Consider the following 55,969-nt stretch of genomic DNA (forward strand, 5'->3'; position numbering starts at 1 on the left):
GGCCCGGCGGAGCGCTCCTCGCCCGTTTCGACATCGAACCGGAGACAGGCGGCGAGACGGCCATGGTCTGCGGCGAGCTCTACCGGCGCGGGGACAGCTGGAAATTCCGCGCGCTGGGGCAGGGCTACGACACCGGGCTGGTCGGGCTCGCCACCGAGTTCGGCATCACCGTCGACGAGAGCGAGGCCGCCCAGACCGGACCAGGGCAGCGCACCGGCCAGGCGCACTCTCCGGAGCACGATCCGGACGCGACCGTGGCCCACACCCCCCGGCCCGACACGCTCGGCTCCGAGGACTTCCGGCTCGGCTCACCCGCCGGGACTGTGCCCCAGCCGCCGCCCGAGCCGGGCTTCCCGGAGCCCGACCCGGTACCGCCCGAGCCGCACCCGGAGCCCGGGCCGCCGCCGGAGCCCGGCCCCGAGCCGGTGCCGCCGGGTCCGCCGCCGGGGCCCACCCCCGGCCCCGGTCCCGTGCCCGGGCCGGATCCCGCGCCGCCGCCACAGCCTCCCGCGCCGGAGCCCCCGGAGCCGCAGCCGGATCCGGCCGGCGTGTCGGCCTCGGCCGTCACCGCGCAGGTGCCGCCGCCCGGCGCTCCGCCCGGTGCGCCGCCGTTCGGGCCCCAGGGCGTGGCGGGCGTCCCGGCCCCGCCGGAGCAGCCCCCCGGCTACGGCTTCCCGCAGCCGCCGCACCACCCGCCCCAGCAGCCGCCCGCCACCCAGCCGGCCTACGGCTACCCGCAGCCCGCCTACGGCTACCCGCAGCCGGACCCGGCGTTCGCGCTGCCACCCCAGGGCCCGCAGTTCCTGAACCGCTGAGCACGGAGCCGACGAGGCCCCGCCGGTCCGTACCGGCCGGGGCCTCGTCGGCTCCGTGCCCCACCCGTGTCACGGCGGTGCCGCGGCGTGGGGCGCGGCGTCGAGGCGCCGGGAGCGCCGCGTGGCCGCGTCAGGGCGTCGCGGCGGAGGACCGGCGGATGGGGACAGCCGGCGGGGGCCGGCCGCCGGGCTCAGACCTTCTGCGTCTTGTAGCCCCGGCCCCACTGCAGCCCCCAGCCGTAGAGCCGGTCCAGCTCCGCCTGGAAGCCGTAGACGTAGCGGACTTCGCGGCGCACCTTCAGCTCGCCCTTGACGTTCTCCATCAGCAGCACGGCGCACGAGCGGGCCTGCGGAGCGCGCTCGTCCAGCCCCACCTCCACATGCGGTCCGTTGCTGGGGATGAGCGTGACGATCGCGTGCGTCCGGTCGAAGGCCGGGGTGCCGTCGTAGATGTAGACGAAGAAGAGCAGCCGCTTCAACTCGTCCCGGTGGTCGAGGTTGACGTAGAGCGTCTCCCCGGAGGGCGAGCCGAACCGGTCGTCACCGGTGAGCTTGATGTAGGGGGGCGCGTTCCAGTCCCCCAGGAAATTGCCGAGCGGCTGGACGACGCCCTTGGTGCCGTCCGTCAGCTCGTACATGCACGCCAGATCCAGGTCGACGTTGACGACGCCCTGGGTATGGGCCTGCACCACGGTCGGTTTGAACGCTCTGAGCGGGTGCCGGAGCGAACCGCCGGTCCGCCGGCCGACCCCCTCCAGGTCCGAACTGCGCATTCGCCAGGAGAGGTTGACCTGCAGGCTGCCGCTGTCGGCGCCCTGCTTGGTCAGCGACAGCTCCGCGTGCCGCTTGGTCAGCTCCATCGCATACGTCGAAGGACCGCCGACCGTGTCGAACTTGGGTCCGCGCCGGGACATGCCCACACCCCGCCGCCAGTTCTCCCACAGGGAGACCATCCCGCACCCCCACTCGCGCTCGAGCCCCGACGCACCGCAGCGGGGCGGCTCCGGGGCGGCCGCGCGGACCCCTTCGGCCCGCACCGTCACGGAAGCCGCCCCGCTGGGAGCGTTCCTCAATCAGCAGCCGGTCACACGCGCGCGGTGACCTCGGATTGCTCTGGATCCTCCCCGTCGCTCCCGCCGTCCCCGTCGCCCCCGGCCGCCTCGAGGGCGCGGTTGCGGCGCAGCGACGACCAGAAGGAGAGCGCGATCAGCACGACGCCGACCAGGCCGGTGATCACTTCGTTGATCTGGTACTTGACGGTGACGAGCAGGATCACCGACAGGGCGCCGATGGCGTAGTGCGCACCGTGCTCCAGGTAGATGTAGTCGTCCAGAGTGCCCTGGCGCACCAGGTAGACCGTGAGCGAGCGGACGTACATCGCGCCGATGCCCAGGCCGAGCGCCATCCAGAAGATCTGGTTGGTGACCGCGAAGGCGCCGATGACGCCGTCGAAGGAGAACGACGCGTCCAGGACCTCGAGGTAGAGGAACATGAAGAAGGCCGCCTTGCCGGCCAGTCCGACGGCCGAGGGCTGCTTCCCCGCCTTCTTGGCCTGCTCTTCCTCCTCCTGCTCGCGCTCCTCCTCCTCTTCGAGTTTGTCCTCGAAGTGGCCGGAGAGTCCGTTGACGATCAGATAGGTGATGAGTCCGGCGACGCCCGAGAGCAGCACCGTGCCCGACTTGTCCGCGTGCCCGGCGTGCTGGTGCGCGGTGGTGGCCAGCGTGGTCGCCGTGACCAGCAGGGCGATCAGGGCGATGCAGACGGAGAGCCCGTCGATCTTGGAGAGCCGGGCGAGCGGGCGCTCCAGCCAGCCGACCCAGGTCTCCTCCCGCTCCTCGAGGATGAAGTCGAGGAAGATCATCAGCAGGAACATCCCGCCGAACGCCGCGATGGCCGGATGCGCGTCCGTGACCAACTGCTCGTAGCGGTCGGGGTTGTCCAGCGCGACCCGTACGGCCTCGATCGGATCGACCTGCGCGCTGATGGCGACAATGATGACCGGGAAGACCAGCCGCATGCCGAATACCGCGATCAGAATGCCGACGGTGAGGAAGATCTTCTGCCAGAAGGCATTCATCTTCTTCAGCACGCCCGCGTTGACGACCGCGTTGTCGAACGACAGGGAGATCTCCAGGACGGAAAGGATCGCCACGAGGGCGAACGCCTCCCACCCCCAGAAGAACGCCGCTGCGGCCAGTCCGACGGCGGTGACGCCGAAGGACCAGCCAAAGGTTTTCAGGAGCACTGGCTTCCCAATCCGCTGTCCGGTCTGCATAGGTTCACATCAGGGCGAGAGCCCTGTGACGACTGCGACCCCGAAGTCGTCTAGGCGACATTGACGCCGAAGTCTAGAGCGATGCCCCGCAGGCCCGACGCATACCCCTGGCCGACGGCACGGAACTTCCATTCCCCGCTGTAACGGTAAAGCTCCCCGAAGATCATCGCTGTCTCGGAAGAGGCGTCCTCGGTGAGGTCGTAGCGGGCCAGCTCGATGCCGTCCTCCTGGTTGACGACGCGGATGTACGCCTCGGCGACCTGTCCGAAGGTCTGGTGCCGGCTCTCGGCCTCGTAGATCGAGACAGCGAAGACGATCTTGTCCACCTGCGCCGGCACCAGCGGAAGGTCCACCAGGACCGTCTCGTCGTCGTCGCTCCCGGTGCCGCCCACCAGCTCGTCGCCGGTGTGCTCGACGGAGCCGTCCGGGCTCTTGAGGTTGTTGTAGAAGATGAAGAACTCGTCGCCGAGGACCCGGCCGCCGGAGCACAGCAGTGCGCTGGCGTCGAGGTCGAAGTCGGCGCCCGTGGTGGATCGGGCCTTCCAGCCCAGACCGACCCGCGCCTGGGTCAGGTTCGGTGCGGCCTTCGAGAGGGAGACGTTTCCCCCTTTGGCGAGCGTGACGCTCATGTTTCTGGTCCTCTCCCCGGCTGGTGGCTCGGCCGTGCGGCCCACGCCACAGTGCGTCCAGTCTCTCCGTACCACCAGGCGCCGCACACCTCCGGGGCACGGAAGTCTGCGGCGCCCGTGGCTGCCGGTCTCCGGCAGGGGCGGCCCCTCGGCCCGCCGACCGGGCCGGTGGGCGCGTGCCCTGCGGTTTTCCTCAGACGTTCACGCCGAAGTCCTGCGCGATGCCGCGCAGGCCCGAGGCGTAGCCCTGGCCGATGGCACGGAACTTCCACTCCGCACCGTGCCGGTAGAGCTCACCGAAGACCATCGCCGTCTCGGTCGACGCGTCCTCGCTGAGGTCGTAGCGCGCCAGCTCGGCGTTGTCGGCCTGGTTGACGACCCGGATGTAGGCGTTCCGCACCTGGCCGAAGCTCTGCTGGCGGCTCTCCGCCTCGTAGATCGAGACGGGGAAGACGATCTTCTCGACCTCGGCCGGCACCCCGGCGAGGTTCACCTTGATGACCTCGTCGTCGCCTTCGCCCTCGCCGGTGAGGTTGTCACCGGTGTGCTCGACGGAGCCGTCGGGGCTCTTGAGGTTGTTGAAGAACACGAAGTTCTGGTCGTTGGCGACCTTGCCCTCCGCGTTCGTCAGCAGGGCGCTCGCGTCGAGGTCGAAGTCGCTGCCGGTGGTCGTACGGGCGTCCCAGCCGAGACCGACGATGACCGCGGTCAGGTTGGGCGCTTCCTTGGTCAGCGAGACGTTGCCGCCCTTGCTGAGGCTGACTCCCACGAGTCCTCCTGGTCAGTTGTTTCGTGAGGACACCGCGTGCCCCCGTTTTCGGATGCCGTCGGATCAACGATTCGATCCTAGTGAGCGGTTCCCCGGGACACAGCCCTCTTACCGAGCGGAATCGGGGGTGTTCCGAGCGTTGCCGGAGCGCTCGGAGGCGCGCCCCGGCGCGACGGCCCGGCCGGCCGTCAGAGCTTCTCGAGCTCCCGCTCGTACTCCTTGAGGTCCCGCGCGTCGGGCAGCCCGTTGACGACGGTCCAGCGCACGGTGCCCTCCTTGTCGATGATGAAGGTGCCGCGCACCGCGCAACCCTTCTCCTCGTCGAACACTCCGTAGGCGCGCGACGCCGCACCGTGCGGCCAGAAGTCGGACAGCAACGGGTACTCCAGCCCCTCCTGCTCGGCGAAGACGCGCAGCGCGAACGGCGAGTCGTTGGAGACCGCCAGCAACTGCACGTCGTCGTTGACGAAGCGGGGAAGCTCGTCCCGCAGGGCGCACAGCTCCCCGGTGCACACGCCGGTGAAGGCGAACGGGTAGAAGAGCAGGACGACGTTCTTCTCACCCTGGTAGTCCGAGAGCCGCACGGTCTGGCCGTGCTGGTCCTTGAGCTCGATGTCGGGTGCCTTGGTACCGGCCTCGATCGCCATGGCGGGTTCCCTTCGGTGGGCGGAAACGGTCGCCCCCACCCTATGCACCGAGCCCCTGCCGGCCGGGGGCCGGTCAGGGGCTCGGTTCGTTCGCGTCGGAACGCGTCGGACACGCACCGGAGGCGGTCATGAGGCGGTATGGGGCGGCAGCCGACGCAGAGGGAGGGCCCGGGAACGGGCGCCGTCCTCGCGCAGCACCGTCCGTGGTGTACCGATGCGGGACGCAAGCGCCGGTCAGCGCTTGTTCGGGGAGCCCTTCGGGGTGACCAGGCGGCTGCCCGTCCAGTCCTTGGCCGCGTTGAAGCTCTTGGTCTGGGAGAGCCCGGCGGTCTGGGATGCCTCACCGATGTCGCTGGGCTCCACGTAGCCCTCGCGGCCCGTCTTGGGGGTCAGCAGCCAGACGGGGGCACCTTCGTCGATCATCGTGGTGGCGTCCACCAGCGCGTCCGTCAGGTCGCCGTCCTCGTCGCGGAACCACAGCACCACGGCGTCGGCCACATCGCCGTAATCCTCGTCGACCAGTTCCGCGCCGGTGATCTCCTCGATGGACTCGCGGAGCTCCTGGTCGACGTCGTCGTCGTAGCCGATCTCCTGGACCACCTGTCCGGGCTGGAAACCCAGCCTTGCGGCGGGGTTGGTCCGCTCCTCCGCGTGGTCCGCGGTCGCGCTCACGGATTGCCTCCAGTCATGTCTTGCGAATATGGGGTTGCGACCCCGCGTGTACGCGAGGCATGGGCCGTAGTCCACACGGGCGGGCCGGATCACGCAAGTACCCGGCCTTCCATCCCGCCCAAACGTTGACGTCTCATACCACAATGCCTGATCGAGAGTGATTCAGGCCACATTGCAGCCGCCAGGATCTGCCAGGTTTGCCCCGGCTGACCCGGGGGAGCCGTAAGGGTGCCCGGAGGACCGAACGCACGTTTGGGGTGATCGGTGCGGAGCGCGGACCTCCCCCCGGAACGGGCGTAAGGTGGCAGGTCGACCGCGTCGTTGCGCCTGCGTACACCCCCTTCCGGCCCGCCTCGAAAGGCGCTGGGTTACTTATCGGTAGAGATGACGTCACAGCGGCGGCGGTCCACGATGGAGGCGGCGCGCCGCTCCGCTGAGCACGATCCAGGGCGTCCGCCGCCGCCCGGCCCCGAGCACCATCCGACCGATACAGCGAAGGAACAGCGTGGCTTCCGGATCCGATCGCAACCCGATCATCATTGGCGGCCTTCCCAGCCAGGTCCCGGATTTCGATCCTGAAGAGACCCAGGAATGGCTCGACTCGCTCGACGCAGCCGTCGACGAGCGCGGACGGGAACGTGCCCGCTACCTCATGCTCCGGCTCATCGAGCGCGCCCGCGAGAAGCGCGTCGCCGTCCCGGAGATGCGCAGCACGGACTATGTGAACACCATCGCGACCAGGGACGAGCCGTACTTCCCCGGCAACGAGGAGATCGAGCGCAAGATCCTCAACGCGACCCGGTGGAACGCGGCCGTCATGGTCTCGCGTGCCCAGCGGCCCGGGATCGGGGTAGGCGGCCACATCGCCACCTTCGCCTCCTCCGCCTCGCTCTACGACGTGGGCTTCAACCATTTCTTCCGCGGTAAGGACGAGGGCGACGGAGGGGACCAGATCTTCTTCCAGGGCCACGCCTCTCCCGGTATCTACGCCCGCGCCTACCTGCTCGACCGGCTCAGCGAGGCCCAGCTCGACGGCTTCCGGCAGGAGAAGAGCAAGGCGCCGCACGGGCTGCCCAGCTACCCGCACCCCCGGCTGATGCCGGACTTCTGGGAGTTCCCCACCGTCTCCATGGGCCTGGGCCCGATCGGCGCGATCCACCAGGCGCGGATGAACCGCTACATGGAGTCCCGCGGTATCGCCGACACGTCCAAGTCCCGAGTGTGGGCCTTCCTCGGCGACGGCGAGATGGACGAGCCCGAGTCCCTCGGCCAGCTCTCCCTGGCCGCCCGCGAGGGGCTGGACAACCTCACTTTCGTCATCAACTGCAATCTGCAGCGGCTGGACGGGCCGGTCCGGGGCAACGGGAAGGTCATCCAGGAGCTGGAGTCCTACTTCCGCGGTGCCGGCTGGAACGTGATCAAGCTGGTGTGGGACCGCTCCTGGGACCCGCTGCTGGCACAGGACCGGGACGGTGTGCTGGTCAACAAGCTGAACACGACACCGGACGGCCAGTTCCAGACCTATGCGACCGAGAGCGGCTCCTACATCCGGGAGCACTTCTTCGGCGGCGACCAGCGGCTGCGCAAGATGGTCGAGGGCATGACCGACGACCAGCTTCTGCACCTGGGCCGCGGAGGCCACGACCACCGCAAGGTGTATGCCACCTACAAGGCGGCAGCCGAGCACAAGGGGCAGCCGACCGTCATCCTGGCGCAGACGATCAAGGGCTGGACGCTGGGCCCGAACTTCGAGGGCCGCAACGCGACCCATCAGATGAAGAAGCTGACGGTCGATGATCTGAAGGGCTTCCGCGACCGGCTGCATCTGCCGATCCCGGACAGCGAGCTGGAGTCGGGCCTGCCGCCCTACTACCACCCCGGCCGCGACTCCGAGGAGATCCAGTACATGCACGACCGCCGCAAGGAGTGCGGCGGCTATGTGCCGACCCGGGTCAACCGGGCCAAGCCGCTGCGGCTTCCGGACGAGAAGGCCTACGCCACGCTGAAGAAGGGCTCCGGGCACCAGCAGATCGCCACCACGATGGCGTTCGTGCGGCTGCTGAAGGACCTGATGCGGGACAAGGAGATCGGCAAGCGCTTCGTGCCGATCGCACCCGATGAGTACCGCACCTTCGGAATGGACTCCTTCTTCCCCTCGGCCAAGATCTACAACCCGCTGGGGCAGCTCTACGAGTCCGTGGACCGGGAACTCCTGCTGGCCTACAAGGAGTCGCCGACGGGACAGATGCTGCACGACGGCATCTCCGAGGCCGGCTGCACCGCCGCCACCATCGCCGCGGGCTCCGCGTACGCCACCCACGGCGAACCGATGATCCCGATCTACGTCTTCTACTCGATGTTCGGCTTCCAGCGGACCGGCGACCAGTTCTGGCAGATGGCCGACCAGATGGCACGGGGCTTCGTGCTGGGCGCGACCGCGGGGCGTACCACGCTCACCGGCGAGGGACTCCAGCACGCCGACGGCCACTCCCAGTTGCTGGCCTCGACCAACCCCGCGGTGGTCGCCTACGACCCCGCCTTCGGGTTCGAGATCGCCCACATCGTCCGGGACGGACTGCGCCGGATGTACGGCTCCAGCGCCGAGCATCCGCAGGGCGAGGACATCTTCTACTACCTGACGGTCTACAACGAGCCCATCCAGCAGCCCGCCGAGCCGGAGAACGTGGATGTGGAGGGGATCCTCAAGGGCCTCTACCGCTACCGGGCGGCCGAGCAGGGCACCCATGCCGCGCAGGTTCTGGCCTCCGGTGTGGCCCTGCCGTGGGCGCTGGAGGCGCAGCGGATCCTCGCCGAGGAGTGGGATGTGAAGGCCGATGTGTGGTCGGCGACCTCCTGGAACGAACTGCGTCGCGAGGCCGTGGAGGTGGAGGAGCACAACCTCCTGCACCCCGACGAGGAACAGCGCGTTCCCTACGTCACCAGCAAACTGCAGGGCGCCGAGGGACCCAAGGTGGCGGTCTCGGACTGGATGCGGGCCGTACCGGACCAGATCTCGCGCTGGGTGCCGGGCACCTACCAGTCGCTGGGCGCCGACGGGTTCGGCTTCGCCGACACCCGGGGTGCCGCGCGCCGCTTCTTCCACATCGACGCACAGTCGATCGTGCTGGGCGTACTGACCGAACTGGCGAAGGAGGGGAAGGTGGACCGCTCCGCGTTGAAGCAGGCCATCGACCGCTACCGGTTGCTGGAGGTCGCGGCGGCCGAACCGGGCACCGCCGGAGGCGACGCCTGAGCCGGATGCCCTCGGCCGGGAGCCCGCAGGCTGCCGGCCCGGCCCCGGTGGCCGGGTGCGGTCCGTTCCTGGACCGCACCCGGCCACCGGACCGCGGAACGCGGTCGGGTGCCCCGCGTGCCCGGTGCACACCTCAGTGCTCCCATACCTTGAAGGCCCGCACCCGATAGGGCAGCTCGGGCGTCCATGACCCCGAGGGGTGGGTGTGGAACTCTGCCGTCTCCGCACACTCCTCGCTCTGGTAGAGGGTGACGGGCCGGCCGGTGCGGTTGGCCGCCGAGGTGGCCGAGGCACCGCCCGTCAGCGGCGTACAGCTCTCGATGTCGATACCCCGCAGTTCATGGACGCGGGGTTTGCCCTTGAACTCCGTACGCTCCCACAGGCACAGCTCCCCCGGTCCGCACTCTCCCAGCCTGGGCGCGGCCTTCCTCTCGGCGGCCTGGTGATGGGGCTGATGGGGCACGGCGGAGCCCCGCGCCGCCGACCGCTGATGGGGCCGCGCCCCCACCGGCTGTGCGGCGGCTGTCAGCGCCACCGCCAGCGCGGTCACGGCCAGGATTCCGGCCGCCCTCCTCGGACCTCGTCCGAACATGCCTTGCACGGCTGATCACTCCCCCGCTGAAGGCCGGGCACGTCGCCGCCCGGCGTGTGACCAGCATGTCCGCGCCGCGGAAGGACAGCCAAGGGCAATCGGCCCGGTTCACCGGGACAGGTGGTGGAGTTGTCCACAACTCGCGAGTTATCCACCGTCAGCGGCGGCACCGGGCCGGGAGGAGATCCGGTGCGCCACGCTGTGTCCGGTCAGTACGGGGCAGCGGCCGGAGGCAGCAGTGGGGCATGTCGAGCGCGGGTCCACCGAGCCCGGAGCGCGCCGGAGCCGGGAGGCGCCCGCACGGGGAGGCACAGCTTCCCGTCGGCGGGTCGGCAGCGTCGGCCGAGGGGCCGTTCCGTCCCCCGCGTCCGGCGACCGGCTCCGGCAGGCCGTTCCCGAAGGGCCCTGTGCGCGGCCCCTCGGGCGGGGACTCTCCTCAGACGTGCACGGAGGGCCCGGCGTCGTTCTTGCCGCGGCTGGTGAAGACGGCCACGCCCGCGGCCAGGACCGAGACGATGCCCGCGCAGACGAACGCCAGGCCCATGCCCGAGACGAAGGCCCCGTGCACCGCGTGCTCGATCGCCTCCGCCATCCGTTCCGGCGTCCCCTTCGGCACGGGTGCGATGCCCACCTCTGCCGCGTCCTTGAGGGCAGCCTCCTTCTCGCCCGACAGCGGGGGCAGCTTGGCCTCGGCCCACTTGCGGGGCAGTTCGCTACCGACCCGGGAGGCCATCACGGCACCGAGCACGGCCGTGCCGAGGCTGCCGCCCACCTGCATGGCGGCCTGCTGGAGCCCGCCCGCGACACCGGCGTGCTGCAGCGGCGCGTTGCCGACGATCACTTCGGTGGCGCCGACCATCACCGGTGCGAGCCCGAGGCCCAGCAGGGCGAACCACAGGGAGGTGACGCCCATGCCGCTGTCCGCCTCCAGGGTGGAGAGTCCGAACATGGCGACGGCCGCCAGAATCATGGCGCCGGCCAGCGGAACGCGGGGGCCGACCTTGGTGATGACCGCGCCCGCCAGCGGTGAGGCGACGATCATCATCGCGGTGAGCGGCAGCAGGCGCAGCCCGCTGTCCACCGGCGAGAGGCCGTTGACGTTCTGCAGGTAGAAGGTGACGAAGAAGATGCCGCCCATGAATCCGAAGGCCATGAGCACCATCAGCACGGTTCCGGCGGTCAGCGGTATCGAGCGGAACATGCTCATCGGCAGCAGCGGTTCCGCGACCCTGGTCTCCCAGAAGCCGAAGACTGCGAAGGCCAGCAGGGAGACGGCCAGGAATCCGAGGGTCCTGGGGTCCCCCCAGTGCCAGTCGGGCGCCTTGATGATGGCCCAGACGAGGCAGAACATCGCACCGGACAGCAGGAGGATGCCGAGCAGGTCGAAGGACCGGGGAGCGTCCTTCGACCGCCGGTCCAGCAGTAGGACGAGCCCCATCACCAGTGCGAGCGCGCCGACCGGGATGTTGATGAAGAAGACCGACTCCCAGCCCTTGTGCTCGACCAGCAGCCCCCCGACGATCGGCCCGGCCGCCGTCGAGGCACCGATGACCGCTCCCCAGATGCCGATGGCCGCATTCAGCCGCTCGGCGGGGAAGGAGGCACGCAGGAGACCCAGCGCGGCCGGCATCAGCAGCGCACCGCACATGCCCTGGAGCACCCGGAAGGTGATGACGAGCGCCACGCTGCCGGACAGACCGATGGCGGCGGAGGCGGCGGCGAAGCCGACCACGCCGCCGAGGAAGGTCTGCCGGTGCCCGAAGCGGTCGCCCAGCTTGCCCGCGGTGATCAGTGAGACCGCGAGCGCGAGCAGATAGCCGTTGGTGATCCACTGGACATCGGCCAGGGAGGCGTCGAGGTCGTGCTGGATGGCGGGGTTGGCGATGGCGACGATCGTCCCGTCGAGGGCGACCATCGCGACCCCGAACGCGACGGTGACGAGGGTCAGCCACGGGTGTCCCCGCAGCCCGCTGCGGGTGTCCGGGCCGCCGCCGTCGGCGGGTGCTGGATCCGGCGCGTCGTCCGCGACGGTGCTGGTCTGGGTGGTCATGGCCGGAGGATAATGACAGCTGCTGACAATTGACAAACTAAATTATTAGTCGGTAAATGACAGTTGGCGCTCACGCATCGTGAACGCATCGCCGGAGAGAGGGAGCGGCATTGACGGGGCTGCGCGAACGGAAGAAACAGCGCACAAGAGACGCGCTGATCGTGGCCGCCCACGAACTCTTCGTCACGCAGGGCTACGAGACCACCACCGTCGACCAGATCGCCGAGGCCGTCGACGTCTCCCAGCGCACCTTCTTCCGCTACTTCGCGAACAAGGAGGAGGTCGCGCTCTTCCTGCAGAACATGGTGGAGCGCATCTACTACGAGGCCGTGTGCGCCCGCCCGGTGGCCGAGCCGCCGCTGGAGTGCCTGCGCAGCACCCTCGACGACGTGTGGGACGACGTCGGAGTGGCCGTCGAGGAGATCACCCCGCTCCCCCTCCACCTGAAGATGTGCCAGGTCATCGAGGTGACCCCGCCCCTGCTGGCCGCCCATCTGCGGCACTCGCTGCTGATGGAGGAGAAGCTCGTCCAAGAGGTCGCCCGGCGCACCGGGGTGGACGCCGACCGGGACCCGCGGCCGCGGGTGCTGGTCGCCGCCTTCACCGGGGTGATGCGCACCGCCGCCCGGCAGTGGAGCATGCGCAACGACGCCTCGCTGGAGACAGCACGTGAGGTCACCCGCGACTACATCGCGCAACTGGGCCCCGCACTCGCCTCCGACTGGGGACGGCGGAGCTGAGCCCGATCCCCGGGCCCCGGACGGCAGTTGCGCACCGTGACTGCCGCACGGTACGGACGCGCCACCCGCACCCGACCGCGCAGTACGAAACGTGAGATGACTCACCCGGGCTTCCTGAATGCGGGACCGCTCAGCGGCATCTCCTAAGGTGTCGCCCCAGTGACTTACTTCCCCGCACCAGGCAACCCGTTGCCCGGACTCGGCGTCCCCGCACCAGGCGCCCCGGGCATCACGGTCTGGCGCGCGGTGCTCGCCCTGGCCGTCGTCCTCGTCCTGCTGGCGACATCCGGCTGGACGGCGGTGCGCAAGCACCAGGCGGAGGACGGGCCGCGCGCGGCGGCCGTGCACGCCTGGAAGAAGGCATCCCTGGCCGGGCGCCCCCTGCCCGCCCCCGACGCCCCGCCCGGCAGCATCGCCCGCTACTTCGCCGGACTGAGCCGGGCCCAGCAGCGCCACCTCGCCACACGCTTCCCGCTCGTCGTGGGCAACCTCGGCGGCGCGCCCCTGGAGCTGCGCTACCGGGCGAACCACACCGCGTTGCTCCAGGCCCGCGACACCGAGCGCAAGCGGATGCGGGACGAGCGGCTGACCGAGGAGGGCCGCAGCCAGGCGAAGCACCGGATGCACCGCTTCACCTCGATGCTGAGCCCGCAGCGGCAGATCCTCGCCTTCGACCCGACAGGGCGCGGCCGGGCCGCCGAGGTCTTCGGCGACCTGCGCGACGCCCGGCGGGTCTCGGTGGTCGTCCCCGGCGTCGACACCGATCTGCTGACCTTCGAGAAGTCGGCGCGGCAGTACTCGGCGCCGGTCGGCATGGCCGACGCGCTGCAACAGCAGCAGCACACCACCCGCCCCGGCGTGCGGACGGCGACCATCGCCTGGGCCGACTACACCGCGCCCGCCGGGCTCGGCGTGGACGCCGCCTCGGGCGGAGACGCCGAGGACGGCGCGGTACGGCTGGAGGACCTGGTCCGCGCCCTGCCCGCGACCTCGGCCGCGGCTGCTCCCGAGGTCGCGCTGTTCTGCCACAGCTACGGATCGGTGGTCTGCGGGGTGGCGGCGCGTCGGCTGCCGGACAGCGTCACCGACATCGCCGTCGCCGGCAGTCCGGGGATGCGCGCCGACAACGCGGCGCACCTCGGGACCCGCGCCCACGTCTGGGCGATGCGGGACGACGACGACTGGATCGCCGATGTCCCCCACCTGGACGTCGGCGGGCTCGGGCACGGTGCGGACCCGGTGGCCGACGGCTTCGGCGCCCGGCATCTGTCGGCCCGTGGCGCCGTCGGCCACACCGGCTACTTCGTACCGCACACCGGCAGCCTCGCCAACTTCGCCGCGATCGGCACCGGCGCCTACCAGGACGTCGTCTGCGACTCCTCCGACCCGGAGTGCTCCCTCGTCCCGGGCGCCTCCTGAGAGCACATCCAGGCCCCGCGGCACTCGGCCGGGCCGCGCGCCGCCCTCAGAATCTGCGCGCGTAGCACCACGGAGAGCGGCGGAGGGGGGACGGACGGCGGACCGCCGCATACGATGGCCCACATGGGTGACGTACTGGCTGGAATTCACTCCACCTGGGAGTTCACAACGGACTCGGTGCTCATCCGCTTCGAACGGGGGATTCGCACGCCGAAGCTCTTCCAGGTGCTCGGAGAACGGCGTATCCCGTACGAGGCGCTGAGCACCGTCGAGCTGGCCCCGGGCGGCAAGCGCGGCACCGTCGTGCTGCGCGCCGCGCCCCGGGAGGGCGCGGACCCGCTGCTGGAAGCGGCAGCCGGACAGCTCAAGGAGAGCAGCGACCCCTACCGGTTGGTGCTGCCCGCCGAGCGCGAGCCGCTGGCGGACCGCTACGCCGCCGAGCTGCGGGCGGCACTGCCCCAGGACGCGGCCAAACCAGCCCAGGACCACCTCGTCGCGGCACCCTCCGCCCCGCAGAGCTTCAAGGCGTACGACGGCAAGGCGTCCTTCGACGGCGCGGGAGTCGGCTTCCGCTGGTTCTGGACGGGTGCCTCGACGGCGAAATGGAAAGCCGGCGACCAGTATTTCCCCGTCGGCGAGCTGGAGAGCGTCGAGTGGTGCTCGCCGGAGGGACCCGGCGGCCATCTGCGGCTGCGCCCGCGCGGAGCCGAGGTCCTCGCGGAGGCCGACCAGGACCCGGCCTCCGTGGTGTTCGGACTCGGCTACGGCCCCGTCTACGAGTCCCTGCCCTTCGCCGCCTCGGTCCTGGAGGCGGTACGGGCGGCCGGGCCGGTGCGGGAAGCCGTGAGCGTCTGCTCGGCCCCCGCACCGCAGCCGCCCCGTTCGGATCCGGCAGATGTGGCCGAACGCATCCGTCACCTCGGCGAACTGCACGACGCCGGGCTGCTGACCGACCACGAGTTCACCGCCAAGAAGGCGGAGCTGCTGGCGGAACTGTGACCCCGGGATCCGCGCTCTCCCCCCTGTGGGGCCAACTGCGCTCGCTCGCCGCCGCCCTGGCCACCCCCGCCGCCTCGCGCGAACCGCTGCTGGGCCACGCGGCCTCCCGCACCGTGCGGCTGCTGCCCTATGTGCTGGCGTCCGGCTTCGCGGTCGTGCTTCTCCCGGTGACCGCCCAGGTGCTCTCGCACGACTTCGCGGTGCCGGGTGGCTGGGCCGGTGCGCTGAGCGTGGCGCAGACCGCGCCCCTGCTCCTGGCGGTGACCCGGCCGCTGCCCGCCTGGTGGATCATCTTCGGTGCGGACCTGGCCGGCGCCCTGGTGCTGCTGGTGACGGGCGGCGGCGCCGGACGGCCCTGGCCGTGGCCGCCGATGGTGATCGTGGGCTGCCTGGTGCTGTATCTGGCGCTGGCACTGCGCGAGAGCCGCCGCACGCTGCTCGCCGTCTGGATCGTGACGGTGTCCGCCTCGCTCGCGCTGGGGTTCGCCGCACCCGAGCGCAGCGAGGGGACGAACGTCCTGCTGATCGTGCTCGGCGGCGCCGTACTGCTGCTCGGGGCCACCTTGCGGGAGCGGGCCGAGGCGCAGCGCCGGCTGGCCGAGCAGGAGCACATCAACGAGGCCGAACGCGCCCAGCGCACCCTGCTGGAGGAGCGCGCCCGGATCGCCCGGGAACTGCACGACGTGGTCGCGCACCACATGTCCGTCATCACCGTCCAGGCAGACAGCGCGCCCTACCGGATCGCGGAGATGCCGCAGGAGGCACGCGAGGAGTTCGGCTCCATCGCCGCGGCCGCACGCGAGTCGCTGACCGAGATGCGCCGCCTGCTCGGCGTCCTGCGCAGCGAGACCACCCGCGGTGAACGCGCCCCCCAGCCCGGCCTGGAGCGGCTGGATCAGCTCGTCGAGGCAACCGTACGCGCCGGAGTGCCCACCGAGCTGGACCTCGCACTGCCCGGTGCGGAGGACGGGGCCGAGGCAGGGGACGGTGCCGGGAGAGGCGACGAGACCGGTGCGGCGGGTGGGGATTCCGCTCCGGCGCCGACCGTGACGCTCTCGGCGTACCGGATCGTCCAGGAGGCGCTCGCCAACGTCGTGCGGCACGCGCCCGGCGCCCGGACCCGCGTCTCGGTGACGGTGCCGGACGAAGGATGGCTGTCCGTGGTGGTCGTCAACGGCGCCTCGCCGGAACCGGAAGCGGCCCCGCTGGAGACGGCCGGCACCGGGCACGGCCTGGTGGGGATGCGGGAGCGGGTGCGGCTGGTCGGCGGGAGCCTGCAGGTCGGCGCGCTGCCCGAGGGCGGATTCCGGGTCGCGGCCCGACTGCCGCTGCACCCGCCCCCCGCCGCTCCGTCCGGACCGCACGAGGCGTCCCACGGCGCCGACTTACGGGACGCGCAGCAGCACCGGGCCTCCGAGCACACACCCGACCCGCAGCACACCGGCTCCACCCCGACCGTATGACCGACCGTCTGAGAGGCGCTCCCCCAGCATGAACGGCATCGGCACGTCCGGCGTTCCCCCGACCCCCCGGGTGACCCGCCTGGTGATCGTCGACGACCAGGCCATGGTCCGGGCGGGATTCGCCGCGCTGCTGGCCGCTCAGAGCGACATCGACGTGGTGGGCGAGGCGCCCGACGGCGCGGCGGGCGTCGAGCTGTGCCGCCGCGCCCACCCCGACGTGGTGCTGATGGACGTGCGGATGCCGCGCCTCAACGGCCTGGAGGCGGCCGAGCAGCTCCTCGACCCGCCGCCGGGCGTCACCCACCGGCCCAAGGTGCTGATGCTGACCACGTTCGACGTGGACGACTATGTGTACGAGGCGCTGCGGCTGGGCGCCAGCGGCTTCCTGCTCAAGGACGCGCCGCCGGCCGACCTGATCGCCGCGGTGCGGGTGGTCGCCGAGGGTGAGGCCCTGCTGGCGCCCTCGGTGACCCGGCGGCTGATCGCCGAGTTCGCCCGGCAGCGGTCCGGGACCGGCCCGCGGCGGGGGCGGGGGCGGGGGCGGGCGTCCGGACTACGGCTCGAGGCACTCACCGAACGGGAGACCGAGGTGCTGGAACTCGTGGCCCGCGGACGGTCCAACACCGAGATCGCCGAGATCCTCGTGCTGGCCGAGCAGACGGTGAAGACCCATGTGAGCCGCGTCTTCGCCAAACTGGGGCTGCGCGACCGGGCTCAGGCCGTCGTCTTCGCCTACGAGTCGGGGCTGGTCGCGCCGGGCGACCAGTAGTTCCCCTGCCCGCGGCTGCCCGGGCCGCCGCCTCCTCCGGCCGGGGACCCGGCGGTCTTCGGTCCCACCGGGGCCTGGGCTCCACCGGCCCCACCGGTCCATCGCCCCACCGGCCCATCTCCTCACCGCCCGTGGGCTTCCGCGGCCCGCCGGGCGCGGGTCCCGCGCGCTCTGCGCCACCCCCTACCCCGGTAGCACCCGACGGTTGGCTCCGCAGTGTGACGCCCCGCGTACGGTCGGAGCCGCACGCTCCTTCTGCCGCCTGCGGACATGCCGCGGGCGGCGGGAGGAGGGACAGGTCCATGAAGCGCCGCCGTACGCGTGTTCTGCTCGTCGCCCCGCTCGTGGGAGCGGTGCTCGCCACCACGGTGGGGGTCACCAGCGGAACGGAGCAGACCCCGGTGACCGGGCCCGCGCCGGGCGCCGCCGCCTGGCGCGCGGACCGTGCGCTGGGGCGCACGCTGCCGGACCCCGCGACGGCGAGCCCCGAACGGGTCGCCGGATTCTTCGCGGGGCTGAGTGCGAGCGAGCGACGGGGGCTGGTGCGGCGCCATGCGATGACGGTGGGGAATCTGGACGGCGTCCCCCCGCGTGTGAGGTATCAGGCGAACCGGCTGGCGCTCAAGCGGGAGCAGGGGAAGCAGTCGGCGCGGGCACGGGCGGAGGGGCTGACCCGGGAGGACCACCGGGAGGCCCGGAGGAAGGTCAGGCGGTACGCCCGGCTGCTCGCCCCCGGACGGCGGATCCTGGCCTTCGATCCGCGCGGCCGGGGCCAGGTCGCCGAGGTCTTCGGGGACCTCGCGCACGCGACCAGGACCGCGGTCGTCGTACCCGGCTCCGACATCGACCTGGCCGACTTCGACCGCGGCGGCGGGAACCGCTACGGCAGGCCCGCCGGGATGGCGGCCGCGCTGCACCACCGGATGGTGCGGCGCGCCCCGCACACCGGCAGCGCAGTCGTCGCCTGGGTCGGCTACACCACACCGGTCGGCCTGGGCCCGGACGCCGCGACGGGGAAGCTCGCGGAAGCCGGAGCACCGCGGCTGGTGCGCTTCCTGGACGGGCTGGCGCAGAGCGGGACTCCGGCTCCCGCGGTGCTGTGCCACAGCTACGGGTCGGTCGTGTGCGGCCGGGCCGCGTCCCGGCTCGACCGGTCCGAGGCCGCCGGGCTGGTCGTCTTCGGCTCCCCCGGGATGCGGGCCGACTCCGTGGCCGACCTGCACACCCGGGTGCCGGTGTGGGCGGCGCGGGCCGCGGAGGACTGGATCGGCCGCGTGCCGCACGTGCGGCTGCTGGACCTGGGGCACGGCACCGACCCCACCGACCCCGGGTTCGGAGCCCGTGTCGTCACCGCGGCCGACGCCGACGGGCACAGTGGCTATCTGAAGCCGGGCACCGACTCGCTGGACAACTTCGCCGCGATCGCGCTGCGAGCCTATGGATCGGTCCGGTGCGTCCCCGCCTCCCGGGAGTGTGGTGCCGTCCGCTGAGGTGCGCGCGCCGATCGGGTCGCGGGCGGGTGGTCCGCGCGCCGGGGCAGGTACCGGGGAGGGACGGCCGGAAGGCCGACGGAGCGGACGGGGCGGACATTGCCTGGGCACTCCAGGCGCGAGCGCCGGATGCCGGGGCGCGCGCCGGGAGCACGTTCGTACCGCCCGGCGTCGACGGGCGGACTTCCGCGGCTACGCGTCCGCGGCCGAGGGCGGGGATCGGTGCTCGGCGGTGGCCTCAGGGGCAGCCGCGGCCATGACCGCGCGGATGGCCGGGAGATCGCCGGTGCCGCGCGAGTAGTGGTCGATCTTGTAGTCGAGGACCTCGAGCGTGTCGTGCAGCTCGGCGATCCGGGCGAGCACGTCCTCGCGAGTGGCCTCCAGGAGGGCCCTGCGCTCGCCGAACGTCTGCTCGCCCTGGCGCACCATCTCCGCGTAGCGCACCATGTCCGCCACGGGCATCCCGGTCAGCCGGAGTTTGCCGACGAGGTCCAGCCAGTTCAGGTCCCGGTCGGAGAAGCGGCGCTGGCCGGTGTGGGACCTGTCCACGTGCGGCATCAGGCCGATCCGCTCGTACCAGCGCAGGGTGTGTGCGCTCAGTCCGCTCAGTTCCGCTGCCTCGCTGATGGTGTAGCGGTGCTGCCCCTCGGGCCGTCGGCCGGTGCGGGGGGCCTCGGCGCACCGCACCGGTGCCCGGGACTGCGATGGCGACGGTTTCTCCGGCTGCGTCATGGTCACAAGTGAACGCTACGGACTTCGAGTGCGCTCGAAGCAAGGGGGAAAGTCGTCGGCACTTCGGTGCCGTTAGGCTCGGTGCCATGGACAGCCTGCGGATGATCGAGACCTGGCCGGTGCCCACCGCCGCGGCGGCCGTCGTACGTGCCGACGGGACCGTGGCCGGGACACGCGGCCCGGCCACGCAGCGTTTCGCGCTGGCCTCGGTCACCAAGCCGCTGACCGCCTACGCGGCGCTGATGGCGCTGGAGGAGGGCGCCGTCGAACTGGACGAGCCTGCCGGGCCCGAGGGTTCGACGGTGCGGCATCTGCTGGCGCACACCTCGGGGCTCGCCTTCGACGAGCACCGGACCATGGCCGAGCCCGGCACCCGCCGGATCTACTCGAACGCGGGATTCGAGGCGCTGGCCGACCATCTGGCCAAGGCGACCGAGATGCCCTTCGCGCAGTACCTGCGCGAGGGCGTGCTCGGTCCGCTGGGCATGGCGGGCACCGAACTGGACGGTTCGGCCGCCAAGGACGGCTTCTCCACCCTGGCCGACCTGACCCGGTTCGCCGCCGAACTGCAGTCCCCCACGCTGCTGGACCCCTCCACGGTGCGGGAGGCGACGTCGGTGGTCTTCCCCGGACTCAGCGGGGTGCTGCCCGGCTACGGCCACCAGAAGCCGAACGACTGGGGCCTGGGGTTCGAGATCCGCGGCACCAAGTCCCCGCACTGGACGGGCGAGACGTCCGCGCCCGGCACGTTCGGGCACTTCGGCCAGTCCGGCACGTTCCTGTGGGTCGACCCGCGGGCCGGCGCGGCCTGCGTGGTACTGACCGACCGGGACTTCGGCCCCTGGGCCGTGGAGGCGTGGACGCCGTTCACGGACGCGGTGCTGGCAGAGCTGGCGGGCTGAGACGCATACACCGGGCGGGCTTGCGCGGGGCGGCGCGCGCGAAGCGGCGTGCACGGCGCGGGGGCCGCACGCCGTGGGGCCGGGACTCGGGTGGCGGGCGGGCCGGGGCTCAGCCGTAGGCGGGTTCCGCGTGCATCTCCCACAGCAGCAGTTCGGCCCCGCCCTCGGCGCGCAGCTCCCGCCCTTCCTGCTGCCCGGTCAGCCGCGCCGCGTCGCCCTCCCCCAGCGCCGTGCCCCCCGGCCCCGTGCCCTCCAGCAGCACCCGGCCGCGCACCACCTGGACGTAGCAGTACGCGGCGTCGGGGATCGCCGCGCGCTCCCCGTCGGCGAGACGGCGCACGTGCAGCACGGCCTCGGTGCGCGGCAGCGCGAACGGGGTACTGTCCGCGATGCCCCGCACCACCTCGTACTCGGGTGCGGTGCCGAACACGCCCGGAACCAGCCACATCTGGACGAAACGCAGCTCAGCGGTGCCCGCGTTGCGCTCACTGTGCCGCACACCGCTGCCGGCGCCGAGGCGCTGCACGTCCCCGGGGCGCACCACGGTGGCGTGCCCGGCGGAATCGGTGTGCTCCAGCTCGCCCTCGACGACCCAGGTGACGATCTCCACATCGCGGTGCGGATGGGTGTCGAATCCGGCGCCGGGAGCGAGCCGCTCCTCGTTGCAGGCCACCAGCAGTCCGAAGCCGGTGTTGCCGGGATCGTAGAAACCGGAGAAGGAGAAGGCGTGCCGGGTGTCGATCCCGGCGCCCGGGTCACCGCCCGGGTACCTGTCCTCGGCCCGCCACACAACCTGTGCCATGCGCCCCACGGTAGTCGCGGAGCCGGGGGGCGGGGCGCGGCCCCCGGCAGGCGCGCGGACGGCGGAGCGCGCCGTCAGCCGGCCCGCGGACGCCCCGTTGTACTCCACGACCGGGGCTGACGCCGAGGGTCCGGTCCCGGCCCCTCGCAGGGTCCTCTCGCGCCCCCGCGCCCGGCACGGGCATCCGGTAAGGCAGGCTTGTCCCGTGCCCGAAGCCTCAGATCCACCACCCCAGCACCCCCATCTGGCCACCCTTCGCCGCCTGGAGCAGTCCTCCGGGAAACTCGCCGCCGCCGCCATCACGCGGATGGACGAGCAGCTCCCCTGGTACCGCGCGATGCCGCCGGAGAACCGCTCCTGGATCGGACTGGTCGCGCAGGCGGGCATCGCGGCCTTCACCGAGTGGTTCCGGCACCCGGAGACACCGCAGGCCATCAGCACCGATGTGTTCGGCACCGCACCGCGGGAGCTGACACGCGCGATCACCCTGCGGCAGACCGTGGAGATGGTGCGCACCACGATCGAGGTCGTCGAGGCGGCGATCGACGAGGTGGCGGCGCCCGGCGACGAGGCGGTGCTGCGCGAGGCGCTGCTGGTGTACGCGCGGGAGATCGCTTTCGCGACCGCGCAGGTCTACGCGCAGGCCGCCGAGGCGCGCGGCGCATGGGACGCCCGGCTGGAGTCGCTGGTCGTCAACGCGGTGCTCTCCGGAGAGGCGGACGAGGGCGCCGTCTCGCGGGCCGCGGCGCTGGGCTGGAACTCCCCCGAACATGTGGCCGTGGTCCTGGGCACCGCGCCGGACGGCGACAGCGAACTGACCGTCGAGGCCATCCGGCGCGCCTCCCGGCAGGCGAAGCTGCAGGTGCTCACCGGGGTGCTCGGCAGCCGCCTGGTGGTGATCGCCGGAGGGTCGGACGATCCGCTGAAGGCCGCCAAGTCGCTGATCGGGCCGTTCGCGGCGGGCCCGGTGGTCGCGGGGCCCGTGGTGGGCGACCTGCTGGCCGCGACCCGCTCGGCGCAGGCGGCGATGGCGGGCCTGAAAGCGTGCGCCGCCTGGCCCGACGCCCCCCGGCCGGTCCTCGCGGACGATCTGCTGCCGGAGCGCGCGATGGCGGGCGACCCGGTCGCTCGAGAGCTGCTGGTGGAGGAGATCTACAGACCGTTGGAAGAGGCCGGATCGGCGCTGCTGGAAACGCTCAGCGTCTATCTGGAGCAGGCGAGTAGCCTGGAGGGCGCGGCACGGATGCTGTTCGTGCATCCCAACACCGTCCGCTACCGGCTACGACGTGTGACGGACGTCACCGGGTGGTCGCCGTCGGATGTCCGCTCGGCATTCACTCTGCGTGTCGCCTTGATCCTGGGGCGTCTCGCCGACTTCGGAGGTCAGCCGTAAGCTGGCGGGCACCTTTTGTCGAGGGTCCACAATTACCCTCCCCGTTCTTCGTCTCGGTCCCCACCGGCCGAGACCCGTGTCCACAGGAGAGAGTGAAAGAGTGCTCGTACTCGTCGCTCCCGGCCAAGGCGCCCAGAAGCCTGGCCTGCTGACCCCCTGGCTCGAACTCCCCGGCGCCGCCGACCGGCTGGCCCAGTGGTCCGCCGCCATCGACCTCGACCTGGTGCACTACGGCACCGAGGCCGACGCCGACGCGATCCGGGACACGTCCGTGGCCCAGCCGCTGCTGGTGGCCACCGCCCTGCTGTCCGGCGACGCGCTGCTGGCGGCCGACCCCGGGCAGGACGCGCCCGCCCGGGCCGCCGCCGTCGGTGCCTTCGCCGGGCACAGCATCGGCGAACTGGCCGCCGCGGCGCTGAGCGGGGTGCTCACCCCGCTGGAGGCGCTGCGCATCGTCCGCGCCCGGGGGGCGGCGATGGCCGAGGCCGCCGCCGCTGCCGAGACCGGGATGTCCGCCGTGCTGGGCGGCGACCCGGACGTGGTCGCCGGGCACCTGGAGAAGCTCGGGCTGACCCCCGCGAACATGAACGGCGCGGGCCAGGTCGTGGCCGCCGGTACCGCCGAGCAGCTCGCGGCGCTCTCCGCCGACCGCCCCGAGAAGGCGCGGGTCATCCCGCTGAAGGTGGCCGGGGCCTTCCACACCGACCACATGGCGAGCGCGCTGCCCGCCATGGAGGCGGCCGTCGCGGACGTGGCACCGGGCGCACCCGTCACCCGCTACGTCTCCAACTTCGACGGCGGCGTCGTGGAGTCGGGCCCGGACGTGGTCCGCCGGCTGGTGCACCAGATCTCGGCGCCGGTGCGCTGGGACCTGTGCATGGAGACGTTCCAGCGGCTGGGTGCCACCGCGCTCATCGAGCTGTGCCCCGGCGGCACCCTGACCGGCCTGGCCAAGCGCGCCCTGCCGGATGTACGGACGCTGGCGCTGAAGTCGCCCGACGACCTCGCCGCGGCACGGGACCTCGTCGCCGCTCACACGTCCGCCTGACCTCCAAGGAGCCCGAGAAGCATGACCGCGAAGATCAAGCCCGCGCAGGGCTCGCCGTATGCGCGCATTCTCGGCGTCGGCGGATACCGACCGACCCGTGTGGTACCGAACGAGGAGATCCTCAAGCACATCGACTCCTCCGACGAGTGGATCCGCTCCCGTTCCGGCATCGCGACCCGGCACTGGGCGGGACCGGAGGAGACGGTCGCCGAGATGACCCTGGAGGCCGCGGGCAAGGCCGTCGCGGACGCCGGAGTCACTCCCGACCAGGTGGACGCGGTCATCATCTCGACCGTCTCGCACTTCAAGCAGACCCCGGCGGTGGCCACCGAGATCGCCGACCGGATGGGCGCGGGCAAGGCGGCGGCCTTCGACATCAACGCGGGCTGCGCCGGCTTCGGCTACGGCCTGACCCTGGCGAAGAGCCTGATCGTCGAGGGCAGCGCGCGGCACGTCCTGGTGGTCGGCGCCGAGCGGCTCTCCGACCTGACCGATCTGACCGACCGCTCCACGGCGTTCCTGTTCGGGGACGGCGCCGGAGCCGTCGTCGTCGGCCCGTCGGACGAGCCCGGTTTCGGCCCCTCGATCTGGGGTTCGGAGGGCGACAAGCGGGACGTCATCTCACAGACCGTCCCCTGGGACGGCTTCCGGGTCGGCGACGTGGCGCAGCTTCCGCTGAGCGAGGACGGCTCGGTGAAGTTCCCCGCCCTGCGCCAGGAGGGCCAGACGGTCTTCCGCTGGGCCGTCTTCGAGATGGCCAAGGTCGCGCAGCAGGCTCTGGACGCCGCCGGGATAACGCCCGAGGACCTGGACGTCTTCATCCCGCACCAGGCCAACATGCGGATCATCGACTCGATGGTGAAGACTCTCAAACTGCCCGAACACGTCACGGTCGCCCGGGACGTGGAGACCACGGGCAACACCTCGGCTGCCTCCATCCCGCTGGCGATGGAGCGGCTGCTGGCGACCGGGAGGGCGAAGAGCGGCGACACCGCCCTCGTCATCGGCTTCGGGGCGGGTCTCGTCTACGCCGCCACGGTCGTTACCCTCCCCTAGTCAAGATCCGAGCAGCCCCGTACGACAGGGTCGGGCGCTGCGGACTCACCGCAATACGAAGGAGCGCCGCAATGGCCGCCACTCAGGAAGAGATCGTCTCGGGCCTCGCCGAGATCGTGAACGAGATCGCCGGTATCCCGGCCGAGGACGTCCAGCTCGAGAAGTCCTTCACGGACGACCTGGACGTGGACTCGCTGTCCATGGTCGAGGTGGTCGTCGCCGCCGAGGAGCGCTTCGACGTGAAGATCCCGGACGACGACGTCAAGAACCTCAAGACCGTCGGCGACGCGACCGACTACATCCTCAAGCACCAGCCCTGAAACATTCGTTGACGCGTTTGTCGCCACCCCGCATGCGGGTGGCTCAAACGAGTCACCCCCTACCGTGGAGAGAATTCCAGTGAACGCGACCAATCACTCCGTGGTCGTCACCGGTATCGGCGCAACCACACCGCTGGGTGGCGACAGCGCATCGACCTGGGAAGGGCTCGTCGCCGGGCGCTCGGGCGCGGCGCTCCTCGAGGAGGAGTGGGCCGCCGACCTGCCGGTACGGATCGCGGCCCGGGCCGCTGTCGACCCGAGCGAGGTCATCCCCCGCCCCCAGGCCAGGCGGCTGGACCGCTCGGCGCAGTTCGCGCTGATCGCGGCCCGCGAAGCGTGGGCCGACGCGGGCTTCACCGCCCGGGCCGGCGAGGACGCCTCCGTCAACCCGGACCGGCTGGGCGCCGTGGTGGCGTCCGGGATCGGCGGCGTGACCACACTGCTGGACCAGTACGACGTGCTGCGCGAGAAGGGCGTCCGCCGCGTCTCGCCGCACACGGTGCCGATGCTGATGCCGAACGGCCCCTCGGCCAACGTGGGCCTGGAGGTCAACGCCAGGGCCGGGGTGCACACCCCGGTCAGCGCCTGCGCCTCCGGCTCCGAGGCGGTCGGGTACGCGATCGAGATGATCCGCACCGGCCGCGCCGACATCGTGATCGCGGGCGGTACCGAGGCAGCCATCCACCCGCTGCCGATCGTCGCCTTCGGCAACATGATGGCGATGTCCAAGAACAACGAGGACCCCCAGAGCGCCTCCCGCCCGTTCGACGTGGACCGCAACGGGTTCGTGCTCGGCGAGGGCGCCGGGGTGATCGTGCTGGAGTCGGCCGAGCACGCCCGGCGCCGCGGAGCCCGGGTCTACGCCGAGGCGGTGGGCCAGGGCATCTCCGCCGACAGCCACGACATCGTGCAGCCGGAGCCCTCGGGCAACGGCATCGCGCACGCGCTGCAGCACCTGGCCGCCAACACCGACCTGGACCCGGCCGAGGTCGTGCACATCAACGCGCACGCGACCTCGACCCCGCAGGGCGACCTGGCGGAGCTGAAGGCACTGCGCAAGGTGTTCGGCGACGACGTCGACCACATGAGCATCTCGGCGACCAAGTCGATGACCGGGCATCTGCTCGGTGGCGCGGGCGGCGTCGAGACGGTTGCCACGCTGCTGGCGCTGCACAACCGCATCGCACCGCCGACGATCAACATCGACACCCTCGACCCGGAGGTGGACGGCGACATCGTGCGCGACGCCGCCCGCGAGCTCCCGGCCGAGGGCCGGATCACAGCGCTGAACAACTCCTTCGGATTCGGCGGCCACAACGTGGTGCTGGCGTTCCGCTCGGTGTGATCCCGCGCGCGGACCGTGTCCCGGACCGCGATCCGAACCGCGGCCTGTCGCGACAGGAGTGAGGGGCGGCCTCCCGGAGGCCGCCCCTCACCGCTGTCCCGTCCCCGGCCCGCGTCCGGTGGCGGCGCCGCCCGGTCGCCCGGGGCACAGCGGCGGCGGCCGGGCGGCGGAAGCCGGGGCGGCGGCCGCTATGCCGAGCCCCGGGCATCGCCCCTGCCGTAGTCGGACGCCTCGTAGCTGGCGAAGTACGAGGCGACCGCGTCGTCCCCGCCGTGCCCCTGCGCCTCGGCGCGCCGCAGCCGTTCGGCCACCGCGGGGGCCGCGTCGAGCCGCACCCCGCTCTCCCGGGCCGCCCGGGCGATGAGCTCGGCGTCCTTGCGGGCGCCGGAGAGCGGGAAGCTCGCCTCGTAACCGCCCTCCAGGACCAGCCGGGCCTTCGCCTGCAGATACGGGGCGTCCAACGGGCCGCCCGCGACGGCGCCGAGGAACGCGTCGGGGTCGACACCGAGGCCCTCGGCGAGCGCGAGGGTCTCGGCGGTGCCGTTGATGAGGGTGAGAACCCAGTTGTTGACCACGAGCTTGAGGCGGCTGGCGGCACCGGGCTCCGCCCCGAGCCACAGCGTCCGGGCACCGATGGCGTCCAGGACTGGAGCCGCGCGCTCGCGCACCTCGGGGTCGTCCGAGGGACCGGACACCAGCACGGTCAGCTCTCCGGCCTCGGCGGGTGCCTTGGTGCCGAGCACGGGTGCGTCCAGGAAGCGCAGCCCGTGCGCCCGGGCGAACTCGACCAGCGGTCCCAGCCCGTCCGGCCCGACGGTGCTGGTCTGGAGCCAGACCATGCCTTCGGACAGGCCCGGGGCGGCGGCGCGCATGGCGTCCAGCACGGCGGGACCGTCGTGCAGGGGGGTCAGGACGGTGCCGGCGCCGCGCACCGCCTCGGCCGCCTCCTCCGCGACGCCGACGCCGTGCGCGGCCAGCGGCTCGGCCCGGCCCCGGGTGCGGTTCCAGGCGCGGACCGTGAGCCCGGCCGAGGACAGGTTGCGGGCCATGGCGGCCCCCATGGTGCCGGTGCCGAGCACCGCGACAGAGGTTTCGTACGACATGCCGGAACGGTAGGCGTTCGAGCGCGCACGAGGGCAAGCGGCGCGCATGCGCGCCGCCCGGCTTCCGGCGAACAGCACGCGCGCGGTCGCTGCCGGAGACCTGCGGCCCGCCGCGGAGGCACGACCCGGGTCAGACCACCTGGTGCAGCCAGCGGACCGGAGCGCCCTCGCCGGCGTAGCGGAACGGCTCCAGTTCGTCGTCCCAGGGCTTGCCCAGCAGCCGGGAGATCTCCGCTTGCAGGTCGCTCTCCCCGCGCCCCGCGCGGGCGACGGCCGCGCGCAGCCGGTCCTCGGGGATGAGGATGTCGCCGTGCATGCCGGTGACCGCGTGGAAGATGCCGAGGTCGGGGGTGGCGCTGTAGCGCTCCCCCTCGGCCGTCGCACACGGCTCGGCCGTCACCTCGAACCGCAGCAGGTGCCAGCCGCGCAGCGCGGAGGCCAGTTTGGAGGCGGTGCCGGGATCCCCCTGCCAGGAGAACTCGGCCCGCCAGGTGCCGGGAGAGGCGGGCTGTCTGATCCAGTCGAGGTTGACGCGCGCGCCGAGCACGCCCGCGACCGCCCACTCGACGTGCGGGCACAGGGCGCGGGGCGCCGAGTGGACGTACAGAACTCCACGTGTCGTCACCGGGACCTCCAGTGCGCTCCGAGGGTCGCCACCGGGCGGCCTCGATCACCTACCGGTCACGCGCCGGGAAAGCGCCTGACATTTTGCACCACCGGTCACTTCCCTACCAGCTCCCGAGGTTACGAATAGTAAACACCATTGCGCTCAATTCTCCCTGAAAGGGACAGGAAGTGACGCGAGGTAATATTTACCAGTCGCCGTGCCGATCGACCCACCGCTCATCGACCACGGCACAAGCTATCGCGAGGCGGCACGTGGTGGGTGACGTACCGTCGGTCGGGCACGGGTGAAACAGGGGGGCGGATGACGGAGAGCCACGAACCGGGGAACGCGCATGCGGCACGTGCGTGGCCCGCGGCACGCAAGCGGTCCCGTACTCTCGCCATCTGCGCTTTCGTACTGATCACCGTAGCGGGTCTGGTCCTCGCCGTGTCGTGCGGCGACTCCTCGGGTGGAGGCGACGAGCGCGGCGCGCAGCGCGCCGAGGGCTCCTCACGCCCCCATTCCCCGCCCACTCCGCGGAAGATCTGGAACCGCGAGCCGGACTCCCTGGCGGCGGTCGGCGACTCCATCACCCGCGGCTTCGACGCCTGTTCACTGCTGGCCGACTGCACCGAGGTCTCGTGGGCCACCGGCACGGCACCCGGTGTCGACAGCCTCGCGCGACGGCTGCTGGGCGACCCCGGGGAGGCGAGCTGGAACTACGCGGCCAGCGGTGCCGTGATGGCCGACCTGCCCGGGCAGATGCGCCGGGCCGCCGCCCGGAAGCCGGACCTGGTGACCGTGATGAGCGGCGCCAACGACGCATGCCGCAGCACGACCGAGCGGATGACCCCGGTCGCGGACTTCCGCACCGACTTCCGCACGGGACTGCACGCGCTGCACGCCGACGCACCCAAGGCGCAGGTCTACGTGTCCAGCGTGCCCAACCTCAAGCGGCTGTGGCAGGAAGGCAGAAAGAGCCCGATAGGGCAGCGGGTGTGGGGCCTGGGCATCTGCCAGTCGATGCTCAAGGATCCGCAGTCGATGGCTGCCGCCGACCGGGAGCGGCGGCAGGAGGTCCAGGACCGGGTGAGGGCCTACAACACCGTGCTCAAACAGGAGTGCGCCAAGGACCTGCGCTGCCGCTACGACAACGGCGCGGTCTTCGACTACCGCTTCACCGAGGCCGAGCTGAGCAACTGGGACTGGTTCCACCCCAGCAAGAAGGGCCAGCGCAGCCTGGCGCAGCTGGCGTACGAGGAGATCACCGCACGGCGTCCCGCCGGATGAAGCGAGCTCTCCGGCCGGAAGGCGGCCGGCATTCCCGGGTCCGGGTCCGTCCGGGCTGCGGGATCAGGCGGTCTGCAGGGTGACCTCGATGTTGCCGCGCGTGGCGTTGGAGTACGGGCAGACCTGGTGAGCCTTCTCGAGCAGGTCCTTGGCCGTGGCCTCGTCCACGTTCGGGATGGTGGCCCGCAGGCTCACGGTGAGGCCGAAGCCGCCCTCGGGGGTGTTGCCTATGCCGACCTCGGCGGTCACGGTCGAGCCGGAGATGTCGGCGCCCTCCTTGCGGGCCACGACACCGAGCGCTCCCTGGAAGCAGGCGCTGTACCCCGCGGCGAAGAGCTGCTCGGGGTTGGTGCCCGCGCCGCTGCCGCCCATCGCGCGCGGCGGGTTGACGACGACGTCGAGCTGGCCGTCATCGCTGGCCACGCGGCCGTCGCGACCGTTCTCCGCGGTGGCGACGGCGGTGTACTTGACGTCGATCGGCTGTATCGCCATGGATTTCCTCCTGTTGATGGCACGACCGGGGGAACTCGCGCCCAGGCTCCCTCCGGTGCGGTGCCCAGCGTAGGCGCTCGGTCCGAGGGCGGTGCAGGGAGCCCGGCCGGACCCGGCCCGGGCGGGGAACCCGGCCGGCCCCGGCCTGCCCGAGCTCGGCGCTTCAGCCGCCGAGGGTGACGATCATCTTGCCGACGTTCTCCCCGCGCAGCAGGCCCAGGAAGGCCTCCAGGTTGTTGTCGATGCCCTCGACCACGGTCTCCCGGTACTTCAGCTCCCCGGAGCGGACCCAGGGGGCCACCTCGTCCACGAACTGCTGCTGGAGGTCGAAGTGGTCCATGACCAGCAGCCCCTCCATCCGGAACCGCTTGGCGATGATCTGGGCCAGATTGCGCGGCGCCGGGGTCGGTTCGGTGGCGTTGTACTGCGAGATCATCCCGCACACCGCGATCCGGCCGTGCAGGTTCATGGCGTCGATGGCGGCCTCCAGGTGCTCGCCGCCGACGTTGTCGAAGTAGACGTCGATTCCGCTCGGTGCCGCCTCCCTGAGCTGCTCGGCGACCGGGCCGTGCTTGTAGTTGAAGGCCGCGTCGAAGCCGTACTCGTCGGTGAGGACCTTGACCTTCTCGTCGGAGCCGGCCGAGCCGATCACCCGGGAGGCGCCCTTCAGCCGGGCGATCTGGCCCACCTCGCTGCCGACGGCACCCGCCGCGCCGGAGACGAAGACGGCGTCGCCGGGCTGGAAGTCGGCCACCCGCAGCAGACCCGCGTAGGCCGTCAGGCCCGGCATGCCCAGCACTCCGAGGTAGGTGGAGAGCGGAGCAGCCTGGGGGTCGACCTTGGTGGCGTACTTGGCCCGGAGCGTGGCGTACTCGCGCCAGCCCAGGTCGTGCAGCACGTGGTCGCCGGGGGTGAAGGCGGGGTCCTCGGAGGCGAGGACGACACCGATGGCGCCGCCGGTCATGGGCTCGTTCAGCTTGTAGGGGTCGACGTAGGACTTCGCCGAGCTCATCCTGCCGCGCATGTACGGGTCCACGGACAGGTGGATGTTGCGCACCAGGATCTGCCCCTCGGCCGGAGCCCGGACCGGCTCCTCCCGCAGCGCGAAGTCGTCCGTGGTGGGCCAGCCCTGCGGCCGGGCGGTCAGGTGCCAGGCACGCCCGGTGGCCGGGATCCGGTTCTCGGCGGAGTCGGGGGATACGGATGAGGTCACGCTGTCGCCTCCAGAATTGCTTCAGGTACTGAAACAACCATGCGGGCGGATATTTCATGTTGTCAAGCATCGCCCGCTAGGCTGGTCGCATGGCAGGAGCAGACGGTCGCGTCCCGGACGCGCTCAGCGTCGAGGTGGCCGAGCTGATCGGCACGGTGGTCGCGCGCTACCACGAGGAGTACGAACTGGCCGCCGCCGAGCACGCGCTGACCGGCGCGCAGGCGCGGGTCCTCACCCTGCTGTCGCACCGGCCCACTCCGATGCGGCAGCTCGCCCGCCATCTCAAGTGCGAGCCGTCGAACGTGACGGGGATAGTCGACCGGCTGGAGGCGAGAGGCCTGGTCGAGCGCAGACCCGACCCGGCCGACCGCCGGGTCAAGGTCGCCGCCGCCACCGAGGAGGGCCGCGCCACCGCGACCCGGCTGCGCGGCGACCTGGACTTCGCGGGGGAACCCCTCCAGGAGCTGACGCCGGTCGAACGCAGAATGCTGCGCGACCTGCTCAGGCGGATGCTGGGCGGGACCGCGCACTGAGCCCGGCCACCAGCAGGTCGAGCCCCGCCCGGAACTCCTCCAGACGGTCGCCCTCGGCCGAGGCCGTGGCGATCTCCACCACCCGCGGATAGCGGCTCTCCGGAAGGGTCCGCCCGCGCTCGATCACCTCGTCGGCCGAGCCGCCGGACTGGCGCAGCGAGGCGGCTCCCGACTCGCTCTGCGCGAAGCCGATGACGAACCCGACCACCAGCCGGAAGGCCACCAGCAGGTCCCGCCCCGACCGGCCGCCTCTGGCGAGCGCCTCCAGCATCCGCTCCCCGAAGGCCAGCGTCGGCTCGTCCGTCGTGCGGCGCGCCACGATCAGCGGCACGACCTGGGGATGGCGGCGGACGGTCGCCCAGTAGGACTCGGCGAGGACCCGCACCTCCTCGCGCCAGTCCTCGGCGGGCTGCGCCGGGTAGGCGGCGTGCCGGACGACGGCCTCGATCACCAGTGACTCCAGCCCCTCCCGGCCGTCCACGTAGTTGTAGAGCGTCATCGGACCGGTGCCCAGCCGCGCGGCGAGAGCACGCATCGAGAGGGCGTCCAGCCCCTTGTCGTCGGCCAGCTCCAGAGCCGCCGAGGCGAGTTGGTCCCTGCTGAACTTCTTCGGTGCGGGCACCGGGCGTCCGCCTTCCCGGCCGTCTTCCGGCCACTGGCCGTTCCGGCCTTCCCTTGACCACGTACGCCGTACGTGTTCCACTGTCATCGCGTACACCGTACTTGATGAAGGGGGCCACCATGCCCGCGGTAGACCTGTTCTCCTCCATGATCCGGCTCGGATCCGACGGCGACGCCCGGGTCGAGGAGCGCCGGATGTCCCCGGACCTCGACGGGTGGACGGTGGTGACGCTGCACGTCGACAGCGACGCGGACGCCCACCCCGAGTCGTGGGAGTGCCACACCGACGGCGAGGAGGTGATGTGCGTGCTGACCGGCGCGGTGCGGGTCCACTTCCGCAGCGAGACCGATCCGCGGGACCCGGACGGGGAGCCGGCCGCCAGGCTGGGCCCGGGCACCGCCTGCGTCATCCCGCGGGGGCGCTGGCACCGCATCACCGTCGAGGAGCCCAGCGACGTCATGGCGTTCTCGCGGATCGCGGGGACCCGCATGGAGCGCCGCACCGGGTGGTGAGCGACGGCGTGCCGACCGGGATCGACGACCGGGAGCACGGCATCCGGCGCACCGGACCCGAGCGGTCGGCACGGGCGGTCGGAGACGGCATGCCGCTCAGGAGACCGGTTCACCGAAATTCACGGAAAAAGATGCGCGACAGGCCGATGCGTTTCTCCGCAGACGGCGGTCAGGATCCATGAACGGTGTGGCAGCAGCCGCGAGCGGTGAGGGCCTCGCACCGATCCGCCGAGAACCGACACGAGACACCGAGGACCTGAGATGCGCACTCTGATCAGCACCGCCTTCATATCGCTCGACGGCGTCGTGGAGGCCCCGGGCGGGGAGCCCGGCTACCGGAACGCCGGGTGGACCTTCAAGGACATCGAGTTCGTCCCCGAGGCCTTCGACATCAAGGGCCGGGAGCAGAAGGAGGCCGCCGCCATGCTGATGGGGCGGACCAGCTACGAGGCGTTCAGCCCGGTGTGGCCCGACATGGCGGACTTCGCCGACTACAAGCTGCTGCCGAAGTACGTCGTCTCCACCACGCTCGGCGAGGAGGACCTGGTGGGGAACTGGGGCGAGACGACGATCCTGCGCTCGCTCGACGACGTCGCCACGCTGAAGCAGACCGAGGGCGGCCCGATCATCCTGCACGGGAGCGCCTCCCTGAACCAGGCGCTCTCGGACGCCGACCTGATCGACCGCTACCACCTGCTCGTCTTCCCGCTGCTGCTCGGCGCGGGCAAGCGGCTGTTCAGCACCACGGACAAGGACACCCAGAGGCTGAAGCTGGTCGAGCACGACGCCTACGCCAACGGCCTGCAGAAGAACGTGTTCGACGTCGTCCGCTGACCGCTGTCCGGTGCCTGCCGCGTCCGCGGCTCGCGACCCCGACCGGCCGGTCCGGCGCCCCGCATGCCGGCCCACACCCGGGGCAGGATGCGGGGCGCACGGAAGGCACGTGCGGTCGGACCACCGGCCCCTTCCGGTACCGCGGTCCGCGATCGGCCGGCCCCGCGGCCGCGAGCCCACGGGGGTGCCTTCGGTCAGGCGGTCTTGCGGGGCCGTGCGGACTTCTTCGCGGCAGACCTGCCCGCGGTGGCCTTCTTCGCCTCGGTCGCCCCGGTCGCGCCTGCCGACTTCTCGGCAGCGGCCTTCCCGGTGCCGGTCTTCTTGGCGGTGGTCTTCTTGGCAGCGCTCTTCTTGGCGGTGGTCTTCTTCGCCGGGCTCTTCTTGGCGGTGGTCTTCTTCGCCGGGCTCTTCCCGGCGGCCGGCTTCGCACCGGACCCCGCGGCTCCGGACCTGCCGCCCTCCTTGCCGCCGCTCCGCCCGGACGCCGCCCGCCCGCCCGTCTCCTTCCTGCGGTCCGACAACTCGTGGACGGTCGCCTCGCCCTCCTGGTGCCCGCCCCTGGCCTCCTGGACGCTGCGCTCCAGCACGGACATCAGATCCACCAGCTTGCCACCGCCTGCCTCGGCACGGCGGCGCAGTTCCTCGGGCTGCGGCTCGGTGCCCTCCGCCTTCGCCCGGACGAGCTCTTCCAGCGCCTCCCGGTACTCGTCCCGCAGGTCGCCCCAGTCCAGCTCGCCGAGGGTCTCCATGAGGGTGTCCGCGAGGTCGAGTTCGGCGTCCCGCACCGAGACCTCCTCCTCGGGGGCGACGCCGCTGACCGAGCGGATCTCATCGGGCCACAGCATCGTGTGCAGCGCCAGCGCGTCCTCGTAGACGCGCAGCATCCCGAGGCTCTCCCGGGCCCGCAGGGCCAGCTTGGCGACGGCGACCTTGCCGGAGCGCTTGAGTGCCTCACGCAGCAGGACGTACGGCTTGTCGGCGCGCTTGCCGTCGGCTGCCAGATAATAGGAGCGGTCGAGCTGGATGGGGTCGATCTCCTCGGCGGGGACGAAGCCGAGGATCTCCACGGTCTTGGCGGTGGGCAGGGGGAGGGCCGCCATGTCGTCGTCGGTCAGCAGCACGGTGCGGCCCTCTTCGGTCTCGAAGCCCCGGCCGATCTCCTCACGCGGCACTTCCTCCTCGTCCAGCTCGCACACCTTGCGGTACCGGATGCGGCCCTGGTCGGCCGTGTGGACCTGGTGGAAGGAGACGCTGTGGTTCTCGGTGGCCGCCACCACCTTGATCGGGATCGAGACCAGCCCGAACGAAATGGTCCCTTTCCAGATTGAACGCATACTTTGTCCCTTCTATGGGACTCTCAGGTTATGCCGCACACGGAGATCGGGGGCCACCGTCTGGCCCTCAGCAACCTCGACAAGGTGCTCTATCCGGCGACGGGGTTCACCAAGGGCGAGGCGATCCGCTACTACGCCGCCGTCGCCGACGTCCTGCTGCCCCACCTCGACGGACGCCCCCTCTCCTTTCTGCGTTTCCCGGACGGCGTGGAGGGCGAGAAGTTCTTCACCAAGCACGTTCCACCGGGCACCCCCGACTGGGTGACGACACGCAAGATCACGGTGGTGAGCAGGACGCCGCTGAACCAGGTCCTCGTCCAGGACGAGGCCACGCTGGTCTGGGCGGCCAATCTGGCGGCCCTGGAGCTGCACACCCCGCAGTGGCAGTCCGACCACCAGGCCGAGGCGGACCGGCTGGTCTTCGACCTCGATCCCGGTGAGGGCGCCGACATCCTGGACTGCCGCAGGCTCGCCGACTGGCTGCGCGAACGGGTGACCGACGACGGGATCACCCTGCTGCCCAAGACCTCCGGCTCCAAGGGCCTGCACCTGATCGCGGCGATCGAGCGCACGCCCTCCGACCGGGTCTCGGCGTACGCGAAGCGGCTCGCCCAGCAGGCCGAGGCGGAGCTTCCCGACCACGCGGTCAGCAAGATGGCCAAGGATCTGCGGCCCGGGAAGGTCTTCGTCGACTGGTCGCAGAACAACCAGGCCAAGACCACGGCAGCGCCCTACACGCTGCGCGCCAAGCAGCGCCCGACCGCCTCGACCCCGCTGACGTGGGCCGAGCTGGCCGCTGCCGACCGGCCGGAGGACCTGGTCTTCCTCGGCACCGACCTGCCGCAGCGGATCGAGGAGTACGGCGACCTGCTGGCCCCGCTGCTGGAGAGCGCCGCCGGGAGCGGCCGGGGCCGCATCCCGGCGTAGAGCGGCGTGCGCACACCGCCCGGGGCGTCCGTCCGCACGCCGGGGCGGGGGGCGGGAGCGGGCGAGGCCGCTCCCGCCCCCCGGACGGCTTCCGCGGCGGCCCCCGAGGGGCCCGCCGGCCGGTCTCAGTGTGCTTCCGCGCCCCAGTCGCTGCCCGCACGGGCACGGTAGTCGCGAGCCGTGCGGACCCGGTCGGCCACCGAGGAGGGGAGCCGGTCCTGGACGGCGTCGGCGGCCTTCACCGCGGCCTGCCGACTGCTGAGCGCCGCCGCCTCTCCCGCGTTGCGCACCGCCGGGTTCTCCGCGATCCTCCGCACACCCTTCCTGATCTGCTCGTAGCGCTCGCGTCCCGCGCGGGCGCCGAGCACGTAGCCGATGGCCAGTCCGGACACGAATGTGAGCCGGTAGCGCATAGCTTGCCCCTTCTCTCGGCTGGTGGTCCTGCTGCCGGTACCCGGGGACTGCGGCAGCCACCGGGGTGCCTCAGGGGTACCGCGTTCGGGCGGCGGCAATACCGATTTCAGAGCACCCCCTGGCATGCGCTAATGTATTCCTCACCGCAAGGGAGCGCCCCGGGGATCCGGAGTGCGACCGAAGAGACGGTCCCGTGTAGCTCAATCGGCAGAGCAGCCGGCTGTTAACCGGCAGGTTACTGGTTCGAGTCCAGTCGCGGGAGCACCACTCGAAAGGGCCCCTCTCCAGGGGCCCTTTTCGCGTGCCGCCACTGCGCCCAAGGCCCGGCACAGGGCGTTCTTCCGCGCTTCGCAACGAAGTTGGCCGCGAGCTGGAACCAATCACCCTTGGTTCGGGGTCCTCACCTGCGTAGATCTCCCCCGGCGCGGGCGGCAGATCCTATGAACGGTTATGCTGCGGCAGACGGCGCGCACAGATGTGCGCGGTGCGCCGTTACGGGGCGGTAGCTCAGCCGGTTAGAGCAGCGGACTCATAATCCGTCGGCCGTGGGTTCGAGTCCCACCCGCCCCACCTCAGCACAACCGAGCAGAAACGTTCCGAGCTGGAACCTCGGCTGGCGCTCCGGCGACGGCGCCCCGTTCCGCGTTCACCCCGGAGGCCGTTGGCCTCCGCGCCGGGCCGTCACCCCCGTCACCCGTTCGGGGCGCCCTCGTCCAGGCCTTCGAAGAACCCTTCGCCCGGTCGGTCCGCACACTCCGCGAAAGCCGTACGAGCCGTGCGAGTCCTCCGGAACAGCGCTCGCACCTCCCTGCGCCATCCGCGCGCGCCCGCTCATCGGCACCCCTCCGGAACCGTCCCGTCCGCGGCTCTGTCGAGGCGGCATCCGGGACGGCTCTCCCCCGCGACCCGGATCGCGCACCGCGCCGCCGCCACCGTCAACATTCGTTGACAGCACACCCGTGTCACCCTAGGTTGACACGCATGGCAGGAACGGAAGCAGCAGGAGCGGACGAGGCAGTCCACACCGCGCAGGCCGCCCTGGACGGCGACCCGGCCGTGGGGTTGCGGGCCGTCGCGGCGCTGCGGCGGCTCGCGGAGCGCCTGGAGGCGCTCCAGGTCGGCAGCGCGCGCCGCCAGGGGTGGTCGTGGGACGAGATCGGCGCGGCCCTCGGAGTGAGCAGGCAGGCCGTGCACAAGAAGCACTCGAAGCGCACTGGGAGGTAGGGGCGATGTTCGAAAGGTTCACCGGGGAGGCACGGGACGTGGTGATCGGCGCACAGGAGGAGGCACGCTCGCTCGGACACGACCGGATCGGCACCGAGCATCTGCTGCTGGGCGCGTTGCGGCGGCCCGGACAGACGGGCGCCGCCATCCTGCACCGGCTGGGCGTGGACGCGGCGTCGTGCCGGGTGGCGGTCGCGGGAGTGGTCGCCGGGCCCCGCGAGGACCTCGGCCCGCAGGACGCGGAGGCGCTGCACACCCTCGGGATCGACCTGGCGGAGGTCCGCAGGCGCGCGGAGGAGTCCTTCGGTGCGGGCGCGCTCGACTCGGCGCCGGAGTCCGGTCGTACAGGGCGGGGCAGCAGTGGCACCCCCACCCGGCACATCCCGTTCGCCGCACGCGCGAAGGAAGCGTTGAAGCGGGCGCTGCGCGAGGCGTCGGCGCGCGGGGACCGGGAGATCGGGACCGCACACGTACTGCTCGGCGTACTGGGGTCGGAGGACAACATCTCCGTCGCGGTGTTCTCGCGGCTCGGCGTGGAACCGGAGGTGGTGCACGAACTGGTGCTCGACGACCTGCGGACGGCGGCGACCGCGTGAGGAGGCCCCGGGGTGCATGTGACCGGGACCTTTGAGGCTCTGGTGACGGGTGGGGCACCGGTGACATGACAGGCGTGAACTGCCCGCACAGAGCCGCGTGATGGCGTACAACCCCCTGAGGCAGCGACGTGTCGTACTGGGTATCCCGCGCATCGCGCCCATTCCGGCGATGCCATGGAAAGCACGTACACGACTGCTTCTTCACCGAAGAGGGGGAAAAATCACGATGCGTTCCACCGGCTCCACTCGCTCCACCCGCTTCTCCAAGGGCGCGCTGGCCGCCGCCGCGACCTCCGCGCTGGTACTCCTGCCCGCCGGGGCCGCCTACGCCGGCAGCGGCCCGGCCACTCCCCCGTCGCACCCGCAGAAACTGACCCGCAGCACGGCCCCCTCCCCCGAGGGGAACCCGGCGAGCCGGGCGGCCCGGGCGGCAGGGGTCTGCGACGACGCCGTGCCGATCGGCACCCGCGGGCTGATCAAGCGGGGCTCGGAGACGATCGCCTCGGTCAAGCAGTTCTACTCGAAGAAGTGCAACGAGAACTACGGCTACGTGTGGGTCTGGGAGAGCTTCCGCAAGACCGCCGCGCCCTACGACATCACCGCCGGTGTCTACAGCTACAGCGACGACTCGGTGCACGCCGCCAAGGCGTGGAAGTCCACCAAGCAGCAGGAGTTCTGGACGGACGGGGCGAACACCGTCGACCACTGCACCTCCGGCGTGGGCAGCCTGCGCCCGGCCGGCGCGCCGCAGAGCTACCAGGCGTACTCCCAGAAGCGCTGCTGAACAACGCACCCGACCGGCCCACGACGGCCGGAGGGGATACGCAAGAGCCGGGGCCCGGCGCCGCTTTGCCGGTGACGCCGGGCTCCTTCCACGCCGCTTGCGCCCCCTCCCCACGACCCGCCGCCGCGCGCATGAATCCCCGCCACGGGCATCGCCGCCTCGTACTGTGAGGTTCTGGTCTGACCGTTATGACCGGAACATCCCGTACTCCCATCAGGAGGAGACTCATGCGCACTCCGTCCGCCTTCAAGGGCGTCTCGCCCGTCAAGGGCGCCCTCACCGCCGCCGCCTGCGCGATGGCGTTGCTGCCCGCCGGCGCCGCCCAGGCCGACGCCACGGCGCCGGCCCCCACCGAGGCCCGGGCCGGCTCGGCGGCGGCATCCGCCGGCATGCCCGAGAGCGCCCCGGCGGCCGACGAGGCGGGCATGTCCGCCGACCGGTCCGCCATGGCCGCGCACATGTGCAGCGACGCCTACCAGATCGGCTCGACCGGCTACATCAAGCGCAAGGGCTACACCATCGGCTCGGTCAAGCAGTTCTACTCGAAGAAGTGCAACCGCAACTACGGCTACCTGTGGGTGTGGAAGAGCTTCCGCGACCACCACCGGAACTACGCGACGAACGTCGGCGTGTACGACTTCCACGCCAAGAAGCTGGTCGGGCTGCGCATCTGGCGCCACACCTCCGCCGCGGAGTTCTGGTCCTACCCGGCGGACACCGTGCGCCACTGCACCGCTGCGCGCGGCGCCGTGACGGTGCCCGGCGAGAGCAAGAACTACGCCTACTCCTCCAAGCGCTGCTGACCCTGCCCAGCCGGTGACCGCCCGAGCCGCAGCGGGCGGGGGAGTTCACAGCACCGAGGCCATCCGGCGCACCACCTCCGTCAGGATCTCCGGCGAGGTCGCCAGGTTCAGCCGGACGTGCCCCGCTCCCCCGGTACCGAAAGCGGGCCCGGGATTGAGGGCGACCCGGCCGCGCCGCAGGAACACCGCGGCCGGGTCCTCGCCCAGCCCCAACGCCCGGCAGTCGAGCCAGGCGAGGAAGGTGCCCTGGGGCTCCCGGTGGCCGACCCCGGGCAGGTCGCGGGAGAGCAGCTCCCCCAGCAGCCGCCGGTTCTCGTCCAGGCCGGCCAGCAGATCGTCGAGCCAGCCGGTGGCCTGCCGCAGCGCCGCCGAGTGCGCGATCACTCCCAGGTGACTGGGCCCGTGGCCGACCTCCTCCGGCATGGCGGCCAACTCGCCCGCTGCCGCGCTGCCCGCGACCGCCAGGCCCGCCTTGAGTCCGGCCAGGTTCCACGCCTTGGACGCGGACAGCAGACAGAACGCGTCCTGGCTGCCCGGCACCGACAGATACGGCACCTGTCTGGCTCCCGGCAGCACCAACGGCGCGTGGATCTCGTCGACGACCACCCGCACCCCGTACGCGGCGGCGAGTGCCGCGACGCCCGCCAACTCCTCGGCGGTGTGCACCGTGCCGGTGGGGTTGTGCGGACTGCACAACAGGAAGGCGGCCCGCCGCCCGCCCGCGGCGGCCCGCGCGAAAGCGGCCTCCAGGGCCTCCGGATCCAGCCGTCCGACCGGGTCCAGCGGAGCCTCCACGACGCGGCGGTCCAGATGCGCGACGAACTGGTAGAAGGGCGGGTAGACGGGTGGATTGACCACCACCGCGTCACCGGGTCCGGTGACCAGCTTGAGCACCTCGACGACGCCGAGCATCACGTCCGGCACCAGCGCGGTGTGCTCCGCCGGGATCCGCCAGCCCCAGCGGCGGCGCGCGAAGTCGTCCCACGCGTCCGCGTAGCCGGTGCCCGCGGGATAGCCGGTGTCGCCCGTCCGGACCGCCTCGCGGATCGCCTCGGCGACCGGCTCCGCCGGCAGTACGTCCATCTCCGCCACCCACGCGGGCAGCACATCGGGGTCGTAGGCGCGCCACTTCATGCTCGTGCGGCGGCGCAGTTCCTCCAGGCTCAGCGTGCGCAGGGGGTTCGGCAACGGTGCTCCTTCCGGTCGTCGTGCCTGTGGGTCGTGCCGGTGGATCGTTTCTGTGCGGTTCTTGTGGCCGCCGCGGGCCCGGCGGAGGGGCGGCGTCCGTCACCGGGCGGGGTGCGGGCACCGGGGCGGGGTGCCTGGCCCGGTACGGGTGGCTATGAGGCATCATTCCGGCCATGGGGATAGTCGCCGGCCTGGACAGTTCAGCCGAGTACACGAGCATCGTCGTCTGCGACACCGAAACGGGTGCGGTCGTCCGGCACGGGCACGCCGAGCACCCCGGTGAGCGCGACGACCCGCAGTCCTGGCTGCGCTCCCTCGGCACGGCCGCGGGCGGCGGGCAGCTCGCCGACGTGCAGGCGATCGGTGTCTCGGCGCAGCAGCAGGGTCTCGTCGCGCTGGACGGCGCGGGCGAACCGGTCGGCGCCGCGCTGCTGGGCAACGACCAGCGGGTGCAGACGGCCGCGGCGGATCTCGTGGAGGCGTTCGGCGGACGTGCGGCGTGGGCGGCGGCCGTCGGCACGGTCCCGCAGGCCGCGCATCCGGTCTCCAAGCTGCGCTGGCTGGCCCGCGAACAGCCGCAGGCTGCGCGGCGGACCGCCGAGGCCATGCAGCCGCACGACTGGCTGGTGTGGCAGTTGCTGGGCCGCCCGGCGCGGCGGGTGACCGACCGTGGGGACGCCTCGGGCACCGGGTACTGGTCGGCGGCGACCGGGTCCTACCGGCCGGACCTGGTCGAGCTGGCACTCGGACACCAGGTGGGGCTGCCGGAGGTGGCCGGTCCGGCGGAGCCCGCCGGGCACACCCCGGAGGGGCTGCTGATCTCCGCCGGTACCGGCCAGACGATGGCAGCCGCGTTCGGCCTGGGGCTGAGTCCCGGCGATGTGGTGATCTCGCTCGGCGCGACCGGCTCGGTGTGCGCCGTCCACCACGAGGCGCTGGCCGATCCCTCCGGAACCATCACCTCCTACGCGGACGCCACCGGCAGGCATCTGCCGGTGGTGCGCACCCTGAACGCGACGCGGGTGCTGCGCGGGGCCGCCGGGATGCTCGGCACCGATCTGGCGGGCCTCTCCGAACTGGCGCTCTCCTCCACTCCCGGTTCCTCGGGTCTGGTGCTGCTGCCCTATCTGGAGGGCGAGCAGACACCGCAGCTGCCGCACACCGCGGGTTCGCTGCACGGGCTGCGGCGCGAGAGCATGCGGCCGGAGTTCCTGGCGCGGGCCGCTGTCGAGGGCATGCTGTGCGGGCTGGCGGACGCGCTGGAGGTGCTGCGTGCCCGCGGGGTGTCGGTGCGGCGGGTGTTCCTGCTGGGCCAGGCGGCGGGGCTGGGCGCGGTCCGGGAGGCGGCGCCCGCGCTGCTGGACGCGCAGGTCGTGGTGCCCGAGCCGGCCGACTACGCGGCGATCGGCGCGGCCCGGCAGGCGGCGTGGGCACTCTCCGGCTCCGACAGTCCGCCGCAGTGGCCCGCCGCGGCCTGCCAGGTGTTCGAGGCGGGCGAGCAGCGGGCCGTCGGGCAGGCGGTGCGGCAGCAGTACGCCACGGTGCGCGAGGAGATGTATCCGGGGGCGCTGGGCGTCTGACCTCCGCGGCACACGAGCACCCCGCGCCCCCGCGCGGCGCCGGGGAGCCGGGAGCGGCAGGTCCCGGACGGGTGCCGGGAGCGGCAGGTCCGGGCGGGCGGGAGGCGGGTGCCCGACGGCGTGTGTCGAGGGCCGGTCGTGCGGGCACGGGGACCGTCCAAAACCGGAGGCGGCCCCGTACCGGACGCTTGTACGCTCGATCACTTGCGCCTTCCGTTCTCCCGACCTGACCGACCGAGGAAATCCGTGTGCTGATCCGCCTCCTCCGCGCCCGGCTGCGCCTGTACCAGCGGCCGATCGCGCTTCTCGTGCTGCTGCAACTCGTGCAGACGAGCGCCACGCTGTATCTGCCCACTCTGAACGCCGACATCATCGACAACGGTGTCGTTCTCGGTGACACCGGCTACATCCTGCGCCACGGCAGCCTCATGCTGGCGGTCTCGGTGGTGCAGGTGGTGTGCAACGTCGGTGCCGTCTACCTGGGCGCGCGGACCGCGGCCGCGGTGGGCCGCGACATCCGCGCGGGCGTCTTCGACCGCGTGCAGTCCTTCTCGGCCCGTGAGGTCGGCCGGTTCGGCGCACCCACGCTGATCACGCGCACCACAAATGACGTGCAGCAGGTGCAGACGGTGACGCTGATGGCGTTCACCTTGATGGTCACCGCTCCGATCATGTGCTTCGGCGGCATCTTCATGGCGCTGGGCCAGGATGTGCCGTTGTCGGCCGTGCTGCTGGGCGTCGTGCCGGTACTGGGCGTCACGGTCGGGCTGATCGTGCGCCGGATGCGGCCGCTGTTCCGCTCCATGCAGGAGCGGCTCGACCACGTCAACCGGATCCTGCGCGAGCAGATCACCGGTGTCCGCGTCATCCGGGCCTTCGTCCAGGACGCCTACGAGCGCCGCCGCTTCCACGCGGCCAACACCGAGCTGACCGGCATGCAGTTGCGCACCGGCCGGCTGATGGCGCTGATGTTCCCCGTGGTGATGACGGTGGTGAACATCTCCAGCGTGGTGGTGGTCTGGTTCGGCGCGCACCGCATCAGCGGCGGCGACATGGAGATCGGGGCGCTGACCGCGTTCCTCGCGTATCTGATGCAGATCGTGATGTCGGTGATGATGGCCACCTTCATGTTCATGATGGTGCCCCGTGCCGAGGTGTGCGCGGAGCGGATCCAGGAGGTGCTGACGACCGACTCCAGCGTCGTACCTCCCGCCGCGCCGGTCACGGCACTGCGGCGGCACGGCCATCTGGAACTGCGCGGCGCCGGGTTCGGGTACCCGGGAGCCGAGGCCCCGGTGCTGCACGGCATCGACCTGGTGGCGCGCCCTGGCGAGACCACCGCCGTCATCGGCTCCACGGGCAGCGGCAAGTCCACCCTGCTGGGCCTGGTGCCCCGGCTGTTCGACACGACGGCGGGCGAGGTCCTGGTGGACGGGGAGGACGTACGGGCGCTGGACCCTGCGCTGCTGGCGGGCACCGTGGGGCTCGTGCCGCAGCGCCCGTACCTCTTCTCCGGAACGATCGCCTCCAACCTGCGCTACGGGCGGCCGGACGCGAGCGACGAGGAGTTGTGGCACGCCCTGGAGGTCGCGCAGGCCAAGGACTTCGTGGAGCGCATGGAGGGCGGTCTGGAGGCCGCCGTCGCACAGGGCGGCAGCAACGTCTCCGGCGGGCAGCGGCAGCGGCTGGCCATCGCACGGGTGCTGGTGCACCGGCCGGAGATCTACCTGTTCGACGACTCCTTCTCCGCGCTGGACTACGCGACGGACGCGGCGCTGCGGGCGGCGCTCGCGCGTGAGACGGGGGAGGCCACGGTGGTCATCGTCGCGCAGCGGGTGGCGACCATCAGGGACGCCGACCGGATCGTCGTCCTGGACGAGGGCCGGGCCGTGGGAACGGGCCGGCACCACGAGCTGATGGAGAGCAACGAGACCTACCGGGAGATCGTGCTCTCCCAGTTGACCGAGAGCGAGGCCGCGTGAGCGGGGCACACACCACCGCCCGGCCGCGGGCGGCGGGGACGACCGGCCCCGTGCACCGTGCGCGCGTGGCGGCGAGCGGGAAGGACACACCATGAGCGGGCCCGGGGGCATGGCCGGAGGGCCGCCTCGACGATCCATGGACTTCGCCGGGTCCGGCATGCGTCTGCTGCGGCAGTTCCGGCCGGAGCGGGGCCTGCTGCTGATGATGCTCGGGGTGCTCGTCGCCAGCGTCACGCTGAGCGTCATCGGTCCCAAGCTCCTCGGGCATGCGACGGACCTGGTCTTCGGCGGCTTCGTCGGCCGGAAGCTGCCCGCCGGGCCGACCAAGGAGCAGGCGCTGGAGAACCTGCGGCAGCACGGCGACGGCGGGATGGCCGACATGCTCTCCGGGATGGACTTCACCCCCGGCCAGGGCATCGACTTCGGCGCCGTGGGCACGGTGCTGCTGGGTGTGGCCGCCGTGTACGCCGCGGCCGGGCTGCTGATGCTGTGGTCGGGACGAATATCCGTCCGGGTCATCACCCGTACCGTCTTCCGGCTGCGGGAGCGGGTGGAGGAGAAGCTGGGCAGGCTGCCGCTGTCCTACCTGGACGGCCAGTCGCGCGGCGAGGTGCTCTCCCGGGTCACCAACGACATCGACAACCTCGGCCAGACGCTGCAGCAGACCATGGGCCAGCTCATCAACTCGCTGCTGACGATCGTCGGCGTGCTGGCGGTGATGTTCTGGATCTCGCCGCTGCTGGCGCTGGTCGCTCTGCTGACGGTGCCGCTGTCGGCGCTGGTCGCCACGCGGGTGGGGAAGCGGGCCCAGCCGCAGTTCGTCGCCCAGTGGAAGTCGACCGGCGCGCTCAACGCACACGTCGAGGAGATGTACACCGGGCACGCGCTGGTGAAGGTCTTCGGGCGGCAGCGCGAGTCGGCCGGGGTCTTCGCGGAGCAGAACGAGGCACTGTACCGGTCCGGCTTCAAGGCCCAGTTCATCAGCGGGATCATGCAGCCCGCGATGATGTTCGTCGGCAACCTCAACTACGTGCTGGTGGCGGTGGTCGGCGGACTGCGGGTGGCCTCCGGAGCCCTGTCCATCGGGGACGTGCAGGCGTTCGTGCAGTACTCGCGGCAGTTCAGCCAGCCGCTCACCCAGGTCGCCTCGATGGCCAACCTCGTGCAGTCCGGGGTGGCCTCGGCCGAGCGGGTCTTCGAGATCCTCGACGCCGAGGAGCAGTCACCCGACCCCGACGAAAAACACGCCGTGCGGCCGGCGGCGGCACGGGGGCGGGTGGAGATGCAGCACGTCTCCTTCCGCTACGCGGAGGACACCCCGCTGATCGAGGATCTGTCGCTCTCGGTCGACCCCGGGCGGACGGTGGCGATCGTCGGCCCCACCGGTGCCGGGAAGACCACCCTGGTCAATCTGCTGCTGCGGTTCTACGAGGTGCGGGGCGGCCGGATCCTGCTGGACGGCACGGACATCGCCGCCATGTCCCGCGAGGACCTGCGCGCGGGTATCGGCATGGTGCTGCAGGACACCTGGCTGTTCGGCGGCACCATCGCGGACAACATCGCCTACGGGGCGCAGGGAGCCACCCGCGCACAGGTGGAGGAGGCCGCGCGGGCCGCGCACGCCGACCGGTTCATCCGCACCCTGCCGGACGGTTACGACACGGTCCTGGACGCCGAGGGCGACAGCGTCAGCGCGGGCGAGAAGCAGTTGATCACCATCGCCCGCGCCTTCCTCTCCGACCCGGTGATCCTGGTCCTGGACGAGGCCACCAGTTCCGTGGACACCCGTACCGAGGTGCTGATCCAGCAGGCGATGGAGCGGCTGGCCGCGGAGCGGACCAGCTTCGTGATCGCCCACCGGCTCTCCACCATCAGGGACGCGGACGTGATCCTGGTGATGGAGAACGGCGCCATCGTCGAGCAGGGCAGTCACGAGGAGCTGCTGTCCGCGGGCGGCGCCTACGCGCGGCTGTACCGTTCGCAGTTCGCCGAGGCGGTGGCGGAGGTGGACTGACCCGCCCCGCCGCCACGCGGGCCGCTCCTCGCCGCCGTGCGCCGGCCGAATCCGGTCCGGACCGGATGGGCGGTGCCGCGCGGCGGCGGGCGCGTCGGACGAGCAGTCAGTCCAGATAGCCCCGAAGCTGGTCCGCGAAGGCATGGTCCCGCAGCTTGGCGAGGGTCTTGGACTCGATCTGCCGTATCCGCTCCCGGGTGACGCCGAAGAGCCGGCCGATCTCCTCCAGCGTGCGCGGTCTGCCGTCGATCAGCCCGTACCGGAGCTGCACGACCTTGCGTTCGCGCTCACCGAGCGTGGAGAGCACCGCCTCCAGATGCTCGCGCAGCAGCAGGAAAGCGGCCGACTCCACCGGCGAGGGCGCGTCCCCGTCCTCGATCAGGTCGCCGAGGTTGACGTCCTCCTCCTCGCCGACCGGCGCGTGCAGCGAGACGGGCTCCTGGGCGAGCCGCAGCACCTCGGTCACCCGCTCCGCGGTCAGGTCCAACTCGGCCGCGACCTCCTCGGCCGCGGGCTCGTACCCGCGCTCCTGGAGCATCCGGCGCTGCACCCGCACCACCCGGTTGATCAGCTCGACGACGTGCACCGGCACCCGGATCGTCCGGGCCTGGTCGGCCAGCGCCCGGGACATGGCCTGGCGGATCCACCAGGTCGCGTAGGTGGAGAACTTGTAGCCGCGCGCGTAGTCGAACTTCTCCACCGCGCGGATCAGCCCGAGGTTGCCCTCCTGGACGAGGTCGAGCATGGTCAGGCCGCGGCCCACGTAGCGCTTGGCGACGGACACCACCAGCCGCAGGTTCGCCTCGATGAGGCGGCGCTTGGCCAGTCTGCCGCGCACCACCAGGCGGTCGAGGTCGAGCGCCAGCTCCCCGTCCAGCGTGGGCGAGTCGGCGAGCTTCTCCTCGGCGAAGAGCCCCGCCTCCACACTCCGGGCCAGCTCCACCTCCTCGGCGGCGGTGAGCAGGGGGACGCGGCCGATCTCGCGCAGGTACTGGCGGAAGAGGTCCGCCGAGGCGCCGGTGGCGGGCGCCTCCGGCTGCGGCAGCGCGGGCTCGGCCTCCTCCTCGGCCCGGGGCGCCGCGCGCTGCTCCGGCACGGTCCCGCCGGGCTCCGGAGCATCGGGCACGCCACCCGGGGAACCGGGCTCCGCGAGGGGCACCTGGGGCGGCGGGCCGAGGAGGGCCGCGGCCGGGGCGGCCGCCAGGGGCGACTCGGCGACGGGCACCAGCGCGGGGTGCGCCGGGGGCGCCGACGGGGCGGAGTGTGTGCCCAGCGGGGCGGTCGAGGCGGCGCGGGGCGCCGCATTCCGGGTCCGGGTCTGCACGGGGGCGACCTCCAGTGTGATCGCTGCCGGTTCGGGGGCGGCGTGCGGGAGGGGAACGGCCGCGGCCGGGCCGCGCTCCATCCCGTACGGAACGTGCGGTTCCGCGGGGGACTTTGGCCCGTTCCGGCCAGCACCGCCCCGCTCCGAGGACTCAGGCACCGCTCACCAGTGTGGGGTACGACACATGCCCGCCACGAGAGGCGTGCGGGCAGTTTTTCCGCCAAACGTCACCCTCAGCGCACGATCCACTACGCACTATCGGGGTCGCGGAGGCCGCTGTTCCTCCTGTGGCACCGGCACCGACAGCTTCGCGGCTCCCGGGACGCATCCCGCCGGCCGTCCCGAGCCGCTCACCGGGCCCGCGGGTGGTGTCCGGAAGCGGCCGCAGCGCGGCGAGCCCGAAAATGTGCGCCCGGCGCGCCGCCGCACGCCCGCCGCGGGCACCCGCCGCCGACACCACAGGCAGCCGGACCGGGCGGGGCCGCACCAACACACCGCGGCCGGGCGCGAGTCGGCCCCGCACGGCCGGGCGCCGCAGTCGGCCGCTCCCCCGCCGCCGGACGGCCCCCGTTCGGCGTCAGAGCGCCGTGGCACCCCGCTCGCGCAGGGCGATGCCGTACTGCTGGAGCGTCCAGATCTGCCGGCGCACGCCGGCCGACTGCTCGTACTCCTGGCGCGCCTCCAGGCGCCGCGCCGCCCCCTCCAGTTCGGCGATGCGGGCATTGACGGCGGCGCGGCGTACCGCGACCAGCTGCTCGCCCGCGTACGCCTCGTCGGCCTCCCGGTTGCGGGCGCTGCGCAGCGGCTCGACGGCCAGCTCGGTGACCAGGGAGCGCACCGCGTCGTCCGGCGCCGCGTCCCGCACTCGTCCCAGGTAGCCGCTGTCCCCGACCCCGGCCTCGGCGCCGCCCCCGGCCTCCACCGCCTGCCGCACCACGGCGTAGGGCGGCGCGGTGAACTCGTCGGCCCCGTAGGCGTCGAAGGCGGGCGAGACCAGCTCCGGCCGCTGGAGCGCCAGCTTGAGCAGCTCGCGCTCGACGCGGTGGGCGGGACTGCGCAGGTTCAGATCCGGACCGCTGGGCACGAAGGGCGCCTGCACGGCCGGGCTCTCCTGGGCGCGTGCGGCGCGCCCCGCGGTGCGCGACGGCGCCTGGCCGCGCTCGCGCGCCCACCGGGAGAGCTGGGCGACGCGGCGGACGACGAACTCCTCGTCCACGATGCCCAGCAGCCCCGCCAGCCGTACCGCGTAGCCGCGCCGGATGGAGGGGTCCTTGATCTGGGTGACGACCGGCGCGCACTCCTCCAGCGCGGCGGACCGCCCCTCGGCGGTGTCGATGTTGTGCCGGTCCACGATGGAGCGGATGGCGAAGTCGAAGAGCGGGGCACGGTCCTCGATCACCTCGGCCACGGCCTCGTCGCCGTGCGCGAGCCGCAGATCGCACGGGTCCATACCGCCGGGCGTCAGCGCGATCCAGGTGCGGGCCGCGAACTTCTGGTCGTCCTCGAAGGCGCGGAGCGCGGCCTTCTGCCCGGCCGCGTCGCCGTCGAAGGTGAAGACGACCTCCGACTGCGCGTTGTCCATCAGCACCCGGCGCAGGATCTTCACATGCTCACCGCCGAAGGCGGTGCCGCAGGTGGCGATGGCCGTGGTCACCCCCGCCAGGTGGCAGGCCATCACGTCCGTGTAGCCCTCCACGACGACGGCGCGGTTGGCCTTGGCGATCTCCCGCTTGGCCAGGTCGATGCCGTAGAGCACCTGCGACTTGCGGTAGAGGGGCGTCTCGGGCGTGTTGAGGTACTTCGGCCCCTGGTCGTCCTCGCGCAGCTTGCGGGCGCCGAAGCCGACGACGTCGCCGGTGATGTCGCGGATCGGCCACATCAGGCGGCCGCGGAAGCGGTCGATGGGCCGCCCGTTGCGCGCCTCCTGGGCGAGGCCGGAGAGCGTGAGCTCCTTGTCGGTGAAGCCCTGCCCGCGCAGATGGCGCACCAGGTGGTCCCAGCCGGCCGGGGAGTAGCCGATGCCGAAGTGCCGGGCGGCCTCCTGGTCGAATCCCCGGTCGGCGAGGAAACGGCGGCCGATCTCCGCCTCGGGGCCGTCCAGCTGCTCGGCGTAGAACCGCGCCGCGATCCGGTGCGCCTCCACCAGCCGGGTGCGCTCGCCCTGCTGCGAGGCGCGGCCGTAGCCGCCCTCCTCGTAGCGCAGGGTGATCCCGGCGCGGGCGGCGAGCCGCTCGACGGACTCGGAGAAGGACAGGTGGTCGACCTTCATCACGAAGTCGAGGGTGTCCCCGCCCTCCTGGCAGCCGAAACAGTGGTAGAACCCCTTGCTCGGGCTGACGTGGAACGAAGGGGACTTCTCGTCATGGAACGGGCACAGCCCCTTGAGGTTGCCGCCGCCCGCGTTGCGGAGCTGGAGGTACTCGGACACCACGGAGTCGATCGGGACCGCGTCCCGGACCGCCTTCACGTCCTCGTCGTTGATCCTTCCAGCCACGTGGGAAGTCTACGGCCGCCCGGTGACACTCCCCGACCCCGGTGCGGCTCGGCTCAGGGCCGCGGGATGTTGCGCAGATTCGACCGGGCCATCTGGACCATCCGCCCCACACCGCCGTCCAGCACGGTCCGGCCCGCGGAGAGCGCGAAGCCGCTCACCTGCTCGCGGGTGATCTTCGGCGGCAGGGAGAGGGCGTGCGGATCGGTCACGATGTCGAGCAGTGCGGGCCCGTCGTGCGAGAGCACGTCCCGCAGGGCGCCGCGCAGCTGCTTGGGCTTCTCGACCCGTACGGCGTGCGCGCCGGCGGCCTCGGCGAGGGCCGCGAAGTCGGGGTTGCGGTTGTGGGTGCCGTAGGCGGGCATCCCGTCGACCATCATCTCCAGCTCGACCATGCCCAGCGAGGAGTTGTTGAACAGCACGACCTTGACCGGCAGGTCGTACTGGACCAGCGTGAGGAAGTCGCCCATCAGCATGGTGAAGCCGCCGTCCCCGGAGAGCGAGACCACCTGCCGGCTCCGGTCGAGGAACTGCGCGCCGATGGCCTGCGGCAGCGCGTTGGCCATCGAGCCGTGGCTGAAGGAGCCGATCACCCGGCGCCGCCCGTTCGGCGTGAGATAGCGCGCCGCCCACACGTTGCACATCCCGGTGTCCACGGTGAAGACGGCGTCGTCGGCCGCCTCCTCGTCCAGCACCGAGGCCGCGTACTCGGGGTGGATGGGGGTGTGCTTCTCCACCTTGCGGGTGTACGCCTTGACGACGCCCTCCAGCGTCTCGGCGTGCTTGCGCAGCATCCGGTCCAGGAACCGGCGGTCGGTCCTGGCCCGCACCCGGGGTGTGAGGCAGCGGAGCGTCTCGCGCACGTCGCCCCACACCGCGAGGTCGAGGGCGGTGCGCCGGCCCAGGTGCTCGGGGCGCACGTCGACCTGGACGATCCGGCAGTCCTTGGGCAGGAACGCGTTGTACGGGAAGTCGGTCCCCAGCAGGATCAGCAGATCGCACTCGTGGGTGGCCTCGTAGGCGGCGCCGTAGCCGAGCAGTCCGCTCATGCCCACGTCATAGGGGTTGTCGTACTGGATCCACTCCTTGCCGCGCAGCGCGTGCCCCACCGGGGTCTTGAGCCGTTCGGCGAACTCCATGACCTCGCCGTGCGCGCCCGCGGTGCCGGCGCCGCAGAACAGCGTGATCTTCTCCGCGTCGTCGATCAGGTGCACCAGCGCGTCGATCTCCGCGTCCCCGGGGCGCACGGTGGGGCGCGAGGTGACCAGCGCATGCTCCTCAGGGCTGTCGGGCGCCTCCTCGGACGCCAGATCGCCGGGGAGCGCGACGACGCTGACCCCCTGCTGTCCGACGGCGTGCTGGATGGCCGTCTGGAGCACCCGCGGCATCTGCTGCTCGCTGGAGATCAGCTCGCTGTAGTGGCTGCACTCGGCGAAGAGCCGGTCGGGGTGGGTCTCCTGGAAGAAGCTGGTGCCGATCTCGCTGCTGGGGATGTGCGAGGCCAGCGCGAGGACGGGCGCCATCGAGCGGTGCGCGTCGTAGAGCCCGTTGATCAGGTGCAGGTTGCCGGGGCCGCAGGAGCCGGCGCACGCGGCGAGCTTCCCGGTGAGCTGCGCCTCGGCACCGGCCGCGAAAGCGGCGGTCTCCTCGTGGCGGACCTGGATCCAGTCGATGGCGGAGGTCCGCCGGATGGCGTCGACCACCGGGTTGAGGCTGTCCCCCACCACGCCGTAGAGGCGCTCCACCCCGCAGCGCACCAGCGTGTCGACGAACTGCTCGGCCACCGTCTGCTTCGCCATCGTTCACTCGTCCTTCGCTCGCCGCGCCACGGGAGGGGCGGCGGTACGGGGTGTCGCTCTTCCGTTGAACGTATTCCCCGTCCGCCGCTCAAGCATCACGTGAATCTCCCGTACGGCGCGGCGCCGGACCGTACAGCGGCGGACCGGCGTACCGGTGGGCCGCCCCGCGCGGGGCGATCCACCGGTACGGACCCGGCGAGCCCGGGCTCACGGCAGGGCTCAGGCCGGCTCGGCGGCGCCCAGCGACTCCAGCGGCACACCCGAGTCGGCCAGCGCGTCCGGATCCACCGCGGCGCCGGACCTGATCAGGTTCTGCACGGCCCCGGTCACGTCCCAGACGTTGGCGTTCAGCCCGGCCAGCACCCGGTTGTCCCGCAGCCAGAACGCGATGAACTCGCGCTTGGCCAGATCCCCCCGGCACACCACCTGGTCGTAGGAGCCGGGCGGGGCGTGCCCGGAGTACTCCATGCCCAGGTCGTACTGGTCCGAGAAGAAGTACGGAACCCGGTCGTAGGACACCTGCGCGCCGAGCATGGCCCGGGCCGCCGCCGGACCTCCGTTGAGGGCGTTGGCCCAGTGCTCCACCCGCAGCCGGTCGCCCAGCAGCGGGTGCGCGACGGCGGCGGCGTCGCCGGTGGCGTAGATGTCCGGGTCGCTGGTGCGCAGCGAGGCGTCCACGGCGATTCCGCCGCCCGGGCCCGGCGCCAGCTCCAGACCCGCGCTCTCGGCCAGCGCGGTGCGCGGCGCGGCGCCGATGGCGGCCAGCACGTCGTGCGCGGGGTGCTCGTCGCCGTCGTCGGTGCGCACGCTCTGCACCATGCCGTCGATGCCGGTGATCTCCGTCAGCCGGGCCCCGAAGTGGAAGCGGACGCCGTGCTCGCGGTGCAGGTCCGCGAAGAGCGCGCCCAGCTCCGGGCCGAGGGCGCCGTGCAGCGGTGTGGACTCCGGCTCGATGACGGTGACCTCCGCGCCGTAGGTCCGCGCCGCCGCGGCCACCTCCAGGCCGATCCAGCCCGCCCCGGCGATCACCAGGTGGCCGTTCTCCTGGCCCAGCGCGCTCAGCACCCCGCGCAGCCGCTCGGCGTGCGCCAGCCGGCGCAGGTGGTGCACACCGGCCAGGTCGGTCCCGGGGATGTCCAGCCGGCGCGGCTCGGCACCGGTGGCCAGCAGCAGTTTGTCGTAGTGGATGCGCGTGCCGTCGCCCAGCCGGACCGACCTGCCCGCCCGGTCGAGCTGCACCGCGGGCTGCCCCAGATGGAGCTCGATGTCGGCGCCCGCGTACCAGGCGGGCTCGTGCACGAAGACGCTGTCCCGGTCGTCCGAACCGGCGAGGTAGCCCTTGGAGAGCGGAGGGCGCTCGTAGGGATGGTCGCGCTCGTCGCCGATCAGGATGACACGGCCGGTGAACCCTTCCGCGCGCAAAGTCTCGGCGGCTTTCGCCCCCGCCAGCCCTCCGCCGACGATGACGAACGTACGGTGTGCGTCGACCACTTGAAGCCTCCTCCTCGAAGACGCTGCCCCCTGCGGGCCGTGCTGTCCCCCGTCGTCCACACGTGAGCGTCCCGCATCGGGGCAGGCCCGGGAAGAGGCAGGGGGCATGGATGGGACGTATGAGCCGCGCGACGAGTTCCGAGGCTCCGAACGGCCCCGGGGGCGCCGGGCGCCGGGCCCGGCGCCCGCCCGGCCGGCCCGGCGCGGGCGCGGCCCCGGTCGGCCGCGCGTCGCACGCGGAGCGCCGCGCACCTCATCCGTGCTGCCCGCGCATCGCCAGCGCACGGTGCAGGGCGCGGGCGGCGGCGTCGGTGAGCGTGGAGATCTGGTCGACGACCACCCGCAGCCGCGCCGAGTCCGGGTCCGCGGCGAGCGCGGCCTCCGCGTACAGGTCCGCGTACTGCGGATCCAGCCCCTCCGGCGCTCTGGCCAGCAGCGCCTCGGCCAGCTCGCGCAGGACCACCCGCTGCTCGCGGCGCAGCCGCTCCAGGTCGGGCCGCTGCATCACATAGCGGTCGGCGACCGCCTTGAGCACGGCGCACTCCAGCCGCGCGGACTGCGGGACGGTCAGCTCGGCGGCGTACCGGGTCAGCGGGCCCGAGCCGTGCGCGGCCCGGGTCGCGGCCTCGGCGGCCAGGCAGAAGCGGCCGATGAGCTGGCTGGTGGCGTCCTTGAGGCGGGCCTGGGCGTGTGCGGTGCCGTCGTAGGAGTGCGGCCACCAGTCCCGCTCCAGGAGCCGGTCGAGCGCGGCGGCCAGCTCGCCCTCCCCGGCTCCCGGCGCGTAGCGCTCCGCGGCCACCTCGAACACGTCTCCGCGCTCGGGTCCGGACCGCAGGAGGCGCGGGTCCAGATGCCCCGCCCTGATCCCGTCCTCCAGATCGTGCACCGAGTAGGCCACGTCGTCCGACCAGTCCATGACCTGCGCCTCGAAACAGGTGCGGCCCTCCGGCGCGCCCTTGCGCAGCCAGTCGAAGACCGGCAGGTCGTCCTCGTAGACGCCGAACTTGGGCGAGGCGGGGTCGTCCGGATGGCTGCCGCGCCGCCACGGGTACTTGGTCGCGGCGTCCAGTGCGGCCCGTGTCGCGTTGAGCCCGACGTAGCCCTGCCCGTCCAGTCGCGGGGAGAACCGCTTGGGCTCCAGCCGGGTGAGCAGCCGCAGCGACTGCGCGTTGCCCTCGAAGCCGCCCGCCGGTGCGGCGATCTCGGCCAGCACGGCCTCGCCGTTGTGCCCGAACGGCGGGTGTCCCAGATCGTGGGCGAGGCAGGCCGTCTCGACCAGGTCGGGGTCGCAGCCCAGCGCGGCACCCAGCTCCCGGCCCACCTGGGCGCACTCCAGGGAGTGGGTCAGCCGGGTGCGCGGTGTCGCGTCCCAGGCGGGACTGGCGCTGCCCGGTGCGACCAGTTGCGTCTTGCCCGCCAGCCTGCGCAGCGCCGCGGAATGCAGAACCCGGGCGCGGTCGCGCTGGAAGGCGGTGCGCCCCGGCCGCTTGTCCGGCTCCGGGACCCAGCGCTCGAGGTCGGCGGGACCGTAGCGCGGCACCGCGGGGGCGCCGCCCGCAGCCGCGGAGGAGGGTTCCATACACCGACCGTAGCCGCAGGGCCCGGGCTCACGGCTGCGGGGCGGGCCGCGTCTCCTCCTCCACCCAGCGCAGATAGTCCGCGCTGCCGCGCACCACGGCCGTGGCGATGATCTCCGGCACCTCGTAGGGATGGGCCTCGCGGAGATACTCCTCCAGCGCGCCGTAGCGGTCGGCGCAGGTCTTGAACAGCACCTGCCACTCGGAGTCCGTCTGCACCGCGCCCTCCCACCGGTAGACGGCGGTGACGGGGCCGTTGAGCTGGGCACACGCGGCCACCCGCCGGGTGATCGCTCCGGCGGCGAGCGTCTGGGCCTGCTCCTGCGAGGCGGTCGTCGTCAGTACGGTGAGGATCTCGGCCATCCGGACAGCGTAGCCACCGCGCGCGGCCGTGCCAGGTGCCGTCGCGGCGGGTGCGGACAGGCGTCTGTCCGGGCGGGTGCGGGACACCGGGGCGACGAGGGCCGAAACGTTCAAGACGGCCGGGACGCGGCGTCCTAGCGTGGCCGTATGACACCGCGCTTCGACCTCATCGGCATCGTCACCTCCGACATGGCCGCCTCGCTCGCCTTCTACCGGCGGCTGGGGCTCGACCTCCCCGCGGAAGCGGACGCACAGCCGCATGTGGAGCACGTCGGGCCGGGCGGCGTGCGGCTCGCCTGGGACACCGAGGAGGTCGTCCGCTCCTTCGATCCGGGATGGACGGCTCCGGCGGGCGGCGGCCGGATCGGGCTCGCCTTCCTGTGCGACTCGCCCGCCGACGTCGACCGGATGTACGACGAGCTGACCGGTGCGGGCCACCCGGGCCACCACGCCCCGTGGGACGCCGCGTGGGGGCAGCGCTACGCCGTCGTCCTGGACCCGGACGGCAACGGCGTCGACCTGTTCGCACCGAACGACTGACCGGACCGGCGGCCGGCCGCTGGCACCAGCGCGGTCAGCGGAGCGCCCGCCAGGGCGCGGACCTCGCGGGAGAGGTGCGCCTGATCGGCGTACCCGGCCCGCTGCGCCGCCCCGGCGAGCGCGGTGCCCGACCGGACGAGGTGCAGCGCCCG

51 protein-coding genes, 2 tRNA genes and 1 pseudogene (2 of these 54 only partly in view) are annotated in these 55,969 nt (G+C 72.2%); 29 read left to right on the plus strand and 25 right to left on the minus strand.

The genetic code is table 11. The features are described from left to right. On the plus strand, window positions 1–815 hold the 3' portion of the coding sequence (locus ACFYMO_RS20960) for a TerD family protein (protein ID WP_366770701.1). It extends 385 nt beyond the left edge of the window; the window shows 815 of its 1,200 coding nt (coding positions 386–1,200); its start codon lies off the left edge, out of view; the stop codon is at window positions 813–815. Between the two features lie 191 nt (window positions 816–1,006). On the opposite strand, the gene ACFYMO_RS20965 is transcribed toward ACFYMO_RS20960, so the two are convergent. The 6 genes from ACFYMO_RS20965 to ACFYMO_RS20990 all read right to left on the minus strand — a co-directional run bounded on the left by ACFYMO_RS20965 (window position 1,007) and on the right by ACFYMO_RS20990 (window position 5,807). Next, entirely contained in the window at window positions 1,007–1,768 is a 762-nt protein-coding gene (locus ACFYMO_RS20965; RefSeq protein ID WP_366770702.1) for a Tellurium resistance, read from the minus strand. A gap of 131 nt (window positions 1,769–1,899) precedes the next feature. Beyond that, on the minus strand, window positions 1,900–3,060 hold the full coding sequence (locus ACFYMO_RS20970) for a DUF475 domain-containing protein (protein ID WP_388548038.1): 1,161 nt from the start codon (window positions 3,058–3,060) through the stop codon (window positions 1,900–1,902). An 80-nt stretch (window positions 3,061–3,140) separates the two neighbouring features. Continuing rightward, the gene (locus ACFYMO_RS20975; RefSeq protein WP_366770704.1) at window positions 3,141–3,719 is read right to left on the minus strand and encodes a TerD family protein; all 579 of its coding nucleotides are present in this window, start codon (window positions 3,717–3,719) and stop codon (window positions 3,141–3,143) included. A 193-nt stretch (window positions 3,720–3,912) separates the two neighbouring features. Continuing rightward, entirely contained in the window at window positions 3,913–4,488 is a 576-nt protein-coding gene (locus ACFYMO_RS20980) for a TerD family protein (RefSeq protein WP_366770705.1), read from the minus strand. A gap of 188 nt (window positions 4,489–4,676) precedes the next feature. Then, window positions 4,677–5,135 carry a peroxiredoxin gene (locus ACFYMO_RS20985; RefSeq protein ID WP_019356027.1) on the minus strand — a complete coding sequence of 153 codons (459 nt, stop codon included), beginning with the start codon at window positions 5,133–5,135 and terminating at the stop codon, window positions 4,677–4,679. A gap of 234 nt (window positions 5,136–5,369) precedes the next feature. Then, a complete protein-coding gene (locus ACFYMO_RS20990; protein ID WP_074998576.1) occupies window positions 5,370–5,807 on the minus strand; it encodes a DUF3052 domain-containing protein in 438 nt (145 codons plus the stop codon). Between the two features lie 505 nt (window positions 5,808–6,312). Between ACFYMO_RS20990 and aceE the strand changes: the two genes are divergently transcribed. Next, a complete protein-coding gene (gene aceE / locus ACFYMO_RS20995; RefSeq protein WP_388548043.1) occupies window positions 6,313–9,060 on the plus strand; it encodes a pyruvate dehydrogenase (acetyl-transferring), homodimeric type in 2,748 nt (915 codons plus the stop codon). A gap of 133 nt (window positions 9,061–9,193) precedes the next feature. Here the strand turns inward: aceE and ACFYMO_RS21000 are convergent, their stop codons facing one another. Both ACFYMO_RS21000 and ACFYMO_RS21005 read right to left on the minus strand, forming a co-directional pair. Continuing rightward, window positions 9,194–9,610 (minus strand): peptidase inhibitor family I36 protein, encoded by a 417-nt coding sequence (locus ACFYMO_RS21000; RefSeq protein ID WP_366770707.1) that lies wholly within the window; start codon window positions 9,608–9,610, stop codon window positions 9,194–9,196. 478 nt (window positions 9,611–10,088) lie between these two features. Beyond that, a pseudogene (locus ACFYMO_RS21005) lies at window positions 10,089–11,662 on the minus strand (MFS transporter). Window positions 11,663–11,812: 150 nt separating this feature from the next. Here ACFYMO_RS21005 and ACFYMO_RS21010 point away from each other — a divergent pair. The 6 genes from ACFYMO_RS21010 (at window position 11,813) to ACFYMO_RS21035 (ending at window position 18,582) form a co-directional block, all read left to right on the plus strand. Next, window positions 11,813–12,442, plus strand: coding sequence for a TetR/AcrR family transcriptional regulator (locus ACFYMO_RS21010; protein ID WP_019356032.1), 630 nt, complete (start codon window positions 11,813–11,815; stop codon window positions 12,440–12,442). Window positions 12,443–12,601: 159 nt separating this feature from the next. Beyond that, complete coding sequence (locus tag ACFYMO_RS21015) at window positions 12,602–13,861, plus strand: alpha/beta hydrolase (protein ID WP_366770709.1); 1,260 nt, start codon at window positions 12,602–12,604, stop codon at window positions 13,859–13,861. Window positions 13,862–13,984: 123 nt separating this feature from the next. Beyond that, on the plus strand, window positions 13,985–14,860 hold the full coding sequence (locus ACFYMO_RS21020) for a DUF4429 domain-containing protein (protein ID WP_366770710.1): 876 nt from the start codon (window positions 13,985–13,987) through the stop codon (window positions 14,858–14,860). Further along, window positions 14,857–16,323, plus strand: a complete 1,467-nt coding sequence (locus tag ACFYMO_RS21025; protein WP_366770711.1) for a sensor histidine kinase — start codon at window positions 14,857–14,859, stop codon at window positions 16,321–16,323. Before ACFYMO_RS21020 ends, ACFYMO_RS21025 begins: the two co-directional genes overlap by 4 nt. A 28-nt stretch (window positions 16,324–16,351) precedes the next feature. Beyond that, window positions 16,352–17,092, plus strand: coding sequence for a response regulator transcription factor (locus tag ACFYMO_RS21030; protein WP_366770712.1), 741 nt, complete (start codon window positions 16,352–16,354; stop codon window positions 17,090–17,092). 302 nt (window positions 17,093–17,394) lie between these two features. Further along, window positions 17,395–18,582, plus strand: coding sequence for an alpha/beta hydrolase (locus tag ACFYMO_RS21035; protein WP_366770713.1), 1,188 nt, complete (start codon window positions 17,395–17,397; stop codon window positions 18,580–18,582). A gap of 192 nt (window positions 18,583–18,774) precedes the next feature. Here ACFYMO_RS21035 and ACFYMO_RS21040 read toward each other — a convergent pair whose 3' ends face one another. Beyond that, the gene (locus ACFYMO_RS21040) at window positions 18,775–19,314 is read right to left on the minus strand and encodes a MerR family transcriptional regulator (protein ID WP_366770714.1); all 540 of its coding nucleotides are present in this window, start codon (window positions 19,312–19,314) and stop codon (window positions 18,775–18,777) included. A gap of 86 nt (window positions 19,315–19,400) precedes the next feature. On the opposite strand from ACFYMO_RS21040, the gene ACFYMO_RS21045 reads away from it, so the two are divergent. Next, entirely contained in the window at window positions 19,401–20,216 is an 816-nt protein-coding gene (locus ACFYMO_RS21045; protein ID WP_366770715.1) for a serine hydrolase domain-containing protein, read from the plus strand. 109 nt (window positions 20,217–20,325) lie between these two features. Here ACFYMO_RS21045 and ACFYMO_RS21050 read toward each other — a convergent pair whose 3' ends face one another. Further along, a complete protein-coding gene (locus ACFYMO_RS21050; RefSeq protein WP_366770716.1) occupies window positions 20,326–21,018 on the minus strand; it encodes a pirin family protein in 693 nt (230 codons plus the stop codon). Window positions 21,019–21,223: 205 nt separating this feature from the next. Between ACFYMO_RS21050 and ACFYMO_RS21055 the strand changes: the two genes are divergently transcribed. The 5 genes from ACFYMO_RS21055 to ACFYMO_RS21075 all read left to right on the plus strand — a co-directional run bounded on the left by ACFYMO_RS21055 (window position 21,224) and on the right by ACFYMO_RS21075 (window position 26,180). Beyond that, window positions 21,224–22,411 (plus strand): CdaR family transcriptional regulator, encoded by a 1,188-nt coding sequence (locus ACFYMO_RS21055; RefSeq protein WP_026004546.1) that lies wholly within the window; start codon window positions 21,224–21,226, stop codon window positions 22,409–22,411. 100 nt (window positions 22,412–22,511) lie between these two features. Next, window positions 22,512–23,459 (plus strand): ACP S-malonyltransferase, encoded by a 948-nt coding sequence (locus ACFYMO_RS21060; protein ID WP_366770717.1) that lies wholly within the window; start codon window positions 22,512–22,514, stop codon window positions 23,457–23,459. A gap of 21 nt (window positions 23,460–23,480) precedes the next feature. Beyond that, entirely contained in the window at window positions 23,481–24,515 is a 1,035-nt protein-coding gene (locus tag ACFYMO_RS21065) for a ketoacyl-ACP synthase III (protein WP_069991263.1), read from the plus strand. A gap of 71 nt (window positions 24,516–24,586) precedes the next feature. Continuing rightward, entirely contained in the window at window positions 24,587–24,835 is a 249-nt protein-coding gene (locus ACFYMO_RS21070) for an acyl carrier protein (protein WP_366770718.1), read from the plus strand. A 79-nt stretch (window positions 24,836–24,914) separates the two neighbouring features. Next, window positions 24,915–26,180, plus strand: coding sequence for a beta-ketoacyl-[acyl-carrier-protein] synthase family protein (locus ACFYMO_RS21075; RefSeq protein WP_366770719.1), 1,266 nt, complete (start codon window positions 24,915–24,917; stop codon window positions 26,178–26,180). Between the two features lie 188 nt (window positions 26,181–26,368). On the opposite strand, the gene ACFYMO_RS21080 is transcribed toward ACFYMO_RS21075, so the two are convergent. Further along, window positions 26,369–27,283 (minus strand): NAD(P)-dependent oxidoreductase, encoded by a 915-nt coding sequence (locus ACFYMO_RS21080; protein WP_366770720.1) that lies wholly within the window; start codon window positions 27,281–27,283, stop codon window positions 26,369–26,371. Between the two features lie 130 nt (window positions 27,284–27,413). Continuing rightward, on the minus strand, window positions 27,414–27,908 hold the full coding sequence (locus ACFYMO_RS21085) for a DUF3145 domain-containing protein (RefSeq protein ID WP_019356047.1): 495 nt from the start codon (window positions 27,906–27,908) through the stop codon (window positions 27,414–27,416). 303 nt (window positions 27,909–28,211) lie between these two features. On the opposite strand from ACFYMO_RS21085, the gene ACFYMO_RS21090 reads away from it, so the two are divergent. Next, on the plus strand, window positions 28,212–29,180 hold the full coding sequence (locus tag ACFYMO_RS21090) for an SGNH/GDSL hydrolase family protein (protein ID WP_366770721.1): 969 nt from the start codon (window positions 28,212–28,214) through the stop codon (window positions 29,178–29,180). A 63-nt stretch (window positions 29,181–29,243) separates the two neighbouring features. On the opposite strand, the gene ACFYMO_RS21095 is transcribed toward ACFYMO_RS21090, so the two are convergent. Continuing rightward, a complete protein-coding gene (locus tag ACFYMO_RS21095; RefSeq protein WP_366774397.1) occupies window positions 29,244–29,672 on the minus strand; it encodes an organic hydroperoxide resistance protein in 429 nt (142 codons plus the stop codon). A 163-nt stretch (window positions 29,673–29,835) separates the two neighbouring features. Continuing rightward, entirely contained in the window at window positions 29,836–30,885 is a 1,050-nt protein-coding gene (locus ACFYMO_RS21100; protein WP_366774398.1) for an NADP-dependent oxidoreductase, read from the minus strand. An 89-nt stretch (window positions 30,886–30,974) separates the two neighbouring features. Between ACFYMO_RS21100 and ACFYMO_RS21105 the strand changes: the two genes are divergently transcribed. After that, on the plus strand, window positions 30,975–31,418 hold the full coding sequence (locus ACFYMO_RS21105; RefSeq protein WP_366774399.1) for a MarR family transcriptional regulator: 444 nt from the start codon (window positions 30,975–30,977) through the stop codon (window positions 31,416–31,418). On the opposite strand, the gene ACFYMO_RS21110 is transcribed toward ACFYMO_RS21105, so the two are convergent. After that, window positions 31,387–32,127 (minus strand): TetR/AcrR family transcriptional regulator, encoded by a 741-nt coding sequence (locus ACFYMO_RS21110; protein ID WP_366774400.1) that lies wholly within the window; start codon window positions 32,125–32,127, stop codon window positions 31,387–31,389. The two genes, ACFYMO_RS21105 and ACFYMO_RS21110, sit on opposite strands and share 32 nt — an antisense overlap. A 32-nt stretch (window positions 32,128–32,159) precedes the next feature. Here ACFYMO_RS21110 and ACFYMO_RS21115 point away from each other — a divergent pair, with 32 nt between their 5' ends. Further along, window positions 32,160–32,552, plus strand: coding sequence for a cupin (locus ACFYMO_RS21115; protein WP_366774401.1), 393 nt, complete (start codon window positions 32,160–32,162; stop codon window positions 32,550–32,552). 261 nt (window positions 32,553–32,813) lie between these two features. After that, the gene (locus tag ACFYMO_RS21120; RefSeq protein ID WP_366774402.1) at window positions 32,814–33,386 is read left to right on the plus strand and encodes a dihydrofolate reductase family protein; all 573 of its coding nucleotides are present in this window, start codon (window positions 32,814–32,816) and stop codon (window positions 33,384–33,386) included. Window positions 33,387–33,580: 194 nt separating this feature from the next. Here the strand turns inward: ACFYMO_RS21120 and ACFYMO_RS21125 are convergent, their stop codons facing one another. After that, entirely contained in the window at window positions 33,581–34,720 is a 1,140-nt protein-coding gene (locus ACFYMO_RS21125; protein ID WP_388548061.1) for a Ku protein, read from the minus strand. Window positions 34,721–34,750: 30 nt separating this feature from the next. Between ACFYMO_RS21125 and ligD the strand changes: the two genes are divergently transcribed. Next, window positions 34,751–35,647 carry a non-homologous end-joining DNA ligase gene (ligD, locus tag ACFYMO_RS21130; protein ID WP_366774404.1) on the plus strand — a complete coding sequence of 299 codons (897 nt, stop codon included), beginning with the start codon at window positions 34,751–34,753 and terminating at the stop codon, window positions 35,645–35,647. Between the two features lie 125 nt (window positions 35,648–35,772). On the opposite strand, the gene ACFYMO_RS21135 is transcribed toward ligD, so the two are convergent. Beyond that, entirely contained in the window at window positions 35,773–36,060 is a 288-nt protein-coding gene (locus ACFYMO_RS21135; RefSeq protein ID WP_366774405.1) for a YtxH domain-containing protein, read from the minus strand. 190 nt (window positions 36,061–36,250) lie between these two features. Between ACFYMO_RS21135 and ACFYMO_RS21140 the strand changes: the two genes are divergently transcribed. From ACFYMO_RS21140 to ACFYMO_RS21165, 6 genes are all read left to right on the plus strand, one after another. Next, a tRNA-Asn gene (locus tag ACFYMO_RS21140) sits at window positions 36,251–36,323 on the plus strand. A gap of 234 nt (window positions 36,324–36,557) precedes the next feature. Further along, a tRNA-Ile gene (locus tag ACFYMO_RS21145) sits at window positions 36,558–36,631 on the plus strand. Between the two features lie 411 nt (window positions 36,632–37,042). Next, window positions 37,043–37,285: a hypothetical protein gene (locus ACFYMO_RS21150; RefSeq protein ID WP_366774406.1), complete on the plus strand. Its 243-nt coding sequence runs from the start codon at window positions 37,043–37,045 to the stop codon at window positions 37,283–37,285. A gap of 5 nt (window positions 37,286–37,290) precedes the next feature. Further along, a complete protein-coding gene (locus ACFYMO_RS21155) occupies window positions 37,291–37,881 on the plus strand; it encodes a Clp protease N-terminal domain-containing protein (RefSeq protein WP_366774407.1) in 591 nt (196 codons plus the stop codon). A 226-nt stretch (window positions 37,882–38,107) separates the two neighbouring features. Continuing rightward, window positions 38,108–38,665, plus strand: a complete 558-nt coding sequence (locus ACFYMO_RS21160) for a hypothetical protein (protein ID WP_366774408.1) — start codon at window positions 38,108–38,110, stop codon at window positions 38,663–38,665. 227 nt (window positions 38,666–38,892) lie between these two features. Beyond that, window positions 38,893–39,468, plus strand: coding sequence for a hypothetical protein (locus tag ACFYMO_RS21165; protein ID WP_366774409.1), 576 nt, complete (start codon window positions 38,893–38,895; stop codon window positions 39,466–39,468). Between the two features lie 45 nt (window positions 39,469–39,513). Here ACFYMO_RS21165 and ACFYMO_RS21170 read toward each other — a convergent pair whose 3' ends face one another. Next, entirely contained in the window at window positions 39,514–40,602 is a 1,089-nt protein-coding gene (locus tag ACFYMO_RS21170; protein WP_388548170.1) for a MalY/PatB family protein, read from the minus strand. A 227-nt stretch (window positions 40,603–40,829) separates the two neighbouring features. Here ACFYMO_RS21170 and ACFYMO_RS21175 point away from each other — a divergent pair, with 227 nt between their 5' ends. The 3 genes from ACFYMO_RS21175 (at window position 40,830) to ACFYMO_RS21185 (ending at window position 46,232) form a co-directional block, all read left to right on the plus strand. After that, window positions 40,830–42,236, plus strand: a complete 1,407-nt coding sequence (locus ACFYMO_RS21175; RefSeq protein ID WP_366774410.1) for an FGGY family carbohydrate kinase — start codon at window positions 40,830–40,832, stop codon at window positions 42,234–42,236. 248 nt (window positions 42,237–42,484) lie between these two features. After that, window positions 42,485–44,218: an ABC transporter ATP-binding protein gene (locus ACFYMO_RS21180; RefSeq protein ID WP_366774411.1), complete on the plus strand. Its 1,734-nt coding sequence runs from the start codon at window positions 42,485–42,487 to the stop codon at window positions 44,216–44,218. A gap of 91 nt (window positions 44,219–44,309) precedes the next feature. Further along, a complete protein-coding gene (locus ACFYMO_RS21185; protein ID WP_366774412.1) occupies window positions 44,310–46,232 on the plus strand; it encodes an ABC transporter ATP-binding protein in 1,923 nt (640 codons plus the stop codon). 106 nt (window positions 46,233–46,338) lie between these two features. Here the strand turns inward: ACFYMO_RS21185 and ACFYMO_RS21190 are convergent, their stop codons facing one another. From ACFYMO_RS21190 to cutA, 6 genes are all read right to left on the minus strand, one after another. Continuing rightward, window positions 46,339–47,715: an RNA polymerase sigma factor gene (locus tag ACFYMO_RS21190; protein WP_366774413.1), complete on the minus strand. Its 1,377-nt coding sequence runs from the start codon at window positions 47,713–47,715 to the stop codon at window positions 46,339–46,341. A 418-nt stretch (window positions 47,716–48,133) separates the two neighbouring features. Continuing rightward, complete coding sequence (gene dnaG, locus ACFYMO_RS21195; RefSeq protein WP_388548069.1) at window positions 48,134–50,050, minus strand: DNA primase; 1,917 nt, start codon at window positions 50,048–50,050, stop codon at window positions 48,134–48,136. A 53-nt stretch (window positions 50,051–50,103) separates the two neighbouring features. Further along, window positions 50,104–51,846, minus strand: a complete 1,743-nt coding sequence (locus tag ACFYMO_RS21200) for a pyruvate dehydrogenase (RefSeq protein ID WP_366774415.1) — start codon at window positions 51,844–51,846, stop codon at window positions 50,104–50,106. Between the two features lie 219 nt (window positions 51,847–52,065). Further along, window positions 52,066–53,337, minus strand: a complete 1,272-nt coding sequence (locus tag ACFYMO_RS21205; protein ID WP_388548072.1) for an NAD(P)/FAD-dependent oxidoreductase — start codon at window positions 53,335–53,337, stop codon at window positions 52,066–52,068. 253 nt (window positions 53,338–53,590) lie between these two features. Next, complete coding sequence (locus tag ACFYMO_RS21210) at window positions 53,591–54,916, minus strand: deoxyguanosinetriphosphate triphosphohydrolase (protein ID WP_388548075.1); 1,326 nt, start codon at window positions 54,914–54,916, stop codon at window positions 53,591–53,593. Window positions 54,917–54,944: 28 nt separating this feature from the next. Continuing rightward, on the minus strand, window positions 54,945–55,277 hold the full coding sequence (gene cutA, locus ACFYMO_RS21215; RefSeq protein ID WP_366774418.1) for a divalent-cation tolerance protein CutA: 333 nt from the start codon (window positions 55,275–55,277) through the stop codon (window positions 54,945–54,947). Between the two features lie 147 nt (window positions 55,278–55,424). Here cutA and ACFYMO_RS21220 point away from each other — a divergent pair, with 147 nt between their 5' ends. Continuing rightward, the gene (locus ACFYMO_RS21220) at window positions 55,425–55,817 is read left to right on the plus strand and encodes a VOC family protein (protein WP_366774419.1); all 393 of its coding nucleotides are present in this window, start codon (window positions 55,425–55,427) and stop codon (window positions 55,815–55,817) included. Here ACFYMO_RS21220 and ACFYMO_RS21225 read toward each other — a convergent pair. Next, on the minus strand, window positions 55,757–55,969 hold the 3' portion of the coding sequence (locus ACFYMO_RS21225) for a helix-turn-helix domain-containing protein (RefSeq protein WP_366774420.1). The gene runs 570 nt beyond the window's last position; the window shows 213 of its 783 coding nt (coding positions 571–783); its start codon lies off the right edge, out of view; the stop codon is at window positions 55,757–55,759. The genes ACFYMO_RS21220 and ACFYMO_RS21225 overlap by 61 nt on opposite strands.

It is taken from the genome of Streptomyces sp. NPDC007025 (assembly GCF_042869455.1).
Taxonomy (GTDB): Bacteria; Actinomycetota; Actinomycetes; order Streptomycetales; family Streptomycetaceae; genus Streptomyces.

Excerpts from the sequence above, each read along its gene's own strand:
- ACFYMO_RS20965 (WP_366770702.1), bottom strand. The coding sequence starts at position 1,768 with ATGGTCTCCCTGTGGGAGAACTGGCGGCGGGGTGTGGGCATGTCCCGG.
- ACFYMO_RS20975 (WP_366770704.1), bottom strand. The coding sequence starts at position 3,719 with ATGAGCGTCACGCTCGCCAAAGGGGGAAACGTCTCCCTCTCGAAGGCC.
- ACFYMO_RS20985 (WP_019356027.1), bottom strand. The coding sequence starts at position 5,135 with ATGGCGATCGAGGCCGGTACCAAGGCACCCGACATCGAGCTCAAGGAC.
- ACFYMO_RS21020 (WP_366770710.1), top strand. The coding sequence starts at position 13,985 with ATGGGTGACGTACTGGCTGGAATTCACTCCACCTGGGAGTTCACAACG.
- ACFYMO_RS21030 (WP_366770712.1), top strand. The coding sequence starts at position 16,352 with ATGAACGGCATCGGCACGTCCGGCGTTCCCCCGACCCCCCGGGTGACC.
- ACFYMO_RS21035 (WP_366770713.1), top strand. The coding sequence starts at position 17,395 with ATGAAGCGCCGCCGTACGCGTGTTCTGCTCGTCGCCCCGCTCGTGGGA.
- ACFYMO_RS21040 (WP_366770714.1), bottom strand. The coding sequence starts at position 19,314 with ATGACGCAGCCGGAGAAACCGTCGCCATCGCAGTCCCGGGCACCGGTG.
- ACFYMO_RS21045 (WP_366770715.1), top strand. The coding sequence starts at position 19,401 with ATGGACAGCCTGCGGATGATCGAGACCTGGCCGGTGCCCACCGCCGCG.
- ACFYMO_RS21050 (WP_366770716.1), bottom strand. The coding sequence starts at position 21,018 with ATGGCACAGGTTGTGTGGCGGGCCGAGGACAGGTACCCGGGCGGTGAC.
- ACFYMO_RS21065 (WP_069991263.1), top strand. The coding sequence starts at position 23,481 with ATGACCGCGAAGATCAAGCCCGCGCAGGGCTCGCCGTATGCGCGCATT.
- ACFYMO_RS21070 (WP_366770718.1), top strand. The coding sequence starts at position 24,587 with ATGGCCGCCACTCAGGAAGAGATCGTCTCGGGCCTCGCCGAGATCGTG.
- ACFYMO_RS21080 (WP_366770720.1), bottom strand. The coding sequence starts at position 27,283 with ATGTCGTACGAAACCTCTGTCGCGGTGCTCGGCACCGGCACCATGGGG.
- ACFYMO_RS21090 (WP_366770721.1), top strand. The coding sequence starts at position 28,212 with ATGACGGAGAGCCACGAACCGGGGAACGCGCATGCGGCACGTGCGTGG.
- ACFYMO_RS21095 (WP_366774397.1), bottom strand. The coding sequence starts at position 29,672 with ATGGCGATACAGCCGATCGACGTCAAGTACACCGCCGTCGCCACCGCG.
- ACFYMO_RS21105 (WP_366774399.1), top strand. The coding sequence starts at position 30,975 with ATGGCAGGAGCAGACGGTCGCGTCCCGGACGCGCTCAGCGTCGAGGTG.
- ACFYMO_RS21110 (WP_366774400.1), bottom strand. The coding sequence starts at position 32,127 with ATGACAGTGGAACACGTACGGCGTACGTGGTCAAGGGAAGGCCGGAAC.
- ACFYMO_RS21115 (WP_366774401.1), top strand. The coding sequence starts at position 32,160 with ATGCCCGCGGTAGACCTGTTCTCCTCCATGATCCGGCTCGGATCCGAC.
- ACFYMO_RS21120 (WP_366774402.1), top strand. The coding sequence starts at position 32,814 with ATGCGCACTCTGATCAGCACCGCCTTCATATCGCTCGACGGCGTCGTG.
- ACFYMO_RS21125 (WP_388548061.1), bottom strand. The coding sequence starts at position 34,720 with ATGCGTTCAATCTGGAAAGGGACCATTTCGTTCGGGCTGGTCTCGATC.
- ligD (WP_366774404.1), top strand. The coding sequence starts at position 34,751 with ATGCCGCACACGGAGATCGGGGGCCACCGTCTGGCCCTCAGCAACCTC.
- ACFYMO_RS21135 (WP_366774405.1), bottom strand. The coding sequence starts at position 36,060 with ATGCGCTACCGGCTCACATTCGTGTCCGGACTGGCCATCGGCTACGTG.
- ACFYMO_RS21150 (WP_366774406.1), top strand. The coding sequence starts at position 37,043 with ATGGCAGGAACGGAAGCAGCAGGAGCGGACGAGGCAGTCCACACCGCG.
- ACFYMO_RS21155 (WP_366774407.1), top strand. The coding sequence starts at position 37,291 with ATGTTCGAAAGGTTCACCGGGGAGGCACGGGACGTGGTGATCGGCGCA.
- ACFYMO_RS21160 (WP_366774408.1), top strand. The coding sequence starts at position 38,108 with ATGCGTTCCACCGGCTCCACTCGCTCCACCCGCTTCTCCAAGGGCGCG.
- ACFYMO_RS21165 (WP_366774409.1), top strand. The coding sequence starts at position 38,893 with ATGCGCACTCCGTCCGCCTTCAAGGGCGTCTCGCCCGTCAAGGGCGCC.
- ACFYMO_RS21170 (WP_388548170.1), bottom strand. The coding sequence starts at position 40,602 with ATGAAGTGGCGCGCCTACGACCCCGATGTGCTGCCCGCGTGGGTGGCG.
- ACFYMO_RS21175 (WP_366774410.1), top strand. The coding sequence starts at position 40,830 with ATGGGGATAGTCGCCGGCCTGGACAGTTCAGCCGAGTACACGAGCATC.
- ACFYMO_RS21185 (WP_366774412.1), top strand. The coding sequence starts at position 44,310 with ATGAGCGGGCCCGGGGGCATGGCCGGAGGGCCGCCTCGACGATCCATG.
- ACFYMO_RS21200 (WP_366774415.1), bottom strand. The coding sequence starts at position 51,846 with ATGGCGAAGCAGACGGTGGCCGAGCAGTTCGTCGACACGCTGGTGCGC.
- ACFYMO_RS21210 (WP_388548075.1), bottom strand. The coding sequence starts at position 54,916 with ATGGAACCCTCCTCCGCGGCTGCGGGCGGCGCCCCCGCGGTGCCGCGC.
- cutA (WP_366774418.1), bottom strand. The coding sequence starts at position 55,277 with ATGGCCGAGATCCTCACCGTACTGACGACGACCGCCTCGCAGGAGCAG.
- ACFYMO_RS21220 (WP_366774419.1), top strand. The coding sequence starts at position 55,425 with ATGACACCGCGCTTCGACCTCATCGGCATCGTCACCTCCGACATGGCC.